Source organism: Pseudomonas sp. TE21435, from assembly GCF_056279265.1.
This window is the reverse complement of the sequence record NZ_JBWBQZ010000001.1, coordinates 4,685,728-4,741,331: the sequence shown is the minus strand read 5'-3', so window position 1 is coordinate 4,741,331 and position 55,604 is coordinate 4,685,728. Positions and strand designations below refer to the sequence as shown.

The 55,604-nt window shown below is 66.1% G+C and carries 53 protein-coding genes, 1 tRNA gene and 1 riboswitch (2 of these 55 only partly in view); of the genes, 24 read left to right on the top strand and 30 right to left on the bottom strand.

The features are described from left to right. On the bottom strand, positions 1-2,894 hold the 5' portion of the coding sequence (locus tag ACZ9C1_RS21475) for a TonB-dependent receptor (RefSeq protein WP_476254352.1). Its footprint begins 34 nt before the window's first position; the window shows 2,894 of its 2,928 coding nt (coding positions 1-2,894); it begins with the start codon at positions 2,892-2,894; its stop codon lies off the left edge, out of view. Positions 2,895-3,064: 170 nt separating this feature from the next. On the opposite strand from ACZ9C1_RS21475, the gene ACZ9C1_RS21470 reads away from it, so the two are divergent. The 6 genes from ACZ9C1_RS21470 (at position 3,065) to ACZ9C1_RS21445 (ending at position 9,935) form a co-directional block, all read left to right on the top strand. Then, positions 3,065-3,604: a sigma-70 family RNA polymerase sigma factor gene (locus ACZ9C1_RS21470; protein ID WP_198754411.1), complete on the top strand. Its 540-nt coding sequence runs from the start codon at positions 3,065-3,067 to the stop codon at positions 3,602-3,604. Next, entirely contained in the window at positions 3,597-4,526 is a 930-nt protein-coding gene (locus ACZ9C1_RS21465; RefSeq protein WP_457378595.1) for a FecR family protein, read from the top strand. The genes ACZ9C1_RS21470 and ACZ9C1_RS21465 overlap by 8 nt, the downstream gene beginning before the upstream one ends. A gap of 124 nt (positions 4,527-4,650) precedes the next feature. Next, positions 4,651-5,343, top strand: a complete 693-nt coding sequence (locus ACZ9C1_RS21460) for a response regulator transcription factor (RefSeq protein WP_476254351.1) — start codon at positions 4,651-4,653, stop codon at positions 5,341-5,343. Then, entirely contained in the window at positions 5,343-6,680 is a 1,338-nt protein-coding gene (locus ACZ9C1_RS21455; RefSeq protein ID WP_102683808.1) for a HAMP domain-containing sensor histidine kinase, read from the top strand. Before ACZ9C1_RS21460 ends, ACZ9C1_RS21455 begins: the two co-directional genes overlap by 1 nt. Positions 6,681-6,763: 83 nt before the next feature. Beyond that, positions 6,764-8,992, top strand: a complete 2,229-nt coding sequence (locus ACZ9C1_RS21450; RefSeq protein WP_476254350.1) for a TonB-dependent siderophore receptor — start codon at positions 6,764-6,766, stop codon at positions 8,990-8,992. A gap of 67 nt (positions 8,993-9,059) precedes the next feature. Beyond that, complete coding sequence (locus ACZ9C1_RS21445; RefSeq protein ID WP_277502614.1) at positions 9,060-9,935, top strand: alpha/beta hydrolase; 876 nt, start codon at positions 9,060-9,062, stop codon at positions 9,933-9,935. A gap of 47 nt (positions 9,936-9,982) precedes the next feature. Here ACZ9C1_RS21445 and ACZ9C1_RS21440 read toward each other — a convergent pair whose 3' ends face one another. From ACZ9C1_RS21440 to ACZ9C1_RS21430, 3 genes are all read right to left on the bottom strand, one after another. Beyond that, positions 9,983-11,437: a hypothetical protein gene (locus tag ACZ9C1_RS21440; protein WP_476254349.1), complete on the bottom strand. Its 1,455-nt coding sequence runs from the start codon at positions 11,435-11,437 to the stop codon at positions 9,983-9,985. Between the two features lie 329 nt (positions 11,438-11,766). Continuing rightward, positions 11,767-12,972, bottom strand: a complete 1,206-nt coding sequence (locus ACZ9C1_RS21435; RefSeq protein WP_277502610.1) for an RtcB family protein — start codon at positions 12,970-12,972, stop codon at positions 11,767-11,769. 39 nt (positions 12,973-13,011) lie between these two features. Then, positions 13,012-14,142, bottom strand: coding sequence for a slipin family protein (locus ACZ9C1_RS21430; RefSeq protein ID WP_277502609.1), 1,131 nt, complete (start codon positions 14,140-14,142; stop codon positions 13,012-13,014). Between the two features lie 600 nt (positions 14,143-14,742). Between ACZ9C1_RS21430 and rtcR the strand changes: the two genes are divergently transcribed. Together rtcR and ribB are read left to right on the top strand one after the other, a co-directional pair. Beyond that, positions 14,743-16,326, top strand: coding sequence for an RNA repair transcriptional activator RtcR (rtcR, locus tag ACZ9C1_RS21425; protein WP_476254348.1), 1,584 nt, complete (start codon positions 14,743-14,745; stop codon positions 16,324-16,326). Between the two features lie 36 nt (positions 16,327-16,362). Continuing rightward, positions 16,363-16,504: riboswitch (FMN riboswitch) on the top strand. Between the two features lie 80 nt (positions 16,505-16,584). Beyond that, a complete protein-coding gene (gene ribB / locus ACZ9C1_RS21420) occupies positions 16,585-17,235 on the top strand; it encodes a 3,4-dihydroxy-2-butanone-4-phosphate synthase (RefSeq protein ID WP_038707266.1) in 651 nt (216 codons plus the stop codon). An 88-nt stretch (positions 17,236-17,323) separates the two neighbouring features. Here ribB and ACZ9C1_RS21415 read toward each other — a convergent pair whose 3' ends face one another. From ACZ9C1_RS21415 to ACZ9C1_RS21405, 3 genes are read right to left on the bottom strand one after another with little or no spacing between them, the layout of a single operon-like run. Then, complete coding sequence (locus tag ACZ9C1_RS21415; RefSeq protein WP_277502605.1) at positions 17,324-18,517, bottom strand: SGNH/GDSL hydrolase family protein; 1,194 nt, start codon at positions 18,515-18,517, stop codon at positions 17,324-17,326. 1 nt (position 18,518) lies between these two features. Then, complete coding sequence (locus tag ACZ9C1_RS21410) at positions 18,519-19,682, bottom strand: SGNH/GDSL hydrolase family protein (RefSeq protein ID WP_476254347.1); 1,164 nt, start codon at positions 19,680-19,682, stop codon at positions 18,519-18,521. Beyond that, a complete protein-coding gene (locus tag ACZ9C1_RS21405) occupies positions 19,669-21,084 on the bottom strand; it encodes an MBOAT family O-acyltransferase (RefSeq protein ID WP_277502603.1) in 1,416 nt (471 codons plus the stop codon). Before ACZ9C1_RS21405 ends, ACZ9C1_RS21410 begins: the two co-directional genes overlap by 14 nt. Before the next feature lie 220 nt (positions 21,085-21,304). On the opposite strand from ACZ9C1_RS21405, the gene ACZ9C1_RS21400 reads away from it, so the two are divergent. The 4 genes from ACZ9C1_RS21400 to ACZ9C1_RS21385 all read left to right on the top strand — a co-directional run bounded on the left by ACZ9C1_RS21400 (position 21,305) and on the right by ACZ9C1_RS21385 (position 26,484). Further along, positions 21,305-21,547, top strand: a complete 243-nt coding sequence (locus ACZ9C1_RS21400) for an exodeoxyribonuclease VII small subunit (protein ID WP_011531978.1) — start codon at positions 21,305-21,307, stop codon at positions 21,545-21,547. Continuing rightward, positions 21,544-22,431 (top strand): (2E,6E)-farnesyl diphosphate synthase, encoded by an 888-nt coding sequence (gene ispA / locus ACZ9C1_RS21395; protein ID WP_277502602.1) that lies wholly within the window; start codon positions 21,544-21,546, stop codon positions 22,429-22,431. Before ACZ9C1_RS21400 ends, ispA begins: the two co-directional genes overlap by 4 nt. Before the next feature lie 169 nt (positions 22,432-22,600). After that, positions 22,601-24,496 carry a 1-deoxy-D-xylulose-5-phosphate synthase gene (gene dxs / locus ACZ9C1_RS21390; RefSeq protein WP_258599547.1) on the top strand — a complete coding sequence of 632 codons (1,896 nt, stop codon included), beginning with the start codon at positions 22,601-22,603 and terminating at the stop codon, positions 24,494-24,496. A gap of 110 nt (positions 24,497-24,606) precedes the next feature. Beyond that, positions 24,607-26,484 carry a TonB-dependent receptor plug domain-containing protein gene (locus ACZ9C1_RS21385; RefSeq protein ID WP_476254346.1) on the top strand — a complete coding sequence of 626 codons (1,878 nt, stop codon included), beginning with the start codon at positions 24,607-24,609 and terminating at the stop codon, positions 26,482-26,484. Here the strand turns inward: ACZ9C1_RS21385 and ACZ9C1_RS21380 are convergent. From ACZ9C1_RS21380 to nrdR, 12 genes are all read right to left on the bottom strand, one after another. Beyond that, the gene (locus ACZ9C1_RS21380) at positions 26,462-27,274 is read right to left on the bottom strand and encodes a cobalamin-binding protein (RefSeq protein WP_111533278.1); all 813 of its coding nucleotides are present in this window, start codon (positions 27,272-27,274) and stop codon (positions 26,462-26,464) included. The two genes, ACZ9C1_RS21385 and ACZ9C1_RS21380, sit on opposite strands and share 23 nt — an antisense overlap. Then, a complete protein-coding gene (locus ACZ9C1_RS21375; protein ID WP_457378600.1) occupies positions 27,274-27,693 on the bottom strand; it encodes an MFS transporter in 420 nt (139 codons plus the stop codon). The genes ACZ9C1_RS21380 and ACZ9C1_RS21375 overlap by 1 nt, the downstream gene beginning before the upstream one ends. Then, entirely contained in the window at positions 27,690-28,307 is a 618-nt protein-coding gene (gene ribA / locus ACZ9C1_RS21370; RefSeq protein ID WP_023631163.1) for a GTP cyclohydrolase II, read from the bottom strand. Before ribA ends, ACZ9C1_RS21375 begins: the two co-directional genes overlap by 4 nt. A 150-nt stretch (positions 28,308-28,457) precedes the next feature. After that, positions 28,458-29,204 carry a substrate-binding periplasmic protein gene (locus tag ACZ9C1_RS21365; protein ID WP_277502600.1) on the bottom strand — a complete coding sequence of 249 codons (747 nt, stop codon included), beginning with the start codon at positions 29,202-29,204 and terminating at the stop codon, positions 28,458-28,460. Positions 29,205-29,220: 16 nt separating this feature from the next. After that, positions 29,221-29,724, bottom strand: coding sequence for a phosphatidylglycerophosphatase A family protein (locus ACZ9C1_RS21360; protein ID WP_023632630.1), 504 nt, complete (start codon positions 29,722-29,724; stop codon positions 29,221-29,223). After that, positions 29,721-30,677, bottom strand: coding sequence for a thiamine-phosphate kinase (gene thiL / locus ACZ9C1_RS21355; RefSeq protein WP_277502596.1), 957 nt, complete (start codon positions 30,675-30,677; stop codon positions 29,721-29,723). The genes ACZ9C1_RS21360 and thiL overlap by 4 nt, the downstream gene beginning before the upstream one ends. An 18-nt stretch (positions 30,678-30,695) precedes the next feature. Next, positions 30,696-31,196: a transcription antitermination factor NusB gene (nusB, locus tag ACZ9C1_RS21350; RefSeq protein ID WP_023631200.1), complete on the bottom strand. Its 501-nt coding sequence runs from the start codon at positions 31,194-31,196 to the stop codon at positions 30,696-30,698. Then, complete coding sequence (ribH, locus tag ACZ9C1_RS21345) at positions 31,193-31,669, bottom strand: 6,7-dimethyl-8-ribityllumazine synthase (RefSeq protein WP_023631199.1); 477 nt, start codon at positions 31,667-31,669, stop codon at positions 31,193-31,195. Before ribH ends, nusB begins: the two co-directional genes overlap by 4 nt. A 91-nt stretch (positions 31,670-31,760) precedes the next feature. Continuing rightward, entirely contained in the window at positions 31,761-32,852 is a 1,092-nt protein-coding gene (gene ribBA / locus ACZ9C1_RS21340; protein ID WP_038707258.1) for a bifunctional 3,4-dihydroxy-2-butanone-4-phosphate synthase/GTP cyclohydrolase II, read from the bottom strand. A gap of 18 nt (positions 32,853-32,870) precedes the next feature. Further along, a complete protein-coding gene (locus ACZ9C1_RS21335) occupies positions 32,871-33,536 on the bottom strand; it encodes a riboflavin synthase (protein WP_102683825.1) in 666 nt (221 codons plus the stop codon). A 42-nt stretch (positions 33,537-33,578) separates the two neighbouring features. After that, a complete protein-coding gene (gene ribD, locus ACZ9C1_RS21330; RefSeq protein WP_476254345.1) occupies positions 33,579-34,706 on the bottom strand; it encodes a bifunctional diaminohydroxyphosphoribosylaminopyrimidine deaminase/5-amino-6-(5-phosphoribosylamino)uracil reductase RibD in 1,128 nt (375 codons plus the stop codon). A gap of 2 nt (positions 34,707-34,708) precedes the next feature. Continuing rightward, positions 34,709-35,173 (bottom strand): transcriptional regulator NrdR, encoded by a 465-nt coding sequence (gene nrdR / locus ACZ9C1_RS21325; RefSeq protein WP_009685710.1) that lies wholly within the window; start codon positions 35,171-35,173, stop codon positions 34,709-34,711. A gap of 106 nt (positions 35,174-35,279) precedes the next feature. On the opposite strand from nrdR, the gene ACZ9C1_RS21320 reads away from it, so the two are divergent. The 3 genes from ACZ9C1_RS21320 to trxA are packed head-to-tail and all read left to right on the top strand — an operon-like array spanning position 35,280 to position 37,311. Continuing rightward, positions 35,280-35,732 (top strand): YbaY family lipoprotein, encoded by a 453-nt coding sequence (locus tag ACZ9C1_RS21320; RefSeq protein WP_110704211.1) that lies wholly within the window; start codon positions 35,280-35,282, stop codon positions 35,730-35,732. Further along, complete coding sequence (locus tag ACZ9C1_RS21315; RefSeq protein ID WP_277502591.1) at positions 35,733-36,392, top strand: class I SAM-dependent methyltransferase; 660 nt, start codon at positions 35,733-35,735, stop codon at positions 36,390-36,392. Positions 36,393-36,423: 31 nt separating this feature from the next. Next, the gene (gene trxA, locus ACZ9C1_RS21310) at positions 36,424-37,311 is read left to right on the top strand and encodes a thioredoxin (RefSeq protein ID WP_198754399.1); all 888 of its coding nucleotides are present in this window, start codon (positions 36,424-36,426) and stop codon (positions 37,309-37,311) included. Positions 37,312-37,337: 26 nt separating this feature from the next. Here the strand turns inward: trxA and ACZ9C1_RS21305 are convergent, their stop codons facing one another. After that, a complete protein-coding gene (locus ACZ9C1_RS21305; RefSeq protein WP_277502589.1) occupies positions 37,338-37,682 on the bottom strand; it encodes a hypothetical protein in 345 nt (114 codons plus the stop codon). A 134-nt stretch (positions 37,683-37,816) separates the two neighbouring features. On the opposite strand from ACZ9C1_RS21305, the gene ACZ9C1_RS21300 reads away from it, so the two are divergent. From ACZ9C1_RS21300 to ACZ9C1_RS21280, 5 genes are all read left to right on the top strand, one after another. Beyond that, positions 37,817-38,386 (top strand): DUF2796 domain-containing protein, encoded by a 570-nt coding sequence (locus tag ACZ9C1_RS21300; RefSeq protein ID WP_102683830.1) that lies wholly within the window; start codon positions 37,817-37,819, stop codon positions 38,384-38,386. After that, positions 38,387-39,097 (top strand): ABC transporter ATP-binding protein, encoded by a 711-nt coding sequence (locus tag ACZ9C1_RS21295; protein WP_046857325.1) that lies wholly within the window; start codon positions 38,387-38,389, stop codon positions 39,095-39,097. Beyond that, on the top strand, positions 39,097-40,362 hold the full coding sequence (locus ACZ9C1_RS21290) for an ABC transporter permease (protein ID WP_110704223.1): 1,266 nt from the start codon (positions 39,097-39,099) through the stop codon (positions 40,360-40,362). The genes ACZ9C1_RS21295 and ACZ9C1_RS21290 overlap by 1 nt, the downstream gene beginning before the upstream one ends. 8 nt (positions 40,363-40,370) lie before the next feature. Then, entirely contained in the window at positions 40,371-40,925 is a 555-nt protein-coding gene (locus ACZ9C1_RS21285) for a DUF3299 domain-containing protein (RefSeq protein ID WP_371918107.1), read from the top strand. A 110-nt stretch (positions 40,926-41,035) separates the two neighbouring features. Continuing rightward, the gene (locus ACZ9C1_RS21280; RefSeq protein ID WP_046857328.1) at positions 41,036-41,719 is read left to right on the top strand and encodes an OmpW/AlkL family protein; all 684 of its coding nucleotides are present in this window, start codon (positions 41,036-41,038) and stop codon (positions 41,717-41,719) included. Here the strand turns inward: ACZ9C1_RS21280 and ACZ9C1_RS21275 are convergent. Beyond that, positions 41,707-42,930: an MFS transporter gene (locus tag ACZ9C1_RS21275; protein WP_277505533.1), complete on the bottom strand. Its 1,224-nt coding sequence runs from the start codon at positions 42,928-42,930 to the stop codon at positions 41,707-41,709. The two genes, ACZ9C1_RS21280 and ACZ9C1_RS21275, sit on opposite strands and share 13 nt — an antisense overlap. Positions 42,931-43,028: 98 nt before the next feature. Here ACZ9C1_RS21275 and ACZ9C1_RS21270 point away from each other — a divergent pair, with 98 nt between their 5' ends. Continuing rightward, positions 43,029-43,469 (top strand): winged helix-turn-helix transcriptional regulator, encoded by a 441-nt coding sequence (locus tag ACZ9C1_RS21270; protein ID WP_102684374.1) that lies wholly within the window; start codon positions 43,029-43,031, stop codon positions 43,467-43,469. Positions 43,470-43,499: 30 nt separating this feature from the next. Here the strand turns inward: ACZ9C1_RS21270 and ACZ9C1_RS21265 are convergent, their stop codons facing one another. Further along, the gene (locus ACZ9C1_RS21265; protein WP_277502587.1) at positions 43,500-44,432 is read right to left on the bottom strand and encodes an NAD-dependent epimerase/dehydratase family protein; all 933 of its coding nucleotides are present in this window, start codon (positions 44,430-44,432) and stop codon (positions 43,500-43,502) included. Further along, positions 44,425-45,309 (bottom strand): sugar nucleotide-binding protein, encoded by an 885-nt coding sequence (locus ACZ9C1_RS21260; protein WP_038707252.1) that lies wholly within the window; start codon positions 45,307-45,309, stop codon positions 44,425-44,427. The genes ACZ9C1_RS21265 and ACZ9C1_RS21260 overlap by 8 nt, the downstream gene beginning before the upstream one ends. Positions 45,310-45,490: 181 nt before the next feature. On the opposite strand from ACZ9C1_RS21260, the gene ACZ9C1_RS21255 reads away from it, so the two are divergent. Next, positions 45,491-46,330 carry an alpha/beta hydrolase gene (locus ACZ9C1_RS21255; RefSeq protein ID WP_277502585.1) on the top strand — a complete coding sequence of 280 codons (840 nt, stop codon included), beginning with the start codon at positions 45,491-45,493 and terminating at the stop codon, positions 46,328-46,330. 166 nt (positions 46,331-46,496) lie between these two features. On the opposite strand, the gene ACZ9C1_RS21250 is transcribed toward ACZ9C1_RS21255, so the two are convergent. Beyond that, positions 46,497-47,309 (bottom strand): helix-turn-helix domain-containing protein, encoded by an 813-nt coding sequence (locus ACZ9C1_RS21250; RefSeq protein ID WP_476254587.1) that lies wholly within the window; start codon positions 47,307-47,309, stop codon positions 46,497-46,499. A 181-nt stretch (positions 47,310-47,490) separates the two neighbouring features. Between ACZ9C1_RS21250 and ACZ9C1_RS21245 the strand changes: the two genes are divergently transcribed. Together ACZ9C1_RS21245 and ACZ9C1_RS21240 are read left to right on the top strand one after the other, a co-directional pair. Beyond that, on the top strand, positions 47,491-48,933 hold the full coding sequence (locus ACZ9C1_RS21245) for an alanine/glycine:cation symporter family protein (RefSeq protein WP_023632679.1): 1,443 nt from the start codon (positions 47,491-47,493) through the stop codon (positions 48,931-48,933). A 75-nt stretch (positions 48,934-49,008) separates the two neighbouring features. Further along, the gene (locus ACZ9C1_RS21240) at positions 49,009-49,998 is read left to right on the top strand and encodes an asparaginase (protein ID WP_476254344.1); all 990 of its coding nucleotides are present in this window, start codon (positions 49,009-49,011) and stop codon (positions 49,996-49,998) included. A gap of 95 nt (positions 49,999-50,093) precedes the next feature. Here ACZ9C1_RS21240 and ACZ9C1_RS21235 read toward each other — a convergent pair. The 6 genes from ACZ9C1_RS21235 to fdxH all read right to left on the bottom strand — a co-directional run. Next, positions 50,094-50,189: transfer RNA gene (locus ACZ9C1_RS21235), tRNA-Sec, on the bottom strand. A gap of 6 nt (positions 50,190-50,195) precedes the next feature. Beyond that, the gene (gene selB / locus ACZ9C1_RS21230; protein ID WP_476254343.1) at positions 50,196-52,118 is read right to left on the bottom strand and encodes a selenocysteine-specific translation elongation factor; all 1,923 of its coding nucleotides are present in this window, start codon (positions 52,116-52,118) and stop codon (positions 50,196-50,198) included. Beyond that, positions 52,115-53,542 (bottom strand): L-seryl-tRNA(Sec) selenium transferase, encoded by a 1,428-nt coding sequence (gene selA, locus ACZ9C1_RS21225; protein WP_457378604.1) that lies wholly within the window; start codon positions 53,540-53,542, stop codon positions 52,115-52,117. Before selA ends, selB begins: the two co-directional genes overlap by 4 nt. Before the next feature lie 153 nt (positions 53,543-53,695). Further along, complete coding sequence (gene fdhE, locus ACZ9C1_RS21220; RefSeq protein ID WP_476254342.1) at positions 53,696-54,622, bottom strand: formate dehydrogenase accessory protein FdhE; 927 nt, start codon at positions 54,620-54,622, stop codon at positions 53,696-53,698. 4 nt (positions 54,623-54,626) lie between these two features. Beyond that, positions 54,627-55,283, bottom strand: a complete 657-nt coding sequence (locus ACZ9C1_RS21215) for a formate dehydrogenase subunit gamma (RefSeq protein ID WP_102684367.1) — start codon at positions 55,281-55,283, stop codon at positions 54,627-54,629. Further along, on the bottom strand, positions 55,280-55,604 hold the final stretch of the coding sequence (gene fdxH, locus ACZ9C1_RS21210) for a formate dehydrogenase subunit beta (RefSeq protein ID WP_038707246.1). 626 nt of this gene lie beyond the right edge of the window; only the last 325 of its 951 coding nucleotides appear in the window; the start codon falls outside the window, past its right edge — the gene reads right to left on this strand; its stop codon occupies positions 55,280-55,282. Before fdxH ends, ACZ9C1_RS21215 begins: the two co-directional genes overlap by 4 nt.

The window sequence follows — 55,604 nt, the reverse complement described above, 5'->3', positions numbered from 1 at the left end:
CGTCCAGGTGCTGGCATGAAGCTCTGCGCCAGCGGATCCAGGTAGTAGCGGTCCGTCAGGTTCTGCACCGACACGTTCAGCTCGGTGTGCTCCAGCACCTTGTACTTGAGGAACAGGTCGAACAGCGCCACCGAGCGGTAGTCGATCTGCGGCGTGGTCGCGCCGGTCTGCCAGGGCTTGTCCATCTGCGCGGTAGGCCCCGAGGTATAGGTCATGCGCCCGCCCACGGTCAGCGCCTCGTCGAAGAAGCGCAAGCCGGTCAGCAGGTTGGCCGAGAAGCGTGGCGGGTTCTGCGTGTTGGTGTAAGAGCCCATGTAGCTGCCCGGCGTGCAGTCCGGGGTGTCGTGGGTGCGCTGGTACTGATTGGCGCTGGCGCGCAGCTTGCCGGCAAAGGCTGCGTCGCAGGTCTCGGTCATCAGGTAGTAGGTGGCCGACAGGTCGGCAAACACCCGCCCGGCATCGTAGTGCGACTGCAACTCCAGGCCGCGGGTGTGGAAACTGTCGGTATTGCTGAAGGTCATCTGCCCCCACAGCCCCGGGCTTGGGTCGTAGTAGCGGGTGATGTAGTGCTTGATGTCGTTGTCGAAGTACGCCAGCTTGGCCGATGCCTCATCCCCGGCGCTCAGCAGGCTGCTGCGCAAGGCACTGACCCCCACCTCCCAGCTGCGCGAGCGCTCAGGCTTGAGGTGCTTGCCCGGGGTGACCTGCTGGGTGCCCTGGCTGGTCTCGAACAGCGAAGGCAGGCGCAGGCCTTGGGTATAGGAGGCATACACGAAGGTGTCGGGGAGGAACTCGACGTTGATGCCGAAAGCCGGCGAGAAGCCTCCGCCGCTGCTCTTGCCCTGCGGGGTGTAGTTGTAGCCGGTGGTCACATTGCTGACGCTTTCCGGGTGGACGACCACATTGGTCGCGCCGGACTCGTTGAACGGCACGCCATTGAACGGCTCGTTGCTGTTCTCGAAGACGATGCCATTGTTCAGGCGCGGGTCGGTGGCGTCGGTGTACTGGCCGTTCTGGTCAGGGAACCACATCATGCTGCCCCAGTGCCCCGGGCTGCTGGCGGTAATCCAGCGCATTTCGCGCTCCTCGCGCCGTGCCTCGGCGAGCACGCTGTTGTCCTTGGTGCGGTAGTGGGCATAGCGGCCGCCACCCCACAGCGTCACCGCCTCGATGGGCTTGTACTCCAGGTTGCCGTTGAAGCTGAACTCCTGGCGCGACGCATCGCGCAACATGCGGTTGGCGTTGATGTCGTGCTGGGTGGCCACCACGTTCTTCTGCGGCTGCAGGTCTTCGAGCTGGAACGCACCGCCCAGGTCGAGCTTGAAATCGCCATGGTCGGTGCTGAACCGCGACACGTTGCTCAGGTCGCCACCGATGCGACGGTTATCCTGGCGCGACCAGGCGCGGTCGGTGCGGAACAGCTGCGACTTGGGCGCCATCCAGGCCGCGCTCAAGGTGCTGGTCTTCGAGTCGGTCATCCACAGGTTGCTGGTGAGGTCCACCCACGGATTGCCCTCGGGCAGGTAGTGATAACGGGCGGTGTAGGTGTCGATCTCGATTTCGCTGGTGGGGTACTGGTAGATGCCGGCGGTGCCATAACGGAAGATGTCCGACGGCATGATCTCGCCCATGTGCCCGTCGAAGCGCCGGTAGCCGAGGTCCAGGGTGTGGTCGTCGGCCAGCCGCCAGGTGGTCTTGAGCAGGTAGGAGTCGGTCTCGGCCGACGAGTTGAGCACTTCCTCGCCGGCATTGTAGGTGTTGGCGACACTGGCCTGCTCCTCGCCCCAGCGATCATAGAGGCGGTAGCGGTCCTGGCCCTTCTTGCCGGAGAAGTAGTTGCCCTGGTTGCGGTGCGCATAGGCCGCCACCAGGTCGAAGCGCTCGTGGGAATAGGCGAAGGCGGCGCTGCCGGATTCGGCCTTGGAGCCGAATAGGCTACCGCGCTCATCACGCGGCGCCGCACTCAGGTCCTCGTCCAGGGAGTTGCGGTTGCGGTGTTCAGGCTCCACGCCGTTGTTCCACAGGTTGCCGGTCAGGCGAACGCCGACATCCTTGCCATCGACCAGGATGTCATCGACGCCGATGGTCTTCATCTCCACCGAACCGCCAATCGCCCCCGAGCGGGTGCTGGGGCCCTTGTTCACGGTGACGCTGCTGATCAGGTCGGGGTCGATGTAGCTGCGCTGCTGGGTGCCGCCGTAGCCCCGGTAGACATCCACCGCCTGCTCCGAGCCATCGACCCTGACCGCGACCCGGCTCTGCCCCTGGATGCCGCGAATATTGACGTCCAGCGCGCCGCCGTTGCGGCTGTCGCCTACCTGCACGCCGGCCACGCCCTTGAGCATGTCGCCCACCGACACGGTGCTGAAGCGGTCGAGGTCTTCACGCGACAGGTGCACCGTCGAGCGCGGCGCGCGGTAGGTATCACGCTGCGGGTCGACCATTTCACTGGAGGCGACCACGGTAGGTGTCAGCTCGGTTGCCGTCGCCGATGCCTGGGCCTGAGGGATGAGGATGTACGCCCCCCGTGAGTTGGGCAGCAGCTGCAGGCCGGTATTGGCCAGCAGGCGCCGGGCGCCCTCCTGCACGGTGTAGCGCCCCTTGAGCGCTGGCGCGGCGCGGCCGCGGGTCAGGTCGGGGTCGTAAGACAGCAACAGCCCCGATTGCTTGGCGAACACGCCCAGCGAGGTGCCCAGCGGCCCCTGGGCGATATCGTAGTCGCGGCGCGTGGCGTCGTCGGGCCGGCTGTTCTCGGTTGCCGCCGGGGCGGCCTGGGCCAGGCTTGCGCCAGAGCCCAGCAAACAGCCGAGCACCGCGCACCGTACGGCGAAGCTGATCGGGGACAAGCGTTGCAATGGGCGCGAAACAGGGGGAAGCCGATAGCTGGCGGGCATGCTTTTCTCGCTCGTGAGGTCAGTGCCCGGCACTCGATGCGGGCTTGCACCCCTTCTGTCGCACGACAGCGAAAAAGGTATATGCGTGCGATTCGCATTTTCACTTGATCTTGTGATTTAGCCAAATCTAGTGATAATTGTTTGCATTTACACCCTTGGCCCCGCTGCCCATGACCCTCTTCAAGAACCCGCCACGGCACATCGAGCACTGCGCCGTGACCACGCTGTATGTCGAACACCACGCCTGGTTGCGCGGCTGGCTGGCGTATCGCTTGCGCTCCTGGGGGCGTGGCGTGGCCGATGACCTGGCCCAGGACATTTTCGTGCGCGTGCTGGCCAGCCGCGACACCACACAGCCTGATACCCTGCGCCAGCCACGTGCCTACCTGGCCCGTATCGCCAATTGCGTGCTGGTCAGCTGGCGTCGGCGGCATTCCCTTGAGCAGGCCTGGCTCGAGGCCCTGGCGTTGGTGCCCGAGGTCGAACATCCGTCGCCCGAGCAGCAGAGCGTGATTCTCGAGACCCTGCACGAGATCGATGCCGTGCTCGACAGCCTGCGGCCACGGGTCAGGCAAGCCTTCCTGATGGCAACGCTGGACGGCATGAAGCAGAAAGACATCGCCCAGGCACTGAACATCGCCTTGCCGACAGTGAAGAAGTACATCCACGAAGGCTACGTCGCCTGCCTGAGCCAGATGCCCGATGAGTGAACAGCCCCCCATCGCCCAGGCCATTCTCGCCCAGGCCGCCGCCTGGCTGCTGTTGATGCAGGAAGGACCACTGACGCCGGCGCAACGGCTCGAACTGGAGCACTGGCGATACCGCGACGCCGAGCACGAACGCGCCTGGAACCGGGCGCAGCGCCTGCTCTCCCGCCTCGGCACCTTGCCTCCCACCCTGGCCCGACAGACGCTGGTGCGCCCGGACAGCAGCCGGCGCACCGTACTGCGCACTCTGCTGGTGTTGCTGGGCGCGGCCCCCCTGGGTTGGTGGGCATGGCGGCGCAGCGAGGGTGGCATCGACTACCTCACCGCCCGGGGCGAGCGCCGGGATGTGCTGCTGGCCGACGGCACCCAGGTTTCTCTCAACAGCGACAGCGAGCTGAGTGTGCGCTTCACGGCCGAGCAGCGCCTGCTGCACCTGCGCCGGGGCGAGATATACATCGTCACCGCAGCGGACCCGTCGCGGCCTTTGCGGGTGCGCACCGGGCAAGGCGTCATGCAGGCGTTGGGCACCCGCTTCAGTGTGCGCCAGTTCCCCCAGGAGACCCTGCTCGCGGTCTACGAAGGCGCCGTACAGGTCCAGCCCGAAGCCGCCGGCGGTGTCATCGTCCAGGCAGGCTCGCAGCTGCGCTTCAGCCGTGATCGATTCGATCCACTGCAGGATGCACGCGACGCTCAGCTGGCCTGGCGCAATGGCCTGCTGGTAATCGACGAGATGCCATTGCTGCAATGGACCCAGGAGCTGATGCGCTACAGCGACCAGCGCCTGGTCTGCGACCCGGCGTTGGCCGAGTTGCGGGTATCGGGCAGTTTCCCGATCGATGACCTGCCCCTGGCCCTGGCCATGTTGGCGCAGAGCCATAAGCTGCGTATCCGCAGCGAGGCCGGGGGGACATTCATCAGCCGCTGACATTACACAGCCGCTCCCGCATGTGCCGTGTAACGCGACGAAATGCCGGCACCTGGCCATTGCCCCAGCACCGCCGTCAATGGGATGATTCGTATTTGCAATGTATTCTCATCAAGGCAATCCCGTGTCCCCCAAGCTCCTCCTCGCCGAAGACGATCCCCGCCTGCGCCAGGACCTGGAACACCACTTCCTGCGCCGTGGCTTCAGTGTTCAGGCCTGCGAGAACGGCACCCAGACCTTGAATGCGATACACCAGACACACTTCGACCTGCTGCTGCTGGACATCATGCTCCCGGGTGTCGACGGCCTCAGCCTGCTCGACGAACTGCGCCGGCACCAGGCCGTGCCGGTGATGCTGATGTCGGCCCTGGGTGCCGAGCAGGACCGCATCAGCGGTTTCACCCGTGGCGCCGACGACTACCTGCCCAAACCCTTCAGCCTGGCCGAGCTCGATGCCCGGGTCGACGCCCTGCTGCGCCGGGTGGCGCTGGACCGGCGCCCGCCCGCTCCGCGCAATGCCTGCGCACTGGACTTCGACACGGCCAACCATGATGTCGCGCACCATGGCCAGAACGCCGGCCTGACCGGTTCCGAGTACCGCCTGCTGATGACCTTGCAGGCCCACCCCGGCGAGGCGCTGAGCAAGGCTTTCCTATATCAAAGCGTCCTGCACCGGGCCTACACCCGCCTCGACCGCGGCCTGGATGTGCATGTCTGCAACCTACGCCGCAAACTCGCCGCCATCGGTGCGGGGCACCTGGAGATCCAGGCCGTGCGTGGCCAGGGCTATATCCTGGTCGACCCGGGTAGCGCCTGATGCGCCGACATCCGCTGCTGTGGAAACTGGCGCTGCTGCAGGTATGTTTCTGCCTGCTGCTGACCTGGCTGATCTGGACCTGGGGCCTGTCGGTAGAACGCAGTACCTACTTCCTCGCCCCCGCCGACCGGATGTACCTGGCCGGCTTCGCCGAACAGGCCGAGCAGGCCTGGCGCACGGACGGCGCCGTCGGCGTTGAGCGCCTGCGCCGCGAACTGGAAGTCCGGGAAGACACCTGGGTCGCCATCATCGGCCCGCACCTGCAGAGCCTCGGTACCACGTCGCTGAGCGCCGAAGAGGCCAGCCGCCTGACCTTCATGCGCAAGCTCGACTGGCCCATGAGCCGGCGCCTGCAGGACGAGTTGCCCTATGTGAGCATCGAGTTCCCCAGCCGCCCCCAGGAGGGTCGCCTGGTCATTCAGCTCCCCGAGCACCTGCTGCCGACCGGGTTGACCCCCTGGACCCACGTGATCACCCACGGCGTGGCCCCTGCCCTGCTCGCCTTGTTGCTGGGCCTGGCGTTGTACCGCCACCTGGTCGTGCCCCTCAACCGCCTGCGCGACCGCGCCGATGCATTGCGCGCCGACGATTTGGACGGCCCCCGCCTGCCCTTGCAGGAACGCCGCGACGAGCTGGGCGAACTGGCCCAGGCCTTCGAGCACATGGCCGTGCGCCTGCGCAGGAGCCTCGACCAGCAACGCTTGCTGTTGCGCACGCTGTCCCACGAACTGCGCACGCCACTGGCGCGCCTGCGCATCGCCCATGACAGCGGCCTGCCCCCGGAGCAGTTGCGCCAGCGCCTGGACCGGGAAGTGGACGACATGCAGAAACTGCTGGAGGACACCCTCGACCTGGCGTGGCTGGACACCGAGCAGCCGCAACTGGCGACCGAGCCGGTGCTGGTGCTCTCGGTGTGGGAAGCGCTGGTGCAGGACAGCTGCTTCGAGAGCGGCTGGGCGATGGCGCGACTGCCCTGCTCGCTCGGCCTCGACTGCGTGGTGCAGGCCCACTTGGACAGCCTGGCCCAGGCCTTGGAAAACCTGCTGCGCAACGCCATCCGTCATTCGCCCGCCGGTGGCCAGGTCAGCCTGGAGGGCTGGCGCGAGGGCACGCACTGGCACCTGTGCCTGCGCGACCACGGGCCTGGGGTGCCGGAGGCGGAGCTCGAACCGATCTTCCAGGCCTATCGCCGCCTGCCCGGCAGCGGCGCCGGTTTCGGCCTGGGCCTGGCCATCGCCCGGCGCGCCATCGAGCTGCAGGGCGGACGGCTCTGGGCGAGCAATGGCTACCCTGGGTTGTGCCTGCACCTGCTGCTGCCCGCGGCCGAAAGTGTTTAGAAAGTTAATGCGCTTTACTCTCAAATAAGAGCTATTACCATCTGTGATCTCTTGAAATCAGCCCGCCGCGCCGGAGATCACACATGTCGCCCCGCCCGCTTTGCCTATCACCCTTCCTGCTGCTGTCCAGCTGCCTGCTGAGCAGCGCCGTGCACGCCGCCAACCAGCCCGCACCGATCGAGCTGGAAAGCCAGAACGTGGTGGCCACCGCGCTGGAAGAGACCAAGCAGGCGCCCGGTGTTTCGATCATCACCGCCGAAGACATCAAGAAGCGCCCGCCGGCCAACGACCTGTCGCAGATCATCCGCACCATGCCGGGGGTCAACCTGACCGGCAACTCCACCAGCGGTCAACGCGGCAACAACCGTCAGATCGACATTCGTGGCATGGGGCCGGAGAACACCCTGATCCTGGTCGATGGCAAGCCGGTCAGCAGCCGCAGCTCAGTACGCTACGGCTGGCGTGGCGAACGCGACTCGCGCGGCGACACCAACTGGGTGCCGGCCGACCAGGTCGAGCGCATCGAAGTGATCCGCGGCCCGGCGGCGGCACGCTATGGTTCCGGGGCCATGGGTGGGGTGATCAATATCATCACCAAGCAAGCGGCGGGCGAGCCCCACGGCAACATGACCGTGTACCAGAACTTCCCGCAGCACGGTGACGAAGGCGCCACCAAGCGCGTGAGCTTCGGCCTCAACGGCCCACTCACCGACACCCTCAGCTATCGGGTGTACGGCAACGTGGCCAAGACCGACGCGGACGACTGGGACATCAACGCCGGCCACGAGTCCGCACGCTCCGGCTCCCAGGCCGGTACCCTGCCCGCTGGCCGAGAAGGTGTGCGCAACAAGGACCTCAACGGCCTGCTGAGCTGGCGCCTGACCCCGGAACAGACCCTGGAACTCGAAGCCGGCTTCAGCCGCCAGGGCAACCTGTACGCAGGCGATACCCAGAACACCAACTCCAATGCCAACGTCAAAAGCATGCTGGGCAAGGAGACCAACATACTCTACCGCGAGAGCTTCGCCATCACCCACCGGGGCGACTGGGATTTCGGCAGCAGCATGGCCTTCCTGCAATACGAGAAGACCCGCAACCAGCGCATCAACGAAGGCCTGGCCGGTGGCACCGAAGGTATCTTCAGCAACACCGACTTCTACACCTCGACCCTGCGCGACCTGACCGCCCACGGCGAGCTCAACCTGCCACTGCACGCCTGGCGCGACCAGACCCTGACCCTGGGTAGCGAGTGGAGCCAGCAGAAGCTCGACGACCCCAGCGCCAATACCCAGACCACCAGCGAAGGCGGCAGCGTGCCCGGCCTGACCAGCAGCGGCCGCAGCACCAGCAGCCAGGCGCAGATCTTCTCGCTGTTTGCCGAGGACAACATCGAACTGCTGCCCGGCACCATGCTCACTCCGGCGCTGCGCTTCGATCACCACAGCATCGTCGGCGACAACTGGAGCCCGTCGCTCAACCTGTCCCACGCGCTGAGCGACACCCTGACGCTGAAGGCCGGCATCGCCCGCGCCTACAAGGCGCCGAACCTGTACCAGCTCAACCCCGACTACCTGCTCTACAGCCGTGGCCAGGGCTGCTACGGGCAGAGCACCAGCTGCTACCTGCAGGGCAACGCGCACCTGGAGGCCGAGACCAGCGTCAACAAGGAACTGGGCATCGAGTTCCAGGACAACGGCTGGGTCGCCGGCCTGACGTACTTTCGCAACGACTACAAGAACAAGATCGACTCGGGCCTGAGCGGCATCGGCCAGGCAGCCGGTGGCACCGGCGCCAACGCCAACGCCACCCTCTACCAGTGGGAGAACATCCCCAAAGCGCTGGTCGAGGGCCTCGAGGGCACCCTGACCATCCCGCTGAGCGAACAGCTGAAGTGGAGCAACAACTTCACCTACATGCTGCAATCGAAGAACAAGACCACTGGCGAGACCCTGTCGGTGACCCCGGCCTACACCCTCAATTCGATGCTCGACTGGCAAGCCTCCGACGACCTGTCGCTGCAGCTGAGCGTGGCCTGGTATGGCAAGCAGACGCCGAAGAAGTACGACTACCAGGGCAAGCGGGTCACCGGCACCGCCAACGACCAGGTGGCACCCTACGCGCTGGTCGGCGCCAGCGGCACCTATGCGCTCACTAAAAACCTGAGCGTCACCGCCGGCATCGACAACCTGTTCGACAAGCGCCTGTACCGCGCCGGCAACGCCCAGGCGGTGAACGGGATCGAGGGCGCGGGCGCGGCCACCTACAACGAACCGGGCCGCACCCTCTATACCAGCCTGACCGCCTCCTTCTGAACCTGTGCCGCCGCGACGCCATCGACGCAGCGGCGGCCTGCCCTGGACGCTACAAGGAGTACGCCCGATGAAGATTCTTCCGCTCGTACTGGCACTGGCGATGACCGCGCCCGCCTATGCGCGCCCCCAACCTGAGCAAAAAATGGACCGCACCCTGCTGCAGCGCCAGGACCTGGCCTATCGCTTCAGCCACCTTGACCTGGACTCGGCGGACGGCCGGCGCCACTACCGCCTGTGGGTGGGAAAACCGCTGCACCCTGCACCTGCCAGCGGTTACCCGGTGCTGTGGATGCTCGATGGCAATGCCGCCATTGGTACCCTCGAACCGCAACAACTGGAGCAGTTGGCGAGCGGGCAGGCCCCCCTGCTGGTTGCCATCGGTTATCAGACCGACCAACGCATCGAGCGCAGTGCCCGCACCTACGACTACACCCCCACGGTGCCAGGCCGGGTTGACCAGCATGACCCACTGACCGGCCAGCCCAGCGGTGGTATCGACGGGTTTCTCGACTTGCTCGAGCGACGCATGCGCCCGATGGTCGCCACGGTCGCGCCCATCGATCCACAACGGCAAACCCTCTGGGGCCATTCCTATGGCGGGCTTGCTGTACTGCATACGCTGTTCACCCGCCCAGGGATGTTCAGCAGCTACGCGGCTGCCAGCCCATCGTTGTGGTGGAATGACGGTGCCATCGTCGCAGAGGCGCAAGGGCTGCACGTGAGCGACAGTCGCCCGAACCTGCTGCTGATGCGAGGCACCGACGAGCCTGGCGAGCCACACGGCTCACCGGGCGACGAGAGTGGCAAAGCGCTGCATGACCTCGCCGGCGCACTGGCGCAGGTGCCAGGGCTGCAGGTTCGCTACGAACGCTTCCCGGGGTTGGGGCACGGCCCGATGCTGGCAGCCTCGCTGCGTAGGGTGGTGGAAGGGATGTACAGGTAAGGGCCGCCCGCAGGCGCCGGCCAATCATCGGGCCAGCGCCTCACCCATCAGGCCTGGCGAACAGGCTCGGGCGCTGGCCGGACCGGCGTCTCGATGAGGCTTCTCCACTGCTCGATGATGGTTTCCGGCACACCCAACGACTTGCGCAGCGCCTCGACCCGCTCCACCGGGTAATTCGCGAAACGCTCGTTCATGAAGTCGAGGTTGGGGTTCTTGCCACTCTTGTCACCATCACAGACACGGTACAGCGTCACCTTGGTTTTCCAGGTGCACGGCAGCAGCACACTACGCTCGAGTTCATCGTCAAGCCACCCATAGCGGTGGCAGCTGGTACCCCCGGTATCACCCGGCGCGCACATGTTGCGCACATCATGGCTGATCTTCGCTTCACGGTCCTTGATGATCCGCGGCCACAGCTCGGCGGCGAACTCGGCGTACATCTTCGCGGCCCTGGCAACCGTGCCGGTCTTGGGCTGGCCATAACTGGACTGCAGCGGGCTGCGAAGCGTGCCATCGCGTCCCAGGCCGTTCGGATCGACAAAAGCCATCTCCTGGAACAACGCCAGTTGCACACCGGCGGCAATCAGGAACACGCCGAAACCGAGCTTGGCGTACTTCTCGTTCATCAGCGTGCCCAGCATCCCGCCCGGGCCGGAGAGGTAAGTGGTCTCGTACTTCTGCAACAGCGCGAACAGTTGCTTGCGATCCTCCAGCAGCGTGAGGTCGAGTGATTCCTTGGCCGGCAGGTATTCGGTCTCCAGATGCTGCTGGATGCTCTTGATCGAGCCGTCGATGCTGTCGATCAGGCTCTGCTGCAATTCACCACCGACAATCCGTTTGAGCTCAACATAGACCTGGTCGAAGTAGCTCGGCACACCTGGCGGAAAGGCCTGCTCGAACAGTGCCTTGCCAATTGCACCACCGACAGCGGAGGCCAGGGACGTGGCCAGCTTGCCACCCAGCTCACCGAATGCCGCTGCAACGACATCCGTCGAGCTCAGCTCCAGATCCGCTGCTGGCGAGCTCACCGGGCCAACTGCCTCGATGAACAGCAACTGGCCATCCTGCCCCACCACCACATCCTTGAACAGGTACACCAATTGCCCATAGTTGGTAGTGCGCAACAGTGCCACCGAACGGACACGACAGCCGTTGTATGGTTTGCCGAGAAACGCAAAGCTCTCCTCCAGCAAGGTTTCGCCTTCCAGCAATGGCGTTTGGCGCTCCACAGCCTGGCGGATGCAGGCAGTGCGCGCGGCATGCTGCCTGAGCACCGAATCGCGCAACGTCGGCAAGGTATCGGCCGAGGTGAGCGGGATAGCGGCCATCAGCCTGGTCATCTGCTGCAGACGCTCTTCATCCACGCCCTGCTCGCCATACTCTGCGAGGTAACGCAGCAGGTGTTGACGGGCATAGTCCGGTGGCGCCTCGGCCTGCACTTTGGCAATGCCGAAGAGGAAACTCACGTTGGTGACCTGATCGAGCTCTTTCGCTGCCTGCATGACGACTCCTGTGTCACTTCAATCAACCGGGTGGGTGCGGAAAATCGTGAACTGCTGGGGTTCGAGTGGCACGGTCGGGCCCTGAACGGCTGACCGGAAAGCAAATAGATATCAAAGAGCCACTACCAATACCGGAATCCGTTTGAGTCGGCAATACGCCTGTGACACTCGGTCGAGCACCCGAATAGCTGGATTCAGGGCAGCCCATGCGGGTACCCAACCCCGTGGCACACGGTCGCTGCTACAGCGATGCAGTGCGCAGTTCCTGCGACGCGCTGCGTTGGACGATGCCGCGCAGGTACCCATCCAGCTGGCCGCTGTCGCCCGCTTCAACCTTTCACGCACACTACCTGACGCAGGGTGTGCACCACTTCGACCAACTCCCGCTGGGCCTGCATCACCGCATCGATGTCCTTGTAGGCCATCGGGATCTCGTCGATCACATCCTTGTCCTTGCGGCACTCCACATGGGCGGTGGCGCGCTGCTGGTCCTCGACGGTGAAGCGGCTCTTGGCCTTCGTGCGGCTCATCACCCGGCCCGCGCCATGGCTGCACGAGCAGAACGATTCCTCGTTACCCAAGCCGCGAACGATGAAGCTCTTGGCGCCCATCGAGCCCGGGATGATGCCCAGCTGGCCCTTCTGTGCCGACACCGCCCCCTTGCGGGTCACCAATACCTCGCGGCCGAAATGCTGCTCTTTCTGCACGTAGTTGTGGTGGCAGTTGACTGCTTCGAGGCTGGCCTCGAACGGCCTTCCCAGTACCTTGCGGGTGGCGGCGACCACCGCCAGCATCATCAGCTCGCGATTATGCCGGGCGAAATCCTGCGCCCATTCCACCGCCTCGACGTAGTCGGCGAAGTGGCGGCTGCCTTCCTCGAAGTACGCCAGGTCACGGTCCGGCAGGTTGACCATGTGCTGGCGCATGTCGGCCTGGGCCAGTTCGATGAACAGGTTGCCGATGGCATTACCCACACCGCGCGACCCGCTGTGCAGCATGAACCAGACGCGGTCGGCCTCGTCCAGGCAGACCTCGATGAAATGGTTGCCGCTCCCCAGCGTTCCCAGGTGCTGGCGGTTGTTGGTCTTCTCCAGCCGCGGGTACTTCTCGGTGATGGCCTTGAAGCGCCCAGCGAGTCCGCTCCACATCTGGTCGGCCTGCTCCGGCACGTTGTCCCAGGCGCCCTGATCGCGACGGCCGAAGGTCTTGCCATGGGGCACGGCCTTCTCGATGGCTGTACGCAGGCCATGCAAGTTGTCCGGCAGGTCGCGGGCGTGCAGCGAGGTGCGCGCGGCGATCATGCCGCAACCGATGTCCACGCCCACCGCCGCGGGGATGATCGCGCCCACAGTGGGGATCACGCTGCCGATGGTCGAGCCCTTGCCCAGGTGCACGTCCGGCATCACCGCCAGATGCTTGAAGATGAACGGCATCTTCGCCGTGTTCATCAGTTGCCTGCGGGCGTCGTCCTCGACCGGTACACCGTCGGTCCACAGTTTGATCGGCTTGCCGCCCGCCACTTCGAGTATGTTCATTACCTTGTTCCTTGTTGCGTTACGTCGTGTCGCAAAGGGTCAACCCGCCTTGAGGCTGACCATGCCATTCAATACCTGATCCAGGCCACCGAACACCGAAATCCGGTCGATACGCTCGGCCACCCGCTCCAGGGTTTCCAGCTCCTTCAGGCGCAGGGCCGTCGGGTTGCCTTCCATCACCTTGGCGGTGTTGAGCAGCGAGCGGGTCGCCTGGGTTTCCTCACGCCGGCGGATCACGTTGGCCTGGGCGGCCTTCTCTGCTTCCACTACTTGCGCCAGCAGGGTTTTCATTTCGCCCGGCAGGATGATGTCGCGCACCCCCAGGCTGCTCACCTCCAGGCCACTGCCTTGCAGGTGCGCCAGCAGGTGCTCGGTGACGCTACCGTCGATGGACTGCTTGTCTTCCAGCAGTTCGTCGAGGGTGCGGGTGCCCACCGCGGCACGCAAACCGAACTGCAGTTCGCGGTACAGGTGCTCCACCGGTTTGCTCATCTGCCCGTGGGCGCCGAGCACATCGCTGTAACGCCAGTTGGCCACCAGGCTCAGGCGCAGGCTGACCTTGTCGCGTGTGAGGATCTCCTGGCCGTTTACCTCCAGTGCCTGCAGACGGGTATCGACCATCTCGACCACTACCTGGCTGCCGCAGCGCCAGTAGCCATGCCGGCCCGGCTCGAGCAATCCGACAACCACGCCGTCGATCTTCAGCACACCGACATGGAACGCCGGCACCAGTGCCAGCAGGACCAGCTCCGTACCGGCTACGCCGGGGCGGTTCAGGCGCACCACCAGCTCATCGTCCAGGCGCCGGCCCTTGTTCAGATCGATGCGCTGCAAGCCATGCTCGACCTGGCCTTTCCAGTACAGGCGGCGACTGTCCGGTGCCAGCAACTCGACCAGGCGGCCGTTCTCGAAACGCAGGCCGGCCTCGTGCTGCGCCAGGTCCATGGCTTCGAAATGCTGCTCGACCAGAGCTGGTTCATGCCCACGCAGGTACTGCGCCAGCGGGTGGTCGAACAGCGGGGATTGGAGACTGAAGGTGGTCACCGTCAGCCGGTCTTGCCAGTCGAAACGCTGGTACTGGCCAGGCTCGAGAATCGACACGAAGTCGCCTTCGCTCATCAGCAGGCCACGTTCGTTTTTCTTCACCACAAAGCGTTTCAACAGTTTCATCTTGCTCATCCTTTTATCAATGTCCTTGGTTGCAGGGGTCGCTGACTCACCGAGCGCCGTAGGCGAAGCCTGGCGGAGTCCGGGGCCGGGAGCGCTTGCTCCGGCGGCCTCCATCGTTGCGCCAGGCCCGGCCGGCGGGCCGGGTGGGCCAGCGGTGGCTCAGGCGTCCTTCGCAAAAGCGGACCATCCTGGCCCTGGTTGCGTTGCCTGTGCCCCACCTGCGGGTGTTGCGGTTGTAGCTACCGTGGAGGGTAGTGCCGGGACTTGGCCCGGCGAGCGCCTCGCAAGCCTGTTTACAGGCTTGCGCCGCAGTGACCGGTCGATGCGGCGGCGGCATGCACGACACCGACACCTGAGGGTGGGTACGTGCACCGGCGGGGGTTGATATCCCCTGACCCGAGGGCCTGCCTGGCGATGCGGTCGAAAGGGATATAGCGAGCGGCGTGCCAGTTTTTATCCGACACTCAAAATATTTATTAACTATCTGATTTATAACGATTTAATGTCAATTTACGATTTCAACGGCACACTGCAATGGTCATGACGATTTCAATTTTCATATACCCTTAGATACCTATTTATCTTATTGGATAATCACGGATGACCAAGCCTCTCGTCGCCATCGGCTTTCTCGGCACCACCCTCGATCGCAACGGCAAGGGCGCCGCACGCTGGAACCGGTGGAGGCCGACCATCAGCCTGTGCCAGCAACCCGATCTGCCTCTTGATCGCCTGGAACTGATTCACGGCCCCGGCGCGCGCGACCTTGGCCTGGCCGAGAAGATCCGCGCCGACATCCAGCAGGTCTCGCCCGGCACCGAGGTGCGCCTGCATCCTCTGGCGCTGCGCAACCCGTGGGATTTCGAGGAGGTCTACGGCGCCCTGCACGACTTCGCCAGCGGCTACAGCTTCGACACCGAGCACGAGGACTACCTGGTGCATATCACCACCGGCACCCACGTCGCGCAGATCTGCTGGTTTCTGCTCACCGAGGCGCGCTACCTGCCGGCGCGCCTGGTGCAGACCTCGCCCTCGCGCAAGCACGACGAAAACAGCGACCCGGCCGGCATCGCCACGCTGATCGACCTCGACCTGTCGCGCTACGACCCGATCGCCTCGCGCTTTCGCCGGGAACAGGTCGAGGGGCAGTCGCTGCTCAAGTCCGGCATCGCCACGCGCAACCCCGGGTTCAACCGCACCATCGAGCAGATCGAACGGGTCGCCCTGCGCTCCAAGGCGCCGATGCTGCTGGTTGGCCCGACCGGTGCCGGCAAGTCGTTCCTGGCCCGTCGCGTCCACGAGCTCAAGCGCGGCCGCCACCTACTGGGCGGGCGCTTCATCGAGGTGAACTGCGCAACCCTGCGCGGCGACGGCGCGATGTCGACCCTGTTCGGTCACACAAAGGGCGCTTTCACCGGCGCGCAGAACGCCCGCGACGGCCTGCTGCGCGCGGCCGACGGCGGCATGTTGTTCCTCGACGAGATCGGTGAACTGGGCGCCGACGAACAGGCCATGCTCCTCAAGGCCATCGAAGAAAAACGCTTCTTCCCGCTGGGCGCCGACCGCGAGGTGGAAAGCAACTTCCAACTGATCGTCGGCACCCACCGCGACCTGCGCGCCAAGGTCGCCGACGGCTCGTTCCGCGAAGACCTGTTCGCCCGCATCAACCTGTGGACCTTCGGCCTGCCTGGCCTGGCCGAACGCCGCGAGGACATCGAGCCGAACCTCGACTTCGAGCTGCAACGCCACGCCCGCGAACAAGGCCGCCAGGTGCGCTTCAATCTCGAAGCCAAGCGCCGCTACCTCGCCTTCGCCCACGCCAGCGAAGCACGCTGGGCCGGCAACTTCCGCGAGCTGTCGGCATCGATCACGCGCATGGCGACCCTGGCCGACAGCGGGCGCATCGACGAGGCACTGGTCGAGGAAGAGATCGCTCGGCTGCGCTATGCCTGGGGCCTGGGATCGGCAACCGAGCCGCTGCTGGCCGGCCGCGAACTGGACCTGTTCGACCAGGTACAACTGCAGGCGGTGATCGATGTGTGCCGCCGCGCCCAGAGCTTGTCCGAGGCCGGGCGCCAGCTGTTCGCGGTATCACGCCAGGAGAAGGCCAACCCCAACGACGCCGACCGCCTGCGCAAGTACCTGGCGCGGTTCGGGCTGGAGTGGCAGCAACTAAAGTCGTAGGGCTTGCCATCAGGCTGGCTCGGTACGGTATGCTTGCCCGGTCTTCAGGGCGGGGTGAAAGTCCCCACCGGCGGTAAATCGAAAGATGAGCCCGCGAGCGCCCCGGCCACGCCGGGGGTCAGCAGATCTGGTGAGATTCCAGGGCCGACGGTCATAGTCCGGATGAAAGAAGGCGTTTGGCAGGGGCCGTCCAGGCGCCCTTGCGCGCGCATTTTGTTCGCCCCGAGACGTTCATCGATCATTCACGAGGAGCGTTTCATGTCCACCCCGCTTAACAAGCAATTCCCCAACGTCAGCGCCGCCATCGCCGCCTTCCAGGCCGGGCGCCCGGTGCTGCTGCTCGACGACGACGACCGCGAGGACGAAGCCGACATCGTCGCCGCCGCCGAGAACCTGTCGCTGCAGACCATGGCCATGATGATCCGCGATTGCAGCGGCATCGTCTGCCTGTGCCTGGACGAAGCCACCGTCGACGCCCTGCAGCTGGCGCCGATGGTGCAGAACAACCAGGCCCGCCATGGCACCGGTTTCACCGTCACCATCGAAGCGGCCGAAGGGGTCAGCACCGGCGTGTCGGCCCAGGACCGCATCACCACCATCGAAGCCGCGCTGCGCTCCACCGCGCAACAGCGCCATATCGTCAGCCCAGGGCATGTGTTCCCGCTGCGCGCCCGTGACGGCGGCGTGCTGACCCGTCGCGGCCACACCGAAGGCTCGGTGGACCTGGCCCGCCTGGCCGGCCTGCGCCCGGCGGCGGTGCTGTGCGAACTGATGAACCCCGATGGCAGCATGGCCCGGGGCGAGCAGGTGGCGGTGTATGCGCGGCAGTACAACCTGCCGGTGCTGACCATCGAGGAGCTGGCGCGCTATCGCGAGGCGATGGTTGAGCTGGAGGCCGAGCCGGCCTGATCCAAAGGCATCGCGGGGCAAGCCCGCTCCCACGCCAAGTACCAAGGTGCTTCGTGGGGGCGGGCTGGCCCCGCGATGAGGCCAGGCCTCAACGCAACCCCAACGGCCCCTTCAGATACTCATACAACCCCGCCGCACTCTTGCGATAGCCATCGGCTGTCAGATGGACAAGATCAGGCCGCGCCAGCCCCTGCGCTTGCCAGCCGGCGATCGAGCACGGCCCGCCCATAAACCCCTGCCAATCCCAGAACAGCGCCTTGTGCTTGCGCGCCATCTGCTTCTGGATACGGATCACCGAGGCCAGCGGTTGCGGCTGGCGCGCCGCGCAACTGCGCGCCTTGCGCTGCTTGATCGAGTCCGGCGGGCCGACCAGCAGTATCGCCGCCTGTGGCAGGTCTTTGCGCACGCCCGTAAGGGTCGCCTCCAGCTGCGCCTGGTACAGCGCCAGGTCGAGCTTGTCGTCGAACGCCTCATTGGTGCCGTAGGCCAGGATCACCAGGTCCGGCCGCACGGCCTTGAGGCTGTTGCGCCAACCCGCCTGCCACTTGTCCACCACCTCCAGGCGCGCGCCGTTGATGCCCAGCGTCGAATAGATCACCCCGGCATTCTTCTGCCCCTGCAGGTACCAGCCACCCAAGGCGACGCCACGGCCACCCTCCACCGTCAGTTGCACCGGCAGGCCGACATTGGCGAACGCCGGGCTGAAGCGCCACTGGCCGTTGCTAGCCGGCAACACCCGGCGCTGGCCGCCATTGACCAGCAGGCTGGCACTCCCGCTGGACTGGTACAACGCCGAGACCTTGTAGCGCTGGCGGTCCTCGTCCCGCGCTTGCAGCATCACGCTGGAACGGTTGGCCTGCGGCAGCGACAGGTAGCCGCCCAGCGGAAACTGATGGCTGTGCTGGTTGCGCGCCGACACCAGCTCCCACTGGCGCTTCTCGCTCTTGATGATCACCCGGTCGTTACGGATCCCCGGCACCGGCGAGGCCGGCACCAGGCCAATGCCACCGTCGCCGTAGCGTGCCTGCAGCAGGCGGCGCAGCTCGCCGCTGAACAGGTCGGCGGCGGTGTGCGAATCACCCAGCTGGACGATGGCAACCGGGGCACGCCCGGCATTGCGCAGCTTGCCGGCGAGCAGGGCGACGTTGCCGTCCTGGCGGCTGGCGGGCGCGGCGGTGGGCCGCGCCGCGGGCTGGGCGCTCACGCTGTTGGCGCCGGTGCTGCAACCCGGCGCGGCGCTGATCAGCAGGGCCAGGCCCAGCAGGTGATGCCATTGGCGCATCTCAATGTCCTGTTACGGTCAGGCCTGGAAAGCTGATCAGCGACAGTATCTGCTCGGCGATCATCTTCTGGCCTGTGATGGTGAAATGAATGCCATCGTCGACCCGCACCTTCACCCGCTTGCCCTGCGCGGTCTGCACCGTGTACGCGAAGCTGGCGTCGGCGTAGCCGAGGATCGGGTTGGCCGACACGTAGTACTGGCCGTACAGCGCGGTCTGCTCCTGGTAGAGCCCGCTGAGGTAACCCATGGCGGTGGACAGCCGCGCCTTCTCCATGTTCGGCGGTCCGACCCAGATAACCTGCACGTTGTGCGTGCGGGCCTGCTCGAGGATCGAATCGATCCGGGCGCGATAGGCCACCTCCCATTCCGGCGACTTGAAGCGCAGGAACGGCTTGCCTTTGCCCTGGGGCATGTCCCACGGGTCGTTGGGGCCGAGGAACACTACCATCAGGCGCACGTTCGGTTCGTGGTCGAGGGTCTCGGCCACGGTCTTCGGCCAGTTGAAGAAGCCCGGGTAGGCAAGGCCGGTGCTCTGCTTGCTGAGGTTGACGGTGCGGATCTGGTAACGCTTGCGCAAGCTGTTGGCCAGGTGCGGGGCAACGCCCTGCATCAGCGAATCGCCGACCAGGAACACCTCGTCACCAGCGGCCAGGGAGGCCACGGTGCCCGGTTGCAGCAATACCGGCGCCGGGGCTGGTGCTGGAGTTGCCGCTGGCATTGGCACTGACGCCGGCACTGCCGCGACGGACGGGGTTACAGCGACGGGCGCGGGCACGTGAACAGGCGCCGGCGTGTGCGCCGCACCGTGCGGCAGCGGTTTGGCCAGCGCCGCCGGGGTCTGCAGGTCGACCGTGACCACCGGCATCGGCGCGGGCAGCACCTCGGGCAGCGGCGCTTCGGCTACCTGCGGCGCCGGCTGCAGGCGCTCGAGCAGGTCGTCACGGCGGGCCTCCAGCAGCGCCGTCAGTTGCGCCCCCATGCGCCAGGCCGGCATCTGGCCCAGCAGCGGGATTTCGCAGCTCTGGTGGTACTTCTGCTGGCAGTAGAGTTTGATCGAGTCCTGGTTCAGCCAGAACAGCAGCGCGGTGGTGACCACGATCGCGTACAGGCCACGGGCAGCGCCCATCTGTACCTGGAACAGCTGTTTGCTATCAGAAGCTTGCATAGATGAACCCCGGCACGCCCGACTGCGAAGCGAAAATCACCAGCGACACACCGACCCCGAGCGGGATCGGATACAGCTGCCACGGCAGGCGCTGGAAGGCCGCGCCACTCTGGCGCAGCAGCGCCAGCCATTGTGGATAACTGGCCACGAACAGCACGCAGGCCAGCAGCATCAGGCCAGTGACACTGTTCAGGCCCGCCAGGCTGAGCTGGGCGATGTCGCCGAGCATCTCCAGCGCGCCCTCCAACGTCGGGCTGCGGAAGAAGATCCAGGCAAAAGCCACGTAGTGGAAGGTCATCAACCGCGCCAGCAAGCCCGATCCCGGCAGGTTGGCGAACCCTGGGCACCACTGGCTGAACAGCTTGGAGATGGCCAGGCCCACGCCGTGCAGTGCGCCCCAGATGATGAAGTTCACGCTCGCCCCGTGCCACAGCCCGGACACCAGCATCGCCAGCAGCATGTTCAGGTTGCCGCGCCATACGCCCTGGCGGTTGCCGCCCAGCGGGATATAGACGTAGTCGCGGATGAAGCGCGACAGGCTGATGTGCCAGCGCCCCCAGAACTCCTTGAGGTTGTGTGCGGCATACGGCGCGTCGAAGTTGTCCGGCAGGCGGAACCCCAGCAACAAGGCGATGCCGGTGACCAGGTTGGTGTAGCCGCTGAAGTTGAAGTAGATCAGCAGGCTGTAACCGTACACGCTCAACAGTACCTGCTCGGGGGAGGCGCTGCCCGGGGTGTCGAACACCGGGTCCACCCACTCGCTGCCCAGCCAGGCACTGAGGAAGAACAACTTGACCACCGCCATCGCGATCAGCCCCAGTGCCCGCTGCGGCTCCAGCACCTGGCGCATGGCCGGCGGGCGGATCTGCGGCAGCATGTGCAGGGCGCGGTTGACCGGCCCGGCCACCAGGCTGGGGAAGAACGCCAGGTACAAGGCCAGGTCCAGCGGCGCCGACGGCGTCAGCTCGCGCCGGTTGATCGACACCAGGTAGCTGACCGAATGGAAGGTATAGAACGACAGCCCGATCGGCACCAGCACTTCCAGCAACGGCAGCGCCACGTCGAACCCGGCGGTGGCCAGTGCGGCCTGCGCGCCTTCGACGAAGAACGCCTGATACTTGAACAGGTAGAAACAGCCCAGCACCAGCGTCAACAGCAGCACGCGACTGAACCAGCGTCCAGGGTAGCGCCCCGCCAGCAGGCCGAGCAGGTACACCAGCACGCTGTAGCCCAGCAGGATGTAAAGCGACTGCAGGCTGAAGCTGGCCACCAGGCCATAGCTGGCCGTCAGCAGCAGCAGGTTCTGCAGCCGGACACTCCAGCACAGGCTCCAATAAAGTATGAAGAACAGCGTGAAACAGAGGCCGAATTCGATCGAGAGGAAGCTCACAACGTAGTCCATTACATGACGTCGGGGAGGGAAGCCGCTGGCCCACGGGCCAGAGCGCGCGGATTATGGCAGAGGGCCGCCACCCCCACAATTCCATTGCTTCGCAGATTGCAAGATGGCTCACATCGAACAAGTGCAACAAAATGCGACGAACGATAACCCTGCGTGATTTGCTCCCCCTGCCCCGCTCTGCTAGTGTCGCGCCGTTCTGAACACCACCGAGACCGTCGCCATGGCCCGCAAAAAAGCCTCCATCGATTTCGAACAATCCCTCGCCGACCTGCAAGCCCTGGTCGAGCGCCTGGAGAACGGCGAACTGTCGCTGGAAGAGTCGCTGGCCGCCTTCGAGCAAGGCATCGCCCTGACCCGCGATTGCCAGGGCGCCCTGGCCCAGGCCGAGCAGAAGGTGCAGATCCTGCTGGAGCGTGACGGCGAGCTGGCCGCGCAGCCATTCGATGCGGAGCCCGAGGCATGATCGCCCAGTACCAGGCGAGCGCCCAGGCCCGGGTCGACGCGGCGCTCGAACCGTTGTTCCAGGCTCCCGCCAAGGAGCTCGAGCGCCTCTATGCCGCCATGCGCTACAGCGTGATGAACGGCGGCAAGCGCGTGCGCCCGCTGCTGGCCTACGCCGCCTGCGAAGCCTTCGGCGTACCGGCGGAGCAGGCCAACGGCGCCGCCTGCGCGGTTGAGCTGATCCACGCCTACTCGCTGGTACACGACGATCTGCCGGCCATGGACGACGACGACCTGCGCCGCGGCCAGCCGACCACCCACAAGGCCTTCGACGAGGCGTGCGCGATCCTCGCCGGCGACGGTTTGCAAAGCCTGGCCTTCAGCGCCTTGCTCGATCCGCGCCTGAGCCCGCAGCCCGACGCCATCCGCCTGCAGATGGTCCAGGCCTTGGCCAAGGCGGCCGGCCCTGCGGGCATGGTCGGCGGGCAAGCCATCGACCTCGGTTCGGTCGGCCTGAAGCTCGACCAGAAAGCCCTGGAGTACATGCACCGGCACAAGACCGGCGCACTGATCGAAGCCAGCGTGCGCCTCGGCGCCTTGGCCAGCGCCCGCGCCGGGCAGGTCCAGCTCGATGCGCTGCAGACTTATGCACAGGCCATTGGCCTGGCGTTCCAGGTGCAGGACGATATCCTCGACGTGGAGAGCGACACCACCACCCTGGGCAAACGCCAGGGCGCCGATATCGCCCGCGACAAGCCGACCTACCCGGCCCTGCTCGGCCTGGAGGCGGCCAAGGCCTATGCCCTGGAGCTGCGCGACCAGGCGCTGGCCGCGCTGGCAGGCTTTGCCGAGAATGCCGAGCCACTGCGGGCGCTGGCCCGCTACATCGTCGAACGCCGCCACTGATCAGCGCCGCTGCCGACACACCAGCGCTCACGGACAACGCGATACCTGGGGGAGCCGGCTTGCCGGCGATGGGGTGCGCCGCAGCCCCCGCTCAACACCCGACTGAATGGGCAGCTTTTCCTACAATGGGGTAAACTGCCGCGTCTTCACACCTATAACGACTCGCCTGATGCCCACGACGTTTCAAGAGATCCCCCGCGAACGCCCGGTCACGCCGTTGCTGGACCGCGCCGACACGCCCGCCGGCCTGCGCCGGCTGGCCGAAGCCGACCTGGAGACCCTGGCCGACGAGCTGCGCCAGGACCTGCTCTATACCGTTGGGCAGACCGGTGGGCATTTTGGTGCGGGCCTGGGCGTCATCGAGCTGACGATCGCCCTGCACTACGTCTTCGACACCCCGGATGACCGGCTGGTGTGGGACGTCGGCCACCAGGCCTACCCGCACAAGATCCTCACCGGCCGGCGCGAGCGCATGCTCAGCCTGCGCCAGAAGGACGGCATCGCCGCCTTCCCGCGCCGCAGCGAGAGCGAGTACGACACCTTCGGCGTCGGCCACTCCAGCACCTCGATCAGCGCCGCGCTGGGCATGGCCATCGCCGCCCGCCTGCAGAACGACCCGCGCAAGTCGATCGCGGTGATCGGCGACGGCGCGCTGACCGCCGGCATGGCCTTCGAGGCGCTGAACCACGCCCAGGAAGTCAACGCCGACATGCTGGTGATCCTCAACGACAACGACATGTCGATTTCGCGCAATGTCGGCGGCCTGTCCAACTACCTGGCCAAGATCCTCTCCAGCCGCACCTACGCGAGCATGCGCGAAGGCAGCAAGAAAGTGCTGTCGCGCCTGCCCGGTGCCTGGGAAATCGCCCGCCGCACCGAGGAGTACGCCAAGGGCATGCTGGTGCCGGGCACGCTGTTCGAGGAGCTGGGCTGGAACTACATCGGCCCGATCGACGGCCACGACCTGCCGACCCTGATCGCCACCCTGCGCAACATGCGCGACCTCAAGGGTCCGCAGTTCCTCCACGTGGTGACCAAGAAGGGCAAGGGCTTCGCCCCGGCCGAGGTCGACCCGATCGGCTACCACGCCATCACCAAGCTGGAGCCGGCCGACAAGCCGGTCGCGCCGAAGAAGACCAGCGGCCCGAAATACGCCTCGGTGTTCGGCCAGTGGCTGTGCGACATGGCCGCCGCCGACAATCGCCTGGTGGGCATCACCCCGGCGATGAAGGAAGGCTCGGACCTGATCGACTTCAGCGAACGCTACCCGGAGCGCTACTTCGACGTCGCCATCGCCGAGCAGCACGCGGTCACCCTGGCCGCGGGCATGGCCTGCGAGGGTGCCAAGCCGGTGGTGGCGATCTACTCGACCTTCCTGCAACGCGCCTATGACCAGCTGATCCACGACGTGGCGGTACAGGACCTCGATGTGCTGTTCGCCATCGACCGCGCCGGCCTGGTCGGCGAGGACGGCCCGACCCACGCCGGCGCCTACGACCTGTCCTACCTGCGTTGCATCCCCGGCATGCTGGTGATGACTCCGAGCGACGAGAACGAGCTGCGCAAGATGCTCAGCACCGGCCACCATTACAAGGGCCCGGCCGCCGTGCGCTACCCACGTGGCACCGGCCCCAACGCGCCGATCAGCGGCGACCTGGAGCCCCTGGAAATCGGCAAGGGCGTGGTCCGCCGCCAGGGTGGCAAGGTTGCCCTGCTGGTGTTCGGCGTACAGCTGGCCGAAGCCCTGCAGGTGGCCGAGCAGATCGACGCCACCGTGGTCGACATGCGTTTCGTCAAGCCTCTGGACGAGGCGCTGGTGCTGGAAATGGCCGCCAGCCATGAGTTGCTGGTGACCATCGAAGAGAATGCCATCATGGGTGGCGCCGGCGCAGCGGTCGGCGAGTTCCTCGCCCGCGAAGCGGTGGTCAAGCCGCTGCTGCACCTGGGGCTGCCGGATATCTATGTCGAGCACGCCAAGCCTGCGCAGATGCTGGCCGAGTGCGGGCTGGATGCGGCAGGGATCGAAGCCTCCGTCAAAACCCGAATGGCCAAGCTCGGCCTGTAAGGCCATATCTCGGGGCAAGTCGCATCGGCGCGCCGCCGCTCCCACGATAACTGCGTGGGAGCGGCGGTGCGCCGATGCGACTTGCCCCGCGATTGCAATGGAACTGCCCCATGAAGATCCGCGCCCTCCCCCTGCTCTACCTCCCCGCCGCCACCCTGGCAGCCGAACCTTCCCGCGACGACGCCCTCAAGCTCCCCGACGTGCTGATCAGCGCCAGCCGCCAGGTCGAGTCGCGTACCGCCACCAGCGCCGCCAACACGGTGTTCACCCGTGCCGACATCGACCGCCTACAACCCAGCAGCGTCACCGATCTGCTCGCCCGCGTGCCCGGCGTGCAGGTCGCGCCCACCGGCGGTCGCGGCAGCCTGCCGGGCATCTTCGTGCGCGGCACCAAGGCCGCCCAGACCCTGGTGCTGGTTGATGGCGTGCGCATCGCCAACACCACCTCCGGCGACAGCGGCCTGCAGTTTCTCGGCATCGACCAGATCGAACGGGTGGAGGTGCTGCGCGGTTCGCGCTCGGCGGTTTACGGCAGCGACGCCATCGGCGGGGTGATCCAGATCTTCACCCGGCGTGGCGAGGGCCAGGGCCTGCAACCGCGCCTGCGCCTGGCAACCGGCAGCAACCAGACCTGGCAGCGCAGCCTGGGCCTGTCCGGTGGCGATGGCGCGACCCGCTTCAACCTCGGCGCCAGCCTGGACGAGACGGCCGGCATCGATTCGACCGGGCCGTCGTATGCCAGCGATGGCGACCATGACGCCTATCGCAACCGCTCTTTGAACCTGAGCTTGAGCCACAGCTTCAACGAGCGCTTCGAAGCGGGCCTGAACCTGCTCGACAGCCGTGGGCGCAGTGAATACGACAATCCTTATGGGCGGCTGGATGAATCCACCTATCTGAGTTATCCACAGCAGCCCTACACCGATTTCAGTGTCAGCAGCCTGGGCACCTGGTTCGACGCCCAGCTAAGCGACACCTGGCACTCCAGGTTGGAACTTGGCCACAGCGAAAACCGTGACGACAAGCGCGACAAGATGAGCGACGAGCGCTTCATCTACAACACCTACCGTGATCAGGTCACCTGGCAGAACGACTTCACACTCGACGAGCGCAACCAGCTGATGCTGGGTGGCGACTGGTACCAGGATCGCTTCCACGGTACGGCGAACTTCAGCGAGGACAGCCGCTGGAACCGCGCAGCCTTCGCTCAATATCGCTTTGCCGGGGACAGCTTCTCGAGCGAACTGGGTGTACGCCAGGACCGTAACCAGCAATTCGGCGACCAGACCACCTGGAATGCCAGCCTCACAGTCCCGCTGAACCCTCGCAACGACGTGCTGCTCTCCTACAGCGAAGGCTTTCGCGCCCCGACCTTCAACGATCTCTACGATGTGAAGTACGGCAACCCGGACCTGCGCCCCGAGCACTCGAAAAGCTACGAACTGCAATGGCGCAGCCAGCTGGCCAGTGAGACACGGCTGGAAGCCTCGCTGTATCGCACCGACCTGCGCGACGCAATCAACTACGACCCCGAGCGCAGGCGACCCGGCAATGTCGAAAACGCGCGAATCAATGGCATGGAACTGTCGCTGCAACAGGAATGGGCCGGCTGGACCTCTCAGCTGGGCCTGAGCCTGGTCGACCCGCGTGACCGGGAAAGCGGCCATACCCTTCAACGCCGCGCTCGTCGCACGTTGAGCCTGGATGTGGATCGACAATTTGCTCGCTACAGCGTGGGCGCCAGCTGGCAGGCTGTCAGTGGCAGCTACGACGATCCGTCCAACAACCGGCGCATGGGGGGCTATGGGTTGCTCGGCCTACGTGGCGGCATGGCCCTGACAGACGAGGTGAGGGTGGATCTGAAGCTGGACAACCTGCTGGACAAGCAATACAGCCGCGTCCTCTACAGCTACGACGGCAGTTGGCACGGTTACCGCGAAGAAGGACGCACCTGGCTGTTGAGCCTTACCTGGACACCGGCGCTCTAGCATCGAGCAACGCACACAGCCGAGCAGTGGCCTCGATCATCTGCCCGCTGGGCCGCTCCAGGCCTTTGTCCGGCACCACCAGCAAGCGCTCGCCTTTCACGGCGCTCAGCCGCGGCCAGTTGCGCCAACTGGCCAGTTGCGCCTCATCGCCCGCCAGGATCACCTCGGGGTCGCGCAGCAACACCGACTCCACGCTGACCTGCGGGGCGGGCTGGGCCAGGTCATCGAACACATTGCGCGCCCCGCACACGCGCAAGGCGTCGCTGACCACCTGGCGGCCACCCAAGGTGTACAGCGGCTTGTCCCAGACCTGGTAGAACACCCGCAGCGGCGCCTCACGCCGGTAGCGGTCGCGCAGCCCCTGCAACCGCTCACGCAGGCTGGCGGCATAGGCGCGGCCTTGCTGGTCACGGCCAATACGTTGGGCGATGGCTTCGATCTGGTCGATCAACTGGTCGAGGTTGCCGGGCTCGCCGCTGAACGTGGCGATGCCCAGGCGCCTGAGCTGGTCGCGCTGGGCCGGCGGCACGCTGCCGGGCCACAGCAGCAAGAGGTCGGGCTCGAGGCTTAACAGGCGCTCCATGTCGAGCTGGCCATGGCGGCCGACGGAAGGCAACCGGGCCAGCGCCGGCGGACGCTCGCCGCCATCGAGCACACCGACCAGCAACTCGCCGGCTCGTAGCTCCAGGACAATCTCGGTCATCGACGGCGCCAGGCTGACCACCCGCGGCGCGGCCTCGGCCACGGCGCCGAGACACAGCAGCAAAAACCCGGCGAACAGCGCCCGCATCAGCCGAGCTGGCGTGGGATGCGATAGAGGTACAGCAACACCACGGTGGACAGGGCGAGGAGAATCTGCGGTACCGCCTCCAACCCGACCAGCACCGACAGCGCGGCAACCCAGGCCGGGAAGCAGGCGAACAGCATAGCCAGGCGGCGCACGCGGGCCAGCTCGATCCAGGCCGCCGGTTCTTCGGCGCTGCCCAATACCTTGTCGCTGGCGATCAACGCCCGCTTGTACGCGCTGAAGCGCGGCAGGCTGAGGAACATGCTGGCGGCACCGGCGATGAACAGCGGCATGGCCAGCACCGGGATCAGCGCCTCGCCGTCACCAAAGGCCCAGGCCATCACCGGCAGCGGCAGCAACCCCACGGCCAGGTACTGCCACCAGGCCAGCGCCAGCCGCCGCTTCACCTCTGTGCGAGTCACGCCTGGGGCACCTCGCCCTGGTGCTTGTTGCCCATCATGTGCCCGAGCTTGTCGGCCTTGGTGGCCAGGTACAGGCGGTTGTGCGGGTTGTGGCCAGTGTGCAGCGGTACGCGCTCGGCGACCTTGATGCTCATGTCGGTCAGGGCCTTTACCTTGCGCGGATTGTTGGTCATCAGACGCAACGACTTCACGCCCAGGTGCTCGAGCATCGGCAGGCACATGGCGTAGTCACGCTGGTCGGCGGCGAAGCCCAGGCGCTCGTTGGCCTCGACGGTGTCGGCACCGCCGTCTTGCAGTTCGTAGGCGCGGATCTTGTTCAGCAGGCCGATGCCACGGCCTTCCTGGCGCAGGTACAGCAGTACGCCACGGCCTTCACGGGCGATGGCCTGCAATGCAGCCTCCAGCTGCGAGCCACAGTCGCAACGCTGGCTGAACAGCGCATCGCCAGTCAGGCACTCGGAGTGCAGACGCCCCAGCACCGGCTCGCCGTCGGCGATATCACCCAGGCTGAGCACCACGTGCTCGCGGCCAGTGGCTTCGTCGAGGAAGCCATGCATGGTGAAGGTCGCAAAGGGAGTCGGGAGTTTCGAGGCGGCAACAAAGACGACGGGCACGTTGTGCTCCTGGGCAGTAGGATTTTTCAGATCGGTCGATTGTATCAGCAGCCCGGCGCAGGTGCGCAGGAGGAATATCGTGGCTTAAGATCGAAAAGTTAGATGCATATGGCCGCACACCGGCCCCTGCGGGAGCGGACTGCGGGGCATTTATTGATGAGGCAGGTGATCATCCGTAAACGGATAAGGCTGCTTCCAGCGCTCAAAGATCGGCTTCAGCTCGCCGCTGCGCACCAGTTGCTCCATGCGCCGGTCGAACAGGTCGCGCAGGGCCTTGCCCTGTTCGCTGTGGGCGAAGGCCAGATACAACGGCAGCTCGGCGACGTGGGTGCGGCGAAAGCGCGTGGCATCGGGCGCCTGGCCAAGCACGTAGTCGACCTCGGCGAGCGCATCGATGTAGAAATCGACCCGGTCATGTTCGAGCATGGGCAGGATGCCCTCGCGCCGCTGGATCTCGCGGAAGTTGTGGACCTCGGGCAGATAGCTGGCGTAGTCGTAGCCGCGCACCCAGGCCAGCCGGTACTGGCCGATGGTCTCGAGCGTTGGCACCGGTTTGTCGACCAGGCCCAAGGCATAGATATGGTCCTGGTCGAAGTACCACTGCGGGTACAGGTTGTCGGCGTTCTCTTCCTTGTAGGAGCCTACCCAGGCATCCGCCTCGCCGCGTTTCACCAGTCCGACGGCGCGGCTGTAGGGCGCGCTCTTGACCACGACCTTGACCCCGGCCGGCTCGAACACCTTGCGCAACACGTCCCAGGCCAGCCCGCTGCCATCGGCATTGGTGTAGTCGACCCACGCCTCGCTGACCAGACGCACCTGCGCCGGCACCTCCTGGGCCATCGCACCCGGTCCCGCGACCAATAGCATCGATGCCAGCACCACAGCCTTCAGGCCCATTGCAACGCTCCCTGTCTCAGGCCACCGCCCACACCAGAACCTGCATGCCCAGCCAGGCGAACACGCCGGCCAGGATATCGTCGAGCATGATGCCGAACCCACCATGCACATGGCGGTCGACCCAGCGGATCGGCCACGGCTTGAGGATGTCGAAGAAGCGGAACATCAGGAACCCCGCCAGCAGCCACTGCCAACCTTCCGGCACCAGCCACAGGGTGATCCACATGCCGACGATCTCGTCCCAGACAATGCCCTCGTGGTCGTGCACGCGCAAGTCGTTGGCCACCTTGCCGCACAACCACACGCCGAACAGCATGCTGATGCCCAGCAACAGCCAATAACCCCAGTCGGGTAGCATCTGCCACAACGGGATGAACGGCAGCGCCACCAGCGAACCCCAGGTCCCCGGCGCCTTGGGCAGGGTGCCCGAGCCGAAGCCGAAGGCGATGAAGTGCCACGGGTTGCGCCAGACCGAAGGCGGAACGAACTCCGCAGGCACCTGGTTGGGGTGGTCGGTCACGGTGTCTCCCTGAAATGTTGATAGCCCCGCTGCACGGGGGTGATGTCCTGGCCTTGCGGGTCACGCAAGGTCACGCCCTGGCCTTCCAGTACACGACCGATGACGTGCACCTCGCGGGCCAGGGCGGTCAGTGCGCTTTCCGGCACGGTGAACGCCAGCACGTAGTCGTCACCACCGGTGAGCGCTGCATGCAAGGCCGCTTCTCTACCGAGCAAAGCCTGTAAAGGAGCAGACACGGGGACCTGCGCCAGGTTCACCTGCAGCGCAACGCCGGACGCCTTGGCGATATGCCCGCAGTCGGCCAGCAGGCCGTCGGAAATATCCAGCGCCGCCGTGGCCAGGCCGCGCAGGCGCTCGCCCAGTTGCAGTTGCGGCAAGGGCGACCAGTAATGCTCGAGCAATGGCCCGGCCACATCGGCAGCCGCCTCGCGTTCGCCCAGCACCAGCGGCAAGGCCCCCGCCGCGTTGCCCAGGAAACCACCGACACACAGCAGGTCGCCCGGCTGCGCGCCGCTGCGACGCAGCGCCTGGCCGGTCGGCACCCGGCCGAACACGGTCACGGTGATGCTCAACGGGCCGCGTGTAGTGTCGCCACCAATCAGGCTGATACCGCAGCGCGCGGCCATGCGGCCGAGGCCGTCGGCAAAGCCGGCAAGCCATTGCGCGCCGACCTGGGGCAGGGTGAGGGCAAGGGTGAAGCCGATGGCCGTGGCGCCCATGGCCGCCAGGTCGCTGACCGCCACGGCCAGCGAACGCTGGCCGAGCAGCAACGGGTCGCACACTGCGGGGAAATGCACACCGGCCACGAGCGTGTCGGTGGAGATCGCCAGCTGCTCGCCGGCAGGCAGGTTCAGCAGGGCACAGTCGTCGCCGATCCCCAGGGCCACGCCCTCGCCGCCCTGCGCACAGGGCGCTGCGGCGAAGAAATGACGGATCAGCTCGAACTCACCCATGGCTCGTCGGCGCCGCGATCAGCGCTTGTTCGCCTTGACTTCCGCCTCACGCAGACGCGGAGCCAGCTTGTCGAGCACGCCGTTGACGAACTTGTGGCCGTCAGTGGCGCCGAACACCTTCGCCAGCTCCACACCTTCGTTGATGACGACGCGGTACGGCACGTCGACGCGCATCATGAATTCCCAGGTGGACAGGCGCAGCACGGCCAGCTCGACCGGGTCGAGCTCTTCCAGCGGCGTGTCCAGGCAAGGCTTGAGCGCCTCGTCGATCTCGGCCTTCTTCGCCGGGACCCCGTGCAGGATCTCGCGGAAGTAGGCGCCGTCGATATCGGTGAAATCGTTGTCGACCCGGAATTGCGCCTCGACCTCGTTCAGCGAATGCTTGGCCATGTGCCACTGGTAGAGCGCTTGCGTGGCGAGCTTGCGGGCTTCGCGACGCTTGGCGCTCTTCGAGGGCTTGCCGGCATCCGCGGGTTTTGGATCGCGCGGGTTGAAACGATCGCTTTCGTCGCTAATCACTTGGCCTCCAACTGCGCCAGCAGGCTGACCATTTCCAGAGCGGACAGGGCAGCTTCGGCACCTTTGTTGCCGGCCTTGGTGCCGGAACGCTCGATGGCCTGCTCGATGGAATCGACGGTCAGTACGCCGAAGGCCACCGGAACACCGAACTCCATGGACACCTGGGCCAGGCCCTTGGTGCACTCGCCCGCCACGTATTCGAAGTGCGGGGTACCGCCACGGATCACCGCGCCCAGGGCGACGATCGCGTCATAAGCGCCCTGTTGGGCGACTTTCTGTGCCACCAGCGGGATTTCGAACGCGCCCGGGGCACGGATGATGGTGATGTCGCTTTCGCTGACGCCGTGGCGTACCAGGGCATCGACTGCACCGCTTACCAGGCTTTCGACGACGAAGCTGTTGAAGCGGCCAACCACCAAAGCATAGCGACCTTTGGGGGCGATGAAGGTACCTTCGATGGTCTTCAGGGTCATTCCGGAGTTCTCATCTTCAAGAGCGAGGCCGCGCTGTGGCGGCCTCGGGAGGGTTTTGACTCGAGCTTAAGGGCGATCAGGCCGCCTCAAGTCACTCGGAGGGCACGTATTCTACAACTTCCAGATCGAATCCGGATATCGCATTGAACTTCATCGGCGAACTCATCAGGCGCATCTTGCGCACACCGAGGTCGCGCAGGATCTGCGAACCGGCACCGACGGTGCTGTAGGTGGTGGGTGCCTTGGGCTGCGCATCGCCCGCGCTTTCGCGGATGTGCGCCAGCAGCACGTCGCCGTCCAGCGGGTGGCCCAGCAGCAGGACCACGCCGCTGCCGGCCTCGGCCACCGCGGCCATGGCCGCGCGCAGGCTCCAGCGCCCCGGCTGCTTGACCAGCAGCAGGTCGCGCAGCGGATCCATGTTGTGCACCCGCACCAGCGTCGGCTCTTCGGCGCAGATCTTGCCGAGCGTCAGGGCCATGTGCACGTCGCCTTCCACCGCGTCACGGTAGGTGACCAGGTTGAATTCGCCCAGCTCGCTCTCGATCGGCTGCTCGGACACGCGCTGCACGGTGCGCTCGTGGATCATGCGGTAGTGGATCAGGTCGGCGATGGTGCCGATCTTCAAGCCATGCTCGGCAGCGAACACTTCCAGCTCGGCGCGGCGCGACATGGTGCCGTCGTCGTTCATCACCTCGCAGATCACCCCGCTTGGCTCGAAACCGGCCATGCGCGCCAGGTCGCAGGCGGCCTCGGTATGGCCGGCGCGAGCCAGGGTGCCGCCGGGCTGGGCCATCAGCGGGAAAATATGCCCAGGGCTGACGATGTCCTCGGCCTTGGCGTCCTTGGCCGCGGCGGCCTGCACGGTACGGGCGCGGTCGGCGGCGGAGATGCCGGTGGTGACGCCTTCGGCGGCCTCGATCGACACAGTGAACTTGGTGCCGAAGCCCGAACCGTTGCGCGGCGCCATCAGCGGCAGCTTCAGGGTTTCGCAGCGCTCGCGGGTCATCGGCATGCAGATCAGGCCACGGGCGTGCTTGGCCATGAAATTGATGTGCTCGGGCAGGCAGCATTCGGCTGCCATGATGATGTCGCCTTCGTTCTCGCGGTCTTCGTCATCCATGAGGATGACCATTTTGCCCTGGCGGATGTCTTCGACCAGTTCTTCGATGCTGTTGAGCGCCACGCGGCACCCCCTTCTCAATCAGGATTTCAAGAAGCCGTTGGCGGCCAGGAAGCTTTCGGTGATGCCACTGCCTTTGCTCGGCTCGGCGGCCTTGTCGCCCAGCAGCAGACGCTCCAGGTAACGGGCCAGCAGGTCGACCTCAAGGTTCACCCGACGCCCTGCTCGGTAGTCGGCCATGATGGTTTCGGACAGGGTGTGCGGGACGATGGTCAGCTCGAACTCGGCGCCATCGACTTCGTTGACCGTCAGGCTGGTGCCGTCGACGGTGATCGAGCCCTTGTGGGCGATGTACTTGGCCAGCTCCTTGGGCGCACGCACGCGGAACTGGATGGCGCGGGCGCTATCGGCGCGCGAGACGATCTCGCCGACACCGTCGACGTGGCCGCTGACCAGGTGGCCGCCCAGGCGGGTGGTCGGGGTCAGGGCCTTTTCCAGGTTGACCCGGCTGCCGCTCTTGAGGTCGACCATGGCCGTGCGCTTGAGGGTCTCGACGCTGACGTCGGCCCAGAAGCCGTCGCCGGGCAGCTCGACGGCGGTCAGGCACACGCCGTTGACCGCGATGCTGTCGCCAAGCTTGACGTCGGCCAGGTCGAGCTTGCCGGTCTCGACATAGACACGCACGTCACCGCCCTTGGGGGTGAGGCTGCGGATGGTGCCGATGGATTCGATGATGCCGGTGAACATGCTGTTCTCCTCAAGTACGGGCTGCGCGAAGCAAGCCAGGCATTATACGCCGGGGGCCGGCAGGGGGATGGCAGTGACTCGCCAGTCATCGCCGACCGCGCGCATGTCGGTAATCTTCAGCCGCGGCGCCTCGCTCATTTTCGACAACGGCCAGTCCAGCAGCGGACGGGCATCGGAGCCGAGGAAGGTGCCGGCGACGAACAACTGGTACTCGTCGACCAGGCCCTGGCGGGCGAAGGCGCCGACCAGGCCGGCGCCGGCTTCCAGGAGGATTTCGTTGACGCCGCGCCCGGCCAGCACCCGCAGCAGGGCCGGCAAGTCGACGCGGCCGTCGCTGCCGGGCAGGTCGAGCAACTCATGGCCGGCGGCGGCATAACGAGGGTCCTCGCCGGCGGCGGTCACCACCAGCGCCGGGCCGGCCTGGAAGAACGGCGCGTCCAGTGGCAGGCGCAGGCGCCCGTCGATCAGCACGCGCAGCGGCGGGCGCGACACGGCCAGGGCGGTGAACGCCTCATCCAGGCCCAGTTCTTCGCCACGCACGGTCATGCGGGCGTTGTCGAACAGCACGCTTTCGGCGCTGGTCAGCACCACGCTGGACCGGGCGCGCAGGCGCTGGACCGCGGCACGGGCGGCGGGGCCGGTGATCCACTGGCTCTCGCCACTGGCCATGGCAGTGCGACCGTCCAGGCTCATCGCCAGCTTGGCGCGCACGAATGGCAGGCCGTGCTCCATACGTTTGAGGAAGCCTGGGTTGAGGGCGCGGGCCTCGGCTTCGAGCACCCCGCTGGCGACCTCGATGCCGGCCTCGCGCAGACGGCGCAGGCCATTGCCGGCCACTTGCGGGTTGGGGTCCTGCATGGCCGCCACCACCCGCGCCACCCCGGCGTTGACCAGGGCTTCGGCGCACGGCGGCGTGCGCCCATGGTGGCTGCAGGGCTCGAGGGTGACGTAGGCACAGGCGCCTAGGGCGCGCTCGCCGGCCTGGCGCAGGGCGTGAACCTCGGCGTGCGGCTCGCCAGCACGCACATGCCAGCCCTCGCCGACCACCTCGCCATCGCGCACGATCACGCAGCCCACGCGGGGGTTGGGGTGGGTGCTGTACAGGCCGTTGCGGGCCAGTTCCACGGCCCGGGCCATGTAGTGGGCGTCGAGAATGGTTTGGCTGGACATGCTTACTCTTTGGCTGGCTCGCGGGCCAGGCGGTCGATTTCTTCGCGGAATTCGTCGAGGTCCTGGAAACGCCGGTAGACCGAGGCGAATCGGATGTAGGCCACTTCGTCGAGCTTGCGCAGCTCGGCCATCACCATCTCACCGACCACCAGCGATTTCACTTCACGCTCGCCGGTGGCACGCAGGCGGCTCTTGATGTGCGCCAGCGCCGCTTCCAGGCGCTCGACGCTGACCGGGCGCTTTTCCAGCGCGCGCTGCATGCCGGCCCGCAGCTTGTCCTCATCGAAGGGCTGGCGCGTGCCGTCCTGCTTGATCAGCCGCGGCAGCACCAGCTCGGCGGTTTCGAAGGTGGTGAAACGTTCGCCGCAAGCGACGCACTCGCGACGGCGACGCACCTGTTCGCCCTCGGCGACCAGGCGCGAGTCGATGACCTTGGTGTCGTTGGCGCCGCAAAACGGACAGTGCATGGTGGCAGGCAACAAAAAAAAGGGAGGGCCATGGTAGCGCATTGCACTGGCAAGACAAGCCAAAGGGTTTACCATCCATGCAAATCTGCCCGTGAAGGACGACCCCATGTACCCTCGAGCGCTCGTCGTGCTGTGTTGCGCCGCCCTGCTCGCCGCCTGCGGCAGCGACCGCCCCAAGCCGGAACAGGCCCCGGCGCCGGTGCCGGCCAAGGTGGCGAAGAAGACCGAACCCCTGGGCCCGCTGCCGGCCTACCAGCGCGAGCTGAGCGGTACCCTGATGGAAATCCCGGCAGGTGCCGATGTGGAGCTGGCCCTGCTGGTGATCGACGAGCGCGGCCGCCCACAGCAACTGCTGGCCAGCAGTACCCTGAGCGGCACCGGCCAGGCCCTGCCCTACCGCCTGCGCTTCAACCCCGAAGCCTTCCCTGCCGGCGCGCGGGTCGAACTGCGTGGCCGCGCCAGCCGCTCCGGGCAACTGATCCTGCACCTGCCGCCGGTGCGCATCGCCCAGGCCCAGACCCAGGCCACCGGCCCGCTGCGTTTCGAAAAGGCACCGTAGATGACCCCGCTGGCCCTGCAACAGGCCTTGAGCCGCCTGATCGGCGAAGCGCGCCTGATCGTCAGCGAACTGCCCGAATGCGATCTGAAACTCTGGTTGATCGACGACCAGAACATGGATCGCGCATTCAGCAGCGAGGAAACCCGGCGCATTCTCGAAGATCCGCCCTACTGGAGCTTCTGCTGGGCCAGTGGCCTGGCCATGGCGCGCTACCTGGCCGAGCAGCCGCACTGGGTGCGTGGCAAGCGCGTGCTGGACTTCGGCGCCGGCTCCGGCATCGCCGGAATCGCCGCCGCCCGGGCCGGCGCGCTGGAAGTAGTGGCCTGCGACCTCGACCCGTTGGCCTTGGACGCCTGCCGCGCCAACGCCGCACTGAACGGCGTGACGCTGGGCTACAGCCGCGATTTCTTCGCCGAGGGCGACCGCTTCGACCTGATTCTGGTCGCCGATGTACTGTACGACCGCGCCAACCTGCCGTTGCTGGACGCATTCCTCAGCCGTGGCCGCCAGGCACTGGTGGCCGACTCTCGGGTGCGTGACTTCAGCCATCCGCTGTACCGCCCGCTCGGCGTGCTGGAAGCGCTGACCCTGCCGGATCTGGCCGAGCCGCACGAATTCCGCCGCGTCAGCCTGTACCACGCCAGCCGCGAGCCCTTATAGTGGGGGCATTCACGGATTTGCGAGAGTTGCGATGAGCCAAGCGCCAGTTAACCAGAACCTGCCCTATATCTTCGATGCCACCGATGCCAACTTCCAGCAACTGGTCATCGAGAACTCCTTCCACAAGCCGGTACTGGTCGACTTCTGGGCCGAATGGTGCGCGCCGTGCAAGGCACTGATGCCGCTGTTGGCGAAGATCGCCGAGGGTTATCAGGGCGAGTTGCTGCTGGCCAAGATCAACTGCGACGTCGAGCAGCAGATCGTCGCCCAGTTCGGCATCCGCAGCCTGCCGACCGTGGTGCTGTTCAAGGATGGTCAACCGGTCGATGGTTTTGCCGGCGCGCAGCCCGAGTCGGCCATCCGCGCCATGCTCGAACCCCATGTGCAGATGCCCGCGCCGCCCGCCGCCGCGCCGCTGGAGCAGGCCAAGGCGCTGTTCGCCGAAAGTCGCTTCAGCGAGGCCGAGGCCCTGCTGCAGGTGCTGCTGGGTGAAGACAACAGCAATGCCGAGGCGCTGATCCTCTACGCCCGCTGCCTGGCCGAGCGCGGCGAGCTGGGCGAGGCCCAGGTGGTGCTCGACGCGGTCAAGACCGACGAGCACAAGGCCGCACTGGCCGGCGCCAAGGCCCAGCTGACCTTCCTGCGCCAGGCCGCCAGCCTGCCGGAAGCCGCGGAGCTGAAGAGCCGCCTGGCGCAGAATCCGCAGGATGACGAAGCAGCCTACCAGCTGTGCATCCAGCAGTTGGCACGCCAGCAGTACGAGGCCGCGATGGATGGTCTGTTGAAGCTGTTCCAGCGCAACCGCGCCTACGAGAACGGCCTGCCACAGAAGGCGCTGCTACAGGTGTTCGAGCTGCTGGGCACCGAGCATCCGCTGGTCAGTGTGTACCGCCGCAAGCTCTCTTCCGCGTTGTTCTGAGGCTGCTGGGGCTGCTATGCAGCCCCTCATCCCACCCAGCGATACACCGGCGCATCCACGCCACTTTCCACCTTCACCTCACTGCTATGGCGCAACCGCACCAGCAGCCGCTTGCCTGCCGCCACGCTTCCGGCCAAACCTTCCAGACGCTCCAGCAGCTCCGGACCACCCATCTGCCCTGCCTGACGCAGCACTTCACGCGCCGCCGCCCACTGCCCGTCATCCTGTCGAGGTGCCGGGCTGGCGCTGACCGGCGCTGCTTCCACCGGCGCCTGGGCATCCAGCCTACGCCCCAGCTGCGCCCATTCATGCGGCTCCAGCTCGACAGTCAGGTCCACCGGCCACTCGCCGATCTGTCCACGAATTCTCACGATTATTTCCTTGTTTCCAGGCTCGATTGCGCCATGCTCCCACGAACATGAAACCTGTGCCAGGCAGGCTGGCGGCGCAAATAAAAATTGTTATAACATCACAAATTCATCCCAAGCCGCCTGTGGAGCCGTCCATGCGTCGTCTGTTGCTCGCCCTGCCCTTCGCCCTGCTTCCCCTGGCCGTGGCCCATGCCCACGACGATCACGACCATGACCACGATCACGATCACGCCCATGGCACCCTCGGTGCCCATGAGCACGGCGTGGCCAAGCTCAACGCGGTACTCGACGGCAACGTCCTCGAGCTGGCGCTGGACAGCCCGGCGATGAACCTGGTCGGCTTCGAACACGCCGCCAGCAGCGACGCCGACAAAGCCAAGGTCGCCGCCGCCCGCCAGCAGCTCGAACAACCCCTGAAGCTGTTCGCCATCGCCCAGGCCGCCGGTTGCAAGGAGGAGGCCCAGGAGCTGGAAAGCCCGCTATTCGGTAATGCCCCCGAAGCTGGCGGCGAGGCGCACCAGCACGCCGACATCAATGCCCATTACCAGCTGACCTGCGCCACCCCAGGCAAACTCACCCAGATCGACCTCGGCCGCCTGTTCAAAACCTTCCCGCAAACCCAGAAGATCAACGTGCAACTGATCGGCCCGAATGGCCAGAAAGGCGTGGAAGCCACCCCCGCCAAGGCCGTGGTCGAGTTCTGAATGAGCCAGCCGCTGATCGAACTGCATGACCTGGTGTTCGCCTGGCCTGGCCAGGCGCCGCTGCTGGAGATCCCAGCGTTTCGCCTGGAGCCCGGCGAGGCGTTGTTCCTCAAGGGTCCCAGCGGCAGTGGCAAGACCACCCTGCTCGGCCTGCTGGGCGGGGTCAACCGCCCAGGCCAGGGCAGCATCCGCCTGCTCGGCCAAGACTTGGCGACCTTGGGCCAGGGCGCACGCGACCGCTTCCGGGTCGATCACACCGGCTACATCTTCCAGCAGTTCAACCTGTTGCCGTTCCTCTCGGTGCGCGAAAACGTCGAGCTGCCCTGCCGCTTCTCGAAAAGCCGTGCCGCTCGCGCCGCCCAGCGCCATGGCAGCATCGACCAGGCCGCTGCCCAGTTGCTCGCCCACCTGGGCCTGGACGACCCGGCCCTGCTCGCCCGCCGCGCCGACAGCCTGTCGATCGGGCAGCAGCAGCGGGTCGCCGCGGCCAGGGCGCTGATCGGCCAGCCCGAGCTGGTCATCGCCGACGAGCCGACCTCGGCCCTCGACGCCGACACCCGCGAGGCGTTCATCCGCCTGTTGTTCGACGAATGCCGCGACGCCGGCGCAAGCCTGCTGTTCGTCAGCCATGACCAGAGCCTGGCGCCGCTGTTCGACCGCCACCTGTCCCTGGCCGAGCTCAATCGCGCCGCCAAGCCCCGGGAGGCCTGATGTACCTGCTTCGCCTTGCCCTGGCCAGCCTGGCCAACCGCCGTTTCACCGCCCTGCTCACCGCGTTCGCCATCGCCCTGTCGGTGTGCTTGCTGCTGGCCGTCGAGCGGGTACGCACCGAAGCCCGCGCCAGTTTCGCCAGCACCATCAGCGGCACCGACCTGATCGTCGGTGCCCGTTCGGGGTCGGTGAATCTGCTGCTGTACTCGGTGTTCCGCATCGGCAATGCCACCAACAACATCCGCTGGGACAGCTACGAGCATTACGCCAAGGATCCACGGGTGAAGTGGGCGATCCCGATTTCACTGGGCGATTCGCACCGTGGCTACCGGGTGATGGGCACCAGCGCCGACTACTTCAGCCATTACCAGTTCGGTCGCCGCCAGCACCTGGCACTCGACCAGGGCCGGGCGTTCGCCGACGATCCGTTCGAAGTGGTGCTGGGCGCCGAAGTCGCCGAGGCCTTGCACTACAAACTGGGTGACAAGCTGGTACTGGCGCACGGCGTGGCCGCCATTAGCCTGGTCAAGCACGACGACAAGCCCTTCACCGTGGTCGGCGTGCTCCAACGCACCGGCACCCCGGTGGACCGCACCCTGCACATCAGCCTGGCAGGGATGGAAGCGATCCACATCGACTGGCACAACGGCGTCCCGGCCCGTGGCGCCGGGCGCATCAGTGCCGAGCAGGCCCGCGCCATGGACCTGCAGCCCACCGCCATCACCGCCTTCATGCTCGGGCTCAACAGCAAGATCGCCACGTTCAGCCTGCAGCGCGAGATCAACGAGTACCGTGCCGAGCCCCTGCTGGCGATCCTGCCCGGCGTGGCCCTGCAGGAGCTGTGGAGCCTGATGGGCACGGCCGAGCAGGCATTGTTCGTGGTGTCGTTGTTCGTCGTGCTCACCGGCCTGATCGGCATGCTCACCGCGATTCTCACCAGCCTCAACGAACGCCGCCGGGAAATGGCCATCCTGCGCTCGGTGGGGGCCCGTCCCTGGCATATCGCCGGGCTGCTGGTGCTCGAGGCACTGGCCCTGGCATTGTCGGGCATCGCCGCCGGGCTTGGCTTGCTGTATGCCGGCATTGCCCTGGCGCAGGGCTATGTGCAGGCCAACTACGGGCTGTACCTGCCATTGGCCTGGCCAAGCGCCCATGAGTGGACGCTGCTGGCTATCATCCTTGGCGCGGCGCTGCTGATGGGCAGCGTGCCAGCCTGGCGTGCCTACCGGCAGTCGCTGGCCGATGGCCTGTCGATTCATCTTTGAGAACCTTCATGACCGCGACGTCCATGGACAACAGGCAGGCCCCCACTGCTTGGCATTACCTGTTACTGGCAGTGGTTTTGCTGGCATCCACGGTGTGTGCCGCCGAACCTCGTGAACTGGACTGGCCCGCGCTGATCCCCGAGGGCGCGCCGATCATCCCGCCGCAGCTGACGCCGCTGCACGACCTGTCGCAGATCAGCGACGCGCTGGCTGCCGAGGCCGCCCCCGCCGCGCGCCAGCAGGCACCCAACGCACCGGTGGTAAAGGCCTTGGACGGCCAGCCCGTGAAGATCCCCGGCTACATCGTGCCGCTGGAGGTCAGCGACGAAGGCCGCACCACCGAGTTCCTCCTGGTGCCCTACTACGGCGCCTGCATCCACGTGCCACCGCCACCCTCGAACCAGATCGTGCACATCTTCAGCGAGATGGGCGTACGTATCGAAGACCTCTATCAACCCTACTGGATCGAAGGCACGATGCAGGTCAAGGCGTCCAGCAGCGAGCTAGCCGATGCGGGCTACCAGATGGAAGCCGAGAAAATCTACGCTTATGAGCTGAAGTGAGAACTGTGCACGCCCGTTTGAAGAGGCTTCGTTGAGCTGGGTCAAACTTTCTGTTTAGTCAGCTTCGTACCATTGGACTACTCGATTACTCACGTCCTCTGGGAGCTTCCATGAACAAGTCCTTGCTCAGTGCCTCGCTCGTCGCGTTGGCGCTCGCAGCCCCTGTTGCCCACGCCCACCAGGCGGGGGATTTCATCCTCCGCGCCGGCGCCATCACCACCGCGCCGAACGAAAGCAGCGGTGACATCAAGCTCGATGGCGCCAAAGTCTCGGGCACCAAGGCGACCCTGGACAGCGACACCCAGCTGGGCCTGGCCTTCGCCTACATGCTCACCGACCACATCGGCCTGGAACTGCTGGCCGCCACGCCATTCCAGCACAAAGTCGGCGTCAAGGGCCTCGGCCCAGGCCTGGATGGCAAGCTGGCCGACATCAAGCAACTGCCTCCGACCCTGTCGCTGCAGTACTACCCGATGGAGCCAAGCTCCAAATTCCAGCCCTACGCTGGCGTGGGCATCAACTACACGATGTTCTTCGATGAAGACCTGAGCAGCAACCGCAAGGCCCAGGGCTTCAGCAACATGAAGCTGAAGGACTCGGTAGGCATCGCCGGCCAACTGGGCATGGACTACATGCTCACCGACAACCTGCTGCTCAACGCCGCGGTCTGGTACGTCGACATCGACACCAAGGCCAGCATTGATGGCCCGAGCGCCCTGGGCGTCGGCAAGACCAAGGTCGACGTGGACGTCGATCCATGGGTCTACATGGTCGGCATCGGCTACAAGTTCTGATCCGCAGGCAAGCCCGTTCCTTCTGGAGCGGGCTTGCCCCGCGCCGTCTCGCCCCACCACAGGTACCCCCAATAGCCCCACGCAACAGCGCTTATCCCCGCCCCCAACCCGCACACCGCCACCCAGCCCCACTGCCCATACACCCAGGTCGCCAAGACCGCACCCACCCCGCTACCGATCGAATAACAGCACATGTAGGCACCGATCAGCCGGCTGGCCATCTCGCCGCGCCCCGCCAGCAACAGGCTCTGGTTGGTCACATGCACGGCCTGCACGGCCAGGTCCAGCATCAGCACCCCAATCAACAGCGCCAGCAATGACTGCTCCAGGTAGGCGCTGGGCAGCCATGACAGCGTCAACAGCCCGAGCGCCCATCCGCTCACCCGCCGGCCATGCCCTTGATCCGCCAGGCGCCCGGCACGCGACGCCGCCAGCGCGCCAGCCACGCCGGCCAGGCCGAACAGCCCGACCTGTGTATAGTCCAGAGCCAGGGGCGCGGCGCTCAGGGGCAACACCATCGTGCTCCACAGCACGCTGAACGCCGCGAAGATCAGCACCGCAAACACACCGCGCTGACGTAGCAGACGGTCATGCCGGTACAAGCGCAGCACTGAAACCAACAGTACCCGATAGCGCTGCCTCGGCCCCTGCGGCTTGACAGCAGGCAAGCGCCAGGCCAGCAACAACGCCATGGCCAACGCCAGCCCCGCCGCCACGACGTATACGCCGTGCCAGCCCAGCAGGTCAGCCAGTGCACCCGAGACCAAGCGCGCTGACAGGATCCCCAGCACCACGCCACTGGTGACAGTCCCCACCGCCTGCCCCTGCTGAGCTGGCGTGGCCAGTGTGGCGGCATGCGCGACCATCACCTGCACCACCACCGCAGCCAGGCCGACCATGGCCATCGCCGCCAGCAGCATGGCCCAGTCCACGGCAAACGCCACGGCCAACAGCGCGCCGGCCGATGCCAGCAACTGGCCGACAATCAGCCGGCGACGATCAACCAGGTCGCCCAGCGGCACAATCAGCAACAGACCCAAGGCATAGCCGGCCTGGGTCATGCCCACCACCAGGCCGGCGCGCGCAGCGCTTACGCCGAGGCTCGCGGCCATGGCCTCCAACAGCGGCTGGGCGAGGTACACCGTGGCCACGGCCAGGGCGCAGGCGGTAGCCAACAACAGCGTCAATCCGCGAGTGAGCGGTGGCATCAGCAATCTCTCCAAGTCTGGTTTCAATTTAAAACCATGAAACTGGATTTCTAGCAAACATGGTTTTATTCTGCAACCAGATCACACTCAAGGAACGCCTCATGCTCGACGAGAACAACCAGCAATGCCCAGTGGCCCGCGCCCTGGAGGTGCTCGGCGAGCGCTGGGCGCTGATGATCCTGCGCGATGCCTTCGATGGCCCGTGCCGCTTCAGCGAATTGCAGAAAAACCTCGGGCTGGCGAAGAACATCCTCGCTTCGCGCCTGAAACTGCTGGTGGAGGCCGGGCTGCTGGCACAGCAGCCTGCGTCCGATGGCAGTGCCTACAAGGAATATGCGCTGACGGAAAAGGGCCGTTCGGTGTTTCCGATCGTGATCGGCTTGCGCCAATGGGGGGAGCGCTACCTGTTCACGGCGGGAGAGTCACGCTCGCAGCTGGTCGACGATCGCGGCCAGGGGCTGGAGACATTGCAGGTGCGGGCGCGGGACGGGCGGGTGCTGGGGCCGGAGGATTGCCGGCGGCGGGTGATCCGGCAATCGTGACGTCATCGCGGGGCAAGCCCCGCGAGAGGCTCAAGCTTTGCCGAGCAAGCGGGCCAGGCCTTCGACAAACGGCGTTGGCTCGGGAAATGCGAAACGTGCCAGCAAACGCGAGTTGTCCGCCCGCGAATGGCGGATGTCCCCCGACCGTGCCTGGCCGTAGCTGATTGCAGGCAAACCGCCCACCACCTGTTCCAGCGCCTTGAGCAACTGGTTCAGCGAGGTCGCCTGGTTCAGGCCGATGTTCACCGCACCCTCTTCCACCGCCTGCTGCTCAAGCGCCTGCACCATTACCTGGACCAGGTCACCGACAAACAGGAAGTCGCGGGTCTGCTCGCCATCACCGAACACCGTGATCGGTTTGCCACTGGTGGCGCGCTCGCAGAAGATGCTGATCACGCCTGAATACGGCGAGGAAGGGTCCTGGCGTGGCCCGAAGATGTTGAAGAAGCGGAACACCACCGGCTCCAGGCCATGCTGGCGGCGGTAGAAGTCCAGGTACTGCTCGCTGGCCAGCTTGTCCACCGCATAGGGGGTCAGCGGCGCCTTGGGGGTGTCTTCGGCAATCGACTGGCCTTCGCCGTTATTGCCGTACACCGCCGCGCTGGAAGCGAACAGCACGCGGCGGATGCCGTTCAGGCGCATCGCCTCGCACACGTTCAGCGTGCCGATGAAGTTGCTCTGGTGGGTCTTCACCGGGTCTTCCACCGAAGCTTGCACCGAGGCCACCGCGGCCAGGTGCACCACTGCCTGGCAACCACTGGCGGTACGGGCCACTAGCGCGGCATCGGCGACATCGCCCTCGAGCAGTTCCAGGCGCGGGTGGCCAAGTTGCAGGTTGTCGCGCTTGCCGGTCGACAGGTCGTCGAGGATACGCACCGCGTAGCCTTTCTCCAGCAACGCGTCGCACAGGTGCGAGCCAATGAAGCCGGCACCGCCGGTGATCAGGATGGGGGCGTCAGCCATGTCGGTAGAATCGGTCCAGTAGGGGCGGCAAGCCGGCGCGCCAGGCGCGTGGCTTGATGCCGAAGGTATGAAGGATCTTCTTGCAGGCCAGTACCGCGTGTTGCGGCTCCTCGCTGGCATCCGGGCGGGCGGCGTGGGCCTGGGCGGTGGGCGCCTGCACGGCCAGCTTGCGCCACTGGGTGGCCTCGGTAAGGATCGCCTGGCCGAGCACCAGCGGCGTGGTAGCCTCGTTGCCGGCGTAGTGGTAGGTCCCCCACAGCGGCGCCTGGCAATCGAGCTGCTTGAGCACCGAGAGGATCACCCGTGCCGCGTCGTCCACCGGTGTCGGGTTGCCGCGGCGGTCATCGGCCAGCAGTAACTCCTGGGGCTGCTCGGCACGGGTCAGGAAACGCCCGAGCGCGCCATCGAGGCTTTCATCCAGCAGCCAGCCGAAACGCAGCAGCACATGCTGCGGGCAGGTGGCGCGCACGCTCTGCTCGATGCGCCACAGCGCCTGGCCACGCAGGCCGAGCGGCACCGGTTCGTCCTTCTCGCTGTAGGCGGTGGCGCGCGAGCCATCGAACACCCGGTAGCTGGACGGCTGCACCAGGATCATCTCGTGGTGCTGGCACAACTCGGCGAGCCGCTCCACCGCCCGCTCCTGCTGAGCCAGGCGTTGCTCGCTGACCGACTCGGCCTGGAACCAGTCAAAGTAGTAGGCCAGGTTGATCACGGTGTGCGGGCGCTGCTCGTCGAGCAGCAGGGTCAGGCTGGCCGGATCCCAGCCGTTTTCCGGAGGGCGAGGCGCCAGGAAAGCGATATCTTCCTCGGCCCCGAGACGAATCAGCGCTTGCCCGAGGGCATTGCCACCACCCAACAGCATCAGGCGCATACGCATAGAGTCAACAGGTCCGGTCTGGTCGATGGAGGAAAGGGTTCATTTTGCTGTTTCCGACAGGGGAAGTCCAACCCAGGCAAGGCCTGGCGCGCACCGCGTGCCGATTGGCGCCGATCGGACGGGTGTTCCGCCTTTGCCGACAGCTACTTATACTGCGCATGGCCTGTTCAAGGAGATCAACATGGATGCCGAGTCGAACACCGCGCTGCGCGCCAGGTGGCAATACGACGAACCCGCTCCCGGCCCGGAACGCTTCATCGACGAGGCTTTCGACGGTTATCGGCAACAGGCCCGCCTGCTGCTCCCGGTACATGAGTGCGCCCCCACGGTCTTCGTGGTCGGCGGCGCCCGCTCCGATTTCACCCGCCTGAACCCTTTGCTCTATCGCCTGCAACAGCAGGGGATCGGTTCGCTGACCGGCAACCTCTCCGGCCACAGCCTGGCCAGCGAGCCGGGTGCAAAGGACGCGTCGTTGGCCAGCAACCTGCAGGAAGCCCTGCGCTTCCACCAGCATCTGGATGCGCGCAGCGACACCCTGGTCGGCCACAGCCTGGGCGCCGCCATCGCCCTCAAGCTGGCCGCCCAACGCCCCAACGTGCGCAAGCTGGTGCTGATCTGCCCGGCGGTCTACCCCGATGCAGCCCATTGCGCGCCCTTCGGGCCGGCCTTCAGCGAAGCGATCCGCAAGCCTTATGCGTTCCTCGACTGCGACAGCTATGCCTTCCTACGTCAGTTCCAGGGCCGGGTGCTGCTGGTGATCGGCGAATATGACGGGCTCAACTCCAAGGTGCACGGCCAGGGCCCCGGCACCTCGGCCGGCACCCGGCGCCTGGCGGGTGTCGAACGCTACAGCCCGATCCCCGAGGAGGTCACCCACGCCTTGCTGCGTTCGGTGCCGGCGCCCCATGTGGAATGCCTGATGCTCACCGACTGCGACCACGGCATCGCCGCGCACCTGCGTGACCGGCCACAGGTGGCGGATCAGGTGGCCGACGCGGTGGCGGCGTTCATTCTCGATTGAATTCGGTGGAGCGCTGCTGTCCTTGCGTGGGAGCGGGCTTGCCCCGCGATCGCGTCTGATCGGGCGACCCTCGTTGGTCGTGCCGACGCTATCGCGGGGCAAGCCCGCTCCCACGCTGGTGACGCTGTCGAAGGGCTGGGCAATCTCCAGCAGGTCGTGATGGTGGCTACTCGATCTCGAACAACCCGTTGCTGATCATCCCCGCACTTAGGCGGTCGCGGATATCGTCGTCGATGCGCGGATCGTCCGGGCGGTACAGCTTGATCTGCCGGAAGGCGTTGATGCGGTTGATCTCCTCGCCGAGGTATTCCCACACCACGCGGGTGCAGGCCGGGTTGCGCCGGTCACCGCTGGAAACCCCGGTCTTGAGGCCGTTCAGGCGGCTGATACGGCTCTTGAAGCTGGGGATGAGCACGGTCTGGCTCATCTCGTTGAGGGTCAGCGACTCGTAGTCGATCAGGAACATCCGGTCCTGCAGCTGGAACGCCGCGCCCAGGTAGCGGCAGCGCACCTCGGCATGCCGGTCGAGGCCGCTGCTGCGCTCCTGGCGTTCCTGGCGCTCGAACAGGAAACTGCCGCGCTCCTCCCACAGGTGCACCAGCGACACCAGGATCGAACCGGGCACCGACATGCAGTTGGAATATTCGAAGTAGTAACCGCAATAACGCGAGAGGTTGCCGGCTTCTTTATGCAGGGGCTTGAACAGCTCGCTGATGGGGTCGTCCTGGGGGCCGACAGGCTGCTGCTGGTTGCGTACGCCGATCAGGCGGGCGAACTGCTCGGGCGGCAGGCCCAGCTCGTAGTCCTCCACGCCGAAGAAGTCGCCGATGCGCTTGAGGTTGTAGGCCGTCGGGCGGCTCTGGCCGCTCAGGTACTTGTTGAACTGCGCCCGGTTGATCGACAGCTGCCGGCAAACCTCGGAGATAGAGCGGTAGTGGCTGCAGGCCAATTTGAGGTTGATAGCGAAATGATCGCCCATGATACGCGGGTCCAGGTGATGCGAGTGACGCCATTCTAGCATCAACTCGCACCAAAATGGAGCAACCCGCGAAATTGTAACCATAGTTGTCATGGCCAACCATGCGCCCCCAATGAATAGCGGTGCGCCTGCCGTCCGCTGGTCTTTCCATGCGAAGAATAAGAATCGAGGTCATTTTCCAATGCTCGAAGCACTCAACGATTTCCTTTCGGGGAAACTCCTCATCGTGCTGATCGTCGGACTCGGCGGTTACTTCACCATCCGCTCGCGGTTCGTCCAGTTCCGTCACTTCGGCCACATGTTCGGCGTCTTCAAGGAATCCCTTCGCGGCCAGGCAGGCCAACTGAGCTCGTTCCAGGCCCTGATGCTGAGCCTCGCCGGCCGCGTCGGCGCCGGTAACATCGCCGGTGTCGGTATCGCCGTGACCCTCGGCGGCCCAGGCGCCGTGTTCTGGATGTGGGTCACCGCACTGGTGGGCATGTCCAGCAGCTTCTTCGAATGCACCCTGGCCCAGGTCTACAAGCGCGCCGACGGCGACGGCCTGTACCGCGGCGGCCCGGCGTACTACATCCAGCACGGCCTGAAGCTGAAAAGCATGGCCATCGTGTTCTCGATCCTGCTGCTGGTCACCTACGGCTTCGCCTTCATCGGCCTGCAGTCGTACACCGTGACCCACTCGCTGCAGAACGCCTTCGCCTTCGATCCCAAGCAGACCGGCATCGTCCTCGCCGTGCTGCTGGCCATCACCTTCATCGGCGGCATCAAGCGCATCGCCGCTGTGTCCGACCTGCTGGTACCGGTCAAGACCCTGGCCTACATCGGCGTGACCCTGTACGTGATCGGCACCCAGATCGAGCACGTACCAGCCATGCTGGAAACCATCTTCAAGAGCGCCTTCGGCCTCGACCCGGCGTTCGGCGGCCTGCTCGGCAGCGCCATCGTCATGGGCGTGAAGCGTGGCGTGTTCGCCAACGAAGCGGGCCTGGGCAGCGCGCCGAACGTGGCCGCCGTGGCCGCCGTGAAGCACCCGGGCGCCCAGGGCGTGGTCCAGGCCTTCAGCGTGTTCCTCGACACCTTCGTGATCTGCACCTGCACCGCGCTGCTGATCCTGCTGTCGGGCTTCTACACCCCGGGCTTCGAAGGTGACGGCATCGTCCTGACCCAGAACTCGCTGGCCGCCGTGGTCGGTGACTGGGGCCGCATCTTCGTCAGCGTCGCGCTGTCGCTGTTCGTCTTCACCTGCATCCTCTACAACTACTACCTGGGCGAGAACAGCCTGCAGTTCCTCAGCCGCAACCGTGCCGTGCTGATGACCTTCCGTGGCCTGGTGCTGGCGCTGGTAGTGTGGGGTTCGACCCAGGACCTGTCGACCGTGTTCGCCTTCGCCGACATCACCATGACCTGCCTGGCCTTCGTCAACCTGATCGCCCTGGCCATGCTGTTCAAGGTCGGCCTGCGCGTGATGCGCGACTACGACGCACAACGCAAGGCGGGCATCAAGCAGCCGGTGTTCGACTCCAGCAAGTTCGCCGACCTGGACCTGGACCGCGCCGCCTGGCCGGCCAACCCGCAGGCTGAAACAGCCGCTGACAAAGCCGCCGCCCCGGCGCCAGCGCAGCACTGATACCCTGCCCTGCCACAACCGCCCCGCCCGGGGCGGTTGTCTCTTTCCTTCGCTACATCGCTACGGAATACTCCCATGCGTGCAGTCAAGAATCTCCTCGTCCTCTACACCGGCGGCACCATCGGCATGCTGCAGACCGCCGAAGGCCTCGCGCCGGCCGGTGGCTTCGAAGCGCGCATGCGCGAACACTTTGCCGCCTGCGGCGATGCGCCAAAGGTGCAATGGGCGCTGCGTGAACTGAACCCGCTGATCGACAGCGCCAACATGCAACAGGCCAACTGGCTGGCGATGCGCGATGCCATCGTCGAGGCGGTCGAGCGCGACGGCCACGACGGCGTGCTGGTGCTGCACGGCACCGACACCCTGGCGTACAGCGCCGCAGCCCTGTCGTTCCTGCTGCTGGGCCTGCCGGTGCCGGTCCTGCTGACCGGTTCCATGCTGCCGGCCGGCGCCCCGGACAGCGATGCCTGGGCCAACCTGGTCGGCGCGCTCAATCTGTTCGAAAACGGCCTGGAAGACGGCGTGCAGCTGTATTTCCATGGCCAGTTGCTGCACGGCTGCCGCGCCTCGAAACTGCGCAGCGAAGCCTTCGACGCCTTCACCGTGCTGCCGCGCCATCGTGATGGCGAGCGTGCCCCGCAACTGCCGACCCGCCTGGACTACCGCCAGCCACGCCAGCCGGTCAAGTTGGCGGTCATGCCGGTGTTCCCGGGCCTTGCGGCCGAACACCTGCGCGGCCTGTTCGACAGCGGCATCCAGGGCCTGGTGCTGGAGTGCTACGGCAGCGGCACCGGCCCGTCGGATGACCAGGCGCTGCTCGACGCACTGCATGACGCTCGCCAGGGCGGCGTGATGATCGTTGCCATCAGCCAATGCCCGGAAGGCTCGGTGGTGTTCGACACCTACGCCGCCGGCAGCCGCCTGCGCGACACCGGGCTGGTCAGTGGCGGCGGCATGACCCGCGAGGCGGCGCTGGGCAAGCTGTTTGCGTTGCTGGGCTCGGGGCTGGATGTACAGGCGGCGGAGCACTGGTTCGCGCTGGACCTGTGCGGCGAGCGCGCCTGATTCGCAGATCTTCCGTTCGCCATCGCGGGGCAAGCCCGCTCCCACAAATCCGTGGGAGCGGGCTTGCCCCGCGATCGTTTCAGCATCTGGAAAAGTGGCGGAAGGCAGCGGGAGTCGAACCTGCCCGGGAACGGCTGCCGTCCCCAACCGGGTTTGAAGCCCGGCCGCGCCACCGGGCGCGATTGCCTTCCTTGAAATCAGGGCCCGTGTTGCGGTTGGGCCAGGGCGCTGTCGGCACGAACCTGCCGCAGGTCACCGACCCGTCGAGTCAGGCCGATGCGGTCGAAGTACTCGAGTATCTGCACACTGCGCTTGCGGCCGATGGCCAAACCATCGCGAAACGCCGCGACCTGCACTATCGGCGAAGTCGCAGCCTGGCGCAACAGCAGCTCCGCCATGCGCCTGAGCGTCGCCTCCGGGTAGAACAGGTCACGCACCACCTGATGCACCAGGCCCAACCGGGCCAGCTTGCGCAACAACAGCCGGACATCAGCCTCTTCGCAACCCTCCTCGCCGGCCAGGGTCCGTACCCAGGGCGGGTCGAACTCACCTGCCAACAAGCGCGGCAACAGACGCTCCCACAATGCGCTGTCCGCGTCGCTCAACTGGACCCGGTGGTCCGGCAGGTGCAACCAGGGGCCGCTGCTGCTGATCGCACCTGCGCCCAGCAGCTCATCGAGCAAGCTGACAAACGCTGGGCGCTCCAATGGCAAGGCGGTAAAGCGGCGCAAGCGGTCCCGGTCCGGGCCAAGCTGGTCGGGCTCTTGCGCATGGAACTGCGCCAGACGCTCCAGCACCTGTCGCTTGAGTGCCTGCCACTGTAAGTGATCGAACAACAGCTGACCTTGACGGGTGGCAATCACTAGCACCGAATCCGGCAACTGCCAGGTCTCGCGCAAGCGGTTGAACTGGCGCTCCAGACGCCGGGGTTCGAGACCGCCGGGGGCCGCCTCGAGCAGGGCCGACAACGCTTGCTCGAGATTGTCGGCGTCGCGCAGCACCTGCAACTGACGCAAGCGCGCTTCGCTGCGCCGTTGCCGGCTCGGGGCGAACGGGTCGAGCACACGCCCACCACCCAGCGTGCGCTGGGCGCGTTGGTCACGCAGCACCAGGCGATCCCCATGCACCGCCTGCAGCGGGGCATTGAGCAGCAACTGGGCGAACATGCGCTGGCCGGCCGCGAGCCGCTCACCTTCGAGCAAGGCAACCCGGGCGGTGACATCCTGGGTGCCCAGGTGCACGTGCACTGCGCTGAAATGCTCGAAGGCGCGGGTTTCACCCGGCAGCAGGGTGAAGTCGATATCGACCCGCACGCTGGGCGCATGCAGCCACTCCGGCATAAGCCAGTCGCCACGATGCACCTGCTCGGCCGAGAGCTTTTCCGCGCTGATGTTCAAGGCCACCCGCTGCCCGGCTGCGGCGACCAGGGCTGCCTGGTTCTGGGCATGCAGGCCACGCACCCGCACCGCTTTGCCGGCCTTGCCGAGCAGCAAGGTATCGCCGACGCTGACCTGCCCGGCCAGCGCCGTGCCGGTGACCACGACTCCCGCTCCGGAAACCGCGAAAGCTCGGTCTACCGCCAGACGCAAACCGCCACGCACGCTGCGCTGGCGAACATGCGCTTCAGCCGCCAGCAAAGCCTCGCGCAGGGCGTCGATGCCCTCGCCGGACAGGCTCGAAACCGCAAACTGCCTGGCCCCGGCGTAGGGGCCGGGCGCGAGCAGTTCGATGACCTGGGCCCGGACTTCACTCAACCGCGACGGCTCGACCCGGTCGCACTTGCTGATCACCACCAGCGCCTGGGGAATGCCCAGCAACTCGATAATCGAGAGGTGCTCACGGGTCTGCGGCATCACCCCATCGTCGGCGGCCACCACCAGCAGTACCAGGTCGATGCCATGGGCACCGGCCAGCATGTTGTGGATAAACCGCTCGTGGCCCGGCACATCGATGAAGCCTGTCAGCGGCGCCCCTTGCGCCAGCGCCGCGTAGCGATAGCCGAGGTCGATGGTCATGCCCCGGTCGCGCTCCTCCCGGCGGGTGTCGCCGGCCTGGCCGGTCAGGGCCTGGAGCAGCGCGGTCTTGCCATGGTCGATGTGGCCGGCAGTCCCGACAATCACTGCACCGCCCCCAGTTGCAACGCCGGCAGTTGCGCCAGCCACTGGGCCTCGTCGTCCAGCTGGCGCAAGTCAAGCCACAGGGCATCGTCGTCGATACGCCCGAGCACCGGCACCGGCAGGTCGCGCAACGCGCGCTCCAGTACATGCAAGCTACGCCCGCGCAGTTTCTTCGACACCTGCGGGCGCAAGCACAGCGCCGCGCTGGGCAGCCGCGCCACCGGCTGGCTGCCGCTGCCGATCATGCCCAGGGCCGGCTCGACGCTCACCACCCATTGCGCGCCGAGACGAGCAGCCAACTCGGGCGCCAGGCGCTCGGCCTGGGCGGCGATCTCGGCTTGCGCACGGGTCAGCAGGCGCAGGCCGGGCAGGCGTTCGGCCAGGCGATCGGGGTTGCGATAGAGCTGCAGCACCGCCTCCAGCGCGGCAAGGGTGATCTTGTCGACCCGCAGGGCACGCTTGAGCGGGTTCTTCTTGATCTTCGCGATCAGTTCCTTGCGCCCGACGATGATCCCCGCCTGCGGGCCGCCCAACAGCTTGTCGCCGCTGAAGGTGACGATGTCGGCGCCGTCGGCCAGCGCCTGGCGCACCGTCGGCTCGGCCGGCAGGCCCCAGCGGGTCAGGTCGAGCAGGCTGCCGCTGCCCAGGTCTTCGAGCAGCGGCAACTGATGATCGTGGGCGATGCGCGCCAGCTCGGCGGTGGGTACCTGGGTGGTGAAGCCCTGGATGCTGTAGTTGCTGCAATGCACGCGCATCAGCAGCCCTGTGCGCGGGTTGATCGCGCCTTCGTAGTCGCGGGCGTGGGTGCGGTTGGTGGTGCCGATCTCGTGCAGCTTCACCCCGGCGCGGGCCATGATGTCGGGGATGCGGAACGCACCGCCGATCTCGATCAGCTCGCCGCGGGAGATGATGCCCTCCTTGCGTGCGCCCAGGCTGTTGAGCGCCAGCAGCACGGCGGCGGCATTGTTGTTGACCACGGTGACGGCTTCGGCGCCGGTCAGCTCGCGGATCAGGCCTTCGATCAGGTCGTCGCGGTCACCCCGCTTGCCGGTGGCCAGGTCGAACTCCAGGTTCAGCGGATAGCGGGCGGCGACCTGCATCGCCTCCACCGCCTCCTCCGGCAGCAGGGCGCGGCCGAGGTTGGTGTGCAGCACCGTACCGGTGAGGTTGAAGACCCGGCGCACCTGGCTGCGCTGCTGGATGGCCAGGCGCTCGCCCGTGCGCCCGAGCAGAACGTCGGCGCTCAGTTCCACGGCGCCAAGCTGACCCAGGCGAGCTGGTTCGCGCAGGTCGTCGAGGAGCTGGCGCAGGGTGGCCAGAGTAGCGTCGCGGCCATGACGGTCGAGCAGCGGCTGGCAGGCCGGATGGCGCAGCAGGGTGTCGATGGAGGGCAAGCGTGGGGTGTCGCTGGCGGGGCTTGGAGACATGCGGTACTACCTGTGACTGATCCGTTGTCTGTTCGGGCCCTATCGCTGGCAAGCCAGCTCCCACAGCTCCAGCGCCAGACTCGAGGCTTGCGCTGTACCTGTGGGAGCCGGCTTGCCGGCGATGGGGGCAACTCGATAGCGAAGTGTAGACACTCACCCACCACCCGGTGCCAACATAAGGTTCGGCGCCAGCCGATGAAAGCCCTCGTCGTCCAGCCGCATATCCAGCGCCAGGCTCGCCAGGTCATCGGCCAACGGCTCGGCCGCCGCGTCGTTCTCCAGGTAGCTCTGCTTCAGGTAACCCTGGCACCCCGGACAGCACTCGGCGCGCAGCGGTGCCTTGCCCGGCGCATGGCGGTCATCCTCGAGGCTGCTGTAGCGCAGGCCCTTGCTCGACTCGCAGTACACGCACTTGACCCGCACCACATGCCATTCGCAGGCACACAGCGAACAGGCCAGGTAGCGCAGGCCGTTGTGCTTGCCGCGATTGCGCACCACACCGGCCATGGCCGGCGAGCCGCAGGCCGGGCACTGGGCCAGGCTGCCAGCGGGCTTGAGCTCAGGCTCTGGCAGCGTCAGCAACCAACTCGACCAGGCGGCCTGCAACGCCGCGCCCAGGAAGGGCACCAAGGCCGCCGGTACGGCGTCGTACTGGCCACCGAGCAGCGCGATGGCCCAGCCCTTGCGCTGTTCGTCACCGCTCTCGCGCAGGCTGCCCAGCGCCGCTGCCAGTGGCCCTTCGGGCGCCGGTTCGAAGTGATCGAGCAGCGCTTGCAGCCACACCAGCCACTGCCCTTCGCGCACCAGGCCGTCCGCTGCCAGGGGTGGCAGGCCATGACTTATGCACAGGCGCTGACGCTCCTCGGCTACCGGCAAGCCACCGGGCGGGTTATCCACAAGCTGCTGCTGGATCCGGCACAGGCGCGCGACCAGATGCAGATACTCGCCAAGGGCATTGCCCTCGGCCAGATGCTCCAGGCGCGCGGCCCGCACTGCGAACAGATTGGCGGGCGGCAGATGCAGGAACGGCGGCATTACCGCCGACGCTTCGATCTGCCCGGGTTCGAGAATCGTGCTCAAACGCTCATCCTTCTTTTCTACCGTGATTGTGCGGCGTCTTGTCGCCGGTGACTTCCCGGTACCACAGTTCATGGTGCTTGCGCGCCCAGGCGCGGCTGACCCAGCCATGCAGCATCGCGCCGATCGAGCCCTTGATCCAGATCCCGGCGTAGATGTGCACGATGATGCTCAGGATCAGCACGAACGCCGCCAGGGCATGCAGCAAGGTCGCCAGTCGGATAGCACCGATATCAAAGTAATGGCTGAACCAGGCTCGCCAGATCACCACGCCGCTGACCAGCAGCACCAGCATGCACGCCAGCAAGGTCCAGAACAGCAGCTTCTGCCCGGCGTTGTACTTGCCGATCGGCGGCACGCCCTCCTCCTTGTTGAGCATCACCCGGTCGATGCGGCGCAACCACAGGCGGTCGTTGGCGGTGATGAAGTTGGCGCGCCAGAAGCGCAGCACCAGGCCAAGGAAGAACACGAACATGGCCACGCCGATGAACGGGTGGAGGATCCGTGTCCACGGCCCGCCGCCGAACAGGTGGCTGAGCCAGAACAGCGCCGGGTGGAACAGCGCCAGCCCCGACAGGCCGGCCAGCACGAACAGGATCGCGACGATCCAGTGATTGCTCCGCTCGTTGGCGTTGTAGCGCAGGATAGGCTTGTTGTCGTTCATGGCCGCTGCTCCCCCTGCCCGCCCGGGCGGTTCGGATCATAGACATGCACCGCCGGGTCCACCTGGTGGACATCGTTATCCACAGGTGCCGGATGCTCGTCTTCCTCGACCCGCTGCGGGCCGACACGTACGTAGTGGAAGAACCCGGCCAGCACCGCCGCGCCCATGGCCAGCAGCGCCAGCGGCTTGCTGAAGCCCTTCCACAGCCCGACCAGCGGGCTGATCACCGGTTGGTCCGGCAGACCGGCGTAGATCCGCGGCGTGTCGGCATGGTGCAGCACGTACATCACGTGGGTGCCGCCGACACCGTCCGGGTCGTAC

What these genes read in the sequence shown, in the direction of transcription:
- ACZ9C1_RS21470 (WP_198754411.1), top strand. Translation starts at nt 3,065, where the DNA reads ATGACCCTCTTCAAGAACCCGCCACGGCACATCGAGCACTGCGCCGTG.
- ACZ9C1_RS21465 (WP_457378595.1), top strand. Translation starts at nt 3,597, where the DNA reads ATGAGTGAACAGCCCCCCATCGCCCAGGCCATTCTCGCCCAGGCCGCC.
- ACZ9C1_RS21455 (WP_102683808.1), top strand. Translation starts at nt 5,343, where the DNA reads ATGCGCCGACATCCGCTGCTGTGGAAACTGGCGCTGCTGCAGGTATGT.
- ACZ9C1_RS21450 (WP_476254350.1), top strand. Translation starts at nt 6,764, where the DNA reads ATGTCGCCCCGCCCGCTTTGCCTATCACCCTTCCTGCTGCTGTCCAGC.
- ACZ9C1_RS21445 (WP_277502614.1), top strand. Translation starts at nt 9,060, where the DNA reads ATGAAGATTCTTCCGCTCGTACTGGCACTGGCGATGACCGCGCCCGCC.
- ACZ9C1_RS21440 (WP_476254349.1), bottom strand. Translation starts at nt 11,437, where the DNA reads ATGCAGGCAGCGAAAGAGCTCGATCAGGTCACCAACGTGAGTTTCCTC.
- ACZ9C1_RS21435 (WP_277502610.1), bottom strand. Translation starts at nt 12,972, where the DNA reads ATGAACATACTCGAAGTGGCGGGCGGCAAGCCGATCAAACTGTGGACC.
- ACZ9C1_RS21430 (WP_277502609.1), bottom strand. Translation starts at nt 14,142, where the DNA reads ATGAAACTGTTGAAACGCTTTGTGGTGAAGAAAAACGAACGTGGCCTG.
- rtcR (WP_476254348.1), top strand. Translation starts at nt 14,743, where the DNA reads ATGACCAAGCCTCTCGTCGCCATCGGCTTTCTCGGCACCACCCTCGAT.
- ribB (WP_038707266.1), top strand. Translation starts at nt 16,585, where the DNA reads ATGTCCACCCCGCTTAACAAGCAATTCCCCAACGTCAGCGCCGCCATC.
- ACZ9C1_RS21415 (WP_277502605.1), bottom strand. Translation starts at nt 18,517, where the DNA reads ATGCGCCAATGGCATCACCTGCTGGGCCTGGCCCTGCTGATCAGCGCC.
- ACZ9C1_RS21410 (WP_476254347.1), bottom strand. Translation starts at nt 19,682, where the DNA reads ATGCAAGCTTCTGATAGCAAACAGCTGTTCCAGGTACAGATGGGCGCT.
- ACZ9C1_RS21405 (WP_277502603.1), bottom strand. Translation starts at nt 21,084, where the DNA reads ATGGACTACGTTGTGAGCTTCCTCTCGATCGAATTCGGCCTCTGTTTC.
- ACZ9C1_RS21400 (WP_011531978.1), top strand. Translation starts at nt 21,305, where the DNA reads ATGGCCCGCAAAAAAGCCTCCATCGATTTCGAACAATCCCTCGCCGAC.
- ispA (WP_277502602.1), top strand. Translation starts at nt 21,544, where the DNA reads ATGATCGCCCAGTACCAGGCGAGCGCCCAGGCCCGGGTCGACGCGGCG.
- dxs (WP_258599547.1), top strand. Translation starts at nt 22,601, where the DNA reads ATGCCCACGACGTTTCAAGAGATCCCCCGCGAACGCCCGGTCACGCCG.
- ACZ9C1_RS21385 (WP_476254346.1), top strand. Translation starts at nt 24,607, where the DNA reads ATGAAGATCCGCGCCCTCCCCCTGCTCTACCTCCCCGCCGCCACCCTG.
- ACZ9C1_RS21380 (WP_111533278.1), bottom strand. Translation starts at nt 27,274, where the DNA reads ATGCGGGCGCTGTTCGCCGGGTTTTTGCTGCTGTGTCTCGGCGCCGTG.
- ACZ9C1_RS21365 (WP_277502600.1), bottom strand. Translation starts at nt 29,204, where the DNA reads ATGGGCCTGAAGGCTGTGGTGCTGGCATCGATGCTATTGGTCGCGGGA.
- thiL (WP_277502596.1), bottom strand. Translation starts at nt 30,677, where the DNA reads ATGGGTGAGTTCGAGCTGATCCGTCATTTCTTCGCCGCAGCGCCCTGT.
- ribH (WP_023631199.1), bottom strand. Translation starts at nt 31,669, where the DNA reads ATGACCCTGAAGACCATCGAAGGTACCTTCATCGCCCCCAAAGGTCGC.
- ACZ9C1_RS21335 (WP_102683825.1), bottom strand. Translation starts at nt 33,536, where the DNA reads ATGTTCACCGGCATCATCGAATCCATCGGCACCATCCGCAGCCTCACC.
- ribD (WP_476254345.1), bottom strand. Translation starts at nt 34,706, where the DNA reads ATGTCCAGCCAAACCATTCTCGACGCCCACTACATGGCCCGGGCCGTG.
- nrdR (WP_009685710.1), bottom strand. Translation starts at nt 35,173, where the DNA reads ATGCACTGTCCGTTTTGCGGCGCCAACGACACCAAGGTCATCGACTCG.
- ACZ9C1_RS21320 (WP_110704211.1), top strand. Translation starts at nt 35,280, where the DNA reads ATGTACCCTCGAGCGCTCGTCGTGCTGTGTTGCGCCGCCCTGCTCGCC.
- ACZ9C1_RS21315 (WP_277502591.1), top strand. Translation starts at nt 35,733, where the DNA reads ATGACCCCGCTGGCCCTGCAACAGGCCTTGAGCCGCCTGATCGGCGAA.
- trxA (WP_198754399.1), top strand. Translation starts at nt 36,424, where the DNA reads ATGAGCCAAGCGCCAGTTAACCAGAACCTGCCCTATATCTTCGATGCC.
- ACZ9C1_RS21300 (WP_102683830.1), top strand. Translation starts at nt 37,817, where the DNA reads ATGCGTCGTCTGTTGCTCGCCCTGCCCTTCGCCCTGCTTCCCCTGGCC.
- ACZ9C1_RS21295 (WP_046857325.1), top strand. Translation starts at nt 38,387, where the DNA reads ATGAGCCAGCCGCTGATCGAACTGCATGACCTGGTGTTCGCCTGGCCT.
- ACZ9C1_RS21290 (WP_110704223.1), top strand. Translation starts at nt 39,097, where the DNA reads ATGTACCTGCTTCGCCTTGCCCTGGCCAGCCTGGCCAACCGCCGTTTC.
- ACZ9C1_RS21285 (WP_371918107.1), top strand. Translation starts at nt 40,371, where the DNA reads ATGACCGCGACGTCCATGGACAACAGGCAGGCCCCCACTGCTTGGCAT.
- ACZ9C1_RS21280 (WP_046857328.1), top strand. Translation starts at nt 41,036, where the DNA reads ATGAACAAGTCCTTGCTCAGTGCCTCGCTCGTCGCGTTGGCGCTCGCA.
- ACZ9C1_RS21270 (WP_102684374.1), top strand. Translation starts at nt 43,029, where the DNA reads ATGCTCGACGAGAACAACCAGCAATGCCCAGTGGCCCGCGCCCTGGAG.
- ACZ9C1_RS21265 (WP_277502587.1), bottom strand. Translation starts at nt 44,432, where the DNA reads ATGGCTGACGCCCCCATCCTGATCACCGGCGGTGCCGGCTTCATTGGC.
- ACZ9C1_RS21260 (WP_038707252.1), bottom strand. Translation starts at nt 45,309, where the DNA reads ATGCGTATGCGCCTGATGCTGTTGGGTGGTGGCAATGCCCTCGGGCAA.
- ACZ9C1_RS21255 (WP_277502585.1), top strand. Translation starts at nt 45,491, where the DNA reads ATGGATGCCGAGTCGAACACCGCGCTGCGCGCCAGGTGGCAATACGAC.
- ACZ9C1_RS21250 (WP_476254587.1), bottom strand. Translation starts at nt 47,309, where the DNA reads ATGGGCGATCATTTCGCTATCAACCTCAAATTGGCCTGCAGCCACTAC.
- ACZ9C1_RS21245 (WP_023632679.1), top strand. Translation starts at nt 47,491, where the DNA reads ATGCTCGAAGCACTCAACGATTTCCTTTCGGGGAAACTCCTCATCGTG.
- ACZ9C1_RS21240 (WP_476254344.1), top strand. Translation starts at nt 49,009, where the DNA reads ATGCGTGCAGTCAAGAATCTCCTCGTCCTCTACACCGGCGGCACCATC.
- selA (WP_457378604.1), bottom strand. Translation starts at nt 53,542, where the DNA reads ATGTCTCCAAGCCCCGCCAGCGACACCCCACGCTTGCCCTCCATCGAC.
- ACZ9C1_RS21215 (WP_102684367.1), bottom strand. Translation starts at nt 55,283, where the DNA reads ATGAACGACAACAAGCCTATCCTGCGCTACAACGCCAACGAGCGGAGC.